We start from the raw sequence: 55,070 nt of genomic DNA on the forward strand, positions 1-55,070 counted from the left end.
GCCGCGGTCGGCCAGCGACATATTGCGCGGATCGTACATCTCGTACATCTTCGGGATGCGTTCCGGATCGACCTCGTTGGCGGACGGCAGGGTCGCATTGATGAAGGCGCCGAACTGGTCCAGCGTGGCGTTCGGCGCCACCGTGCGGTGGGCCGCGGCCAGCTTCGAGGCCAGCGGACGCACGCCGGAGAACAGCAGCGCTTCGATCTCCGCCGGGGTCTTGCCCTTGTATTTATTCCAGAACTTGGCCAGGAAGTCCTTGCCTTCGTTGTCAGCAAAGCGCGCCAGGTAGGCGGCGCGGCGCGGATCGTTGGCGTCGGCCAGCAGCTGGGCCGACGAGCCCGGCAGCTGGAACATGTAGAAGCGCACCACGTCGCGCATCATGCGCACGAACACCAGGTTCGTGGACTGGCGCAGGGCCTGGTGCACGTCCATGATCTTGCTGTCGTCGAGCTTGCTGAAGTTGCCGAAGGTGTGCAGGCCGCCGCCGGTCATGAAGCGCTCGTAGGGGCTGGCCGAATAGCGGCGCGCCATGGCCGCGTCGAGCATGGGCTTCAGGCCGCGGTCAGCGCCTTCCGGCAGGGTCTGGAAGTATTCCAGCGCCCATTGCGACAGGCGGTCCTTCGGATCGATCTCGACGCCATGCAAGCCGATCTTGTCGAGCGGCTCGAAGCGCTTGTGCAGCTGGTCGACGATGTCGAGATAGGTCACCAGCGTGCGCAGCTTGGCGGTCGAACCGAGGTCGAGCTTGGCGCCCTCGTTGATGTCGAGCGGCTGGTCGTAGTTGTCGGTCTGGACCCGCAGGTAGTTGACGTGCTCGCCCCGCTCCATCAGGGTGAAGCTGTACACCACCTGGGCCGGGTCGCCGTTGCCGAGCAGGCCCTTGCCGGTCAGGCCGGCCGCTTTGGCGTGCTCGGCGTCGGACAGCTGGCGCAGGGCCGCCGTCACCGCCTGCTGGGCATTGCCGTCCAGGGTCGAGACCACCGACAGGTCGAGGCGGTCGACGTTGTACAGGCGCGTGTCGCCGATCAGGTAGCCGAGGTGGTTGCGCACCGCGTTGGCCGCCTTGCGCGACACGAAGGCGTCGGCCGGCGGCGGCGCCACGCCGCTGTGCAGCGCCGGCTGCAGCTTGACGCTCAGGGCGGCGTCGCGCAGCTGCGGCGAGATCACGCCGGCCTGGGCCAGCACGCGCAGGTGGCTGTCGGTCAGCACTTCGAGGTCGGGCTCGCCGGCGCCCAGGTAATAGGCCGGACGGCGCTGGGCGATCATCAGGGACAGCGCTTCCTTGTAGGCCAGCACGGCGTCCGGGCTCGTCATCGGGCCCTTGAGCATGGCGTTCACCTTGTCGAAGTCGCGGCCATACCAGACCCACAGGCCGTCGCCGATGCCGTTCACTTCGCCATAGCCGGACTTGGCCGACAGCGGCACCGTGTTCAGGTAGTCGAGCACGATCTGGCGGCGCGAACCGGTGGTGTCTTCGCCGTCCTGGTAGGCGCGCAGGGTGGCCGAGGCCATCTGGATGATCTTGTCGGTGGTCGAGCTGGTGCGGCCTTCGGGCGAATGGCGGTATTTCTCGATCTGGGTCGCCAGCGTGCTGCCGCCGGCCACGCGGCCGCCGCCGCCCAGGCCGACGCTGGACAGGGTCTTGTCGAACACGGCCTTCGAGAAGCGGTCCCATTCGACCGCCGGGTTGCGGCGCGGATGGCTGGCGTCGAGCAGTTCGCGGTTTTCGATGAACAGCAGGCTTTGCACCAGCAGCGGCGGCGCGGCGCTGAATTCGTGGTAGAAGCGCTCGGGGAAGCGCGAGGTATAGATCGGCTGCGAGCGGCAATCGAGGATCTCGAGGCCGACCTTGGTTTTCTCGTGGTAAGTCGCGTACAGGCCCAGGTCGGCCATCTTGACCATCTGCGGCGAGATGCGCGCCTGGGCTGCGATTGCGTAGTCGCGCGTCTGCAGCCGCTCGAGGTAGCGCGGCAGGCCGGCGTAGCCCAGCCGGGTGTCGTACGGACTGGCGGCCGGGAAGCGGATCGCATCGCTGGGACCGTTTTCCATGCGGAACGTGAGTTCGCTGGCCATGTCGGCGAAGATCTTCGCCTGCAGGCGCGAGCTGCGCGTCTCCAGCACCGCCCAGGCCGCCAACACGGCAACCAGCAACAGCAGGCCGAGCAGCAGCCACAGTTTCCAGCGGCGCTTGCGCGGGGCCGGCTCGTCGTCGCCGGGCTCGCCCGCCGGGCCGGCGGGAATGCCGCCATTGCCCGCCAGGTGCGGGAAGGCTTCGTACAGGGGGACGTCGTTGCCGCCGGCCGCGAGCGCAGGAGCGCTCTCCACGGCGGCGCCCGCGGCGCTGGCGCTCGCTGGCGCCGCGGAGGTCGCGACCGCGTCGCCGAAGCTCGGCTCGAAGGTCGGCTCACTGCGCTCGTTGGCGGCACGTTTGCCGGACACATTGCTTGGCCGTCCGAGACGGCGAATACTTTCCATGATGGCTTAACCGGTCTGAATCAAAACGCTAGCAATCCCCGCCAACCTGCTCGCCATCCGTGGTGCTGCTGGTCCGTTCGAGTGGTCGTGGTCTTTGTTAGTTCGCACGCTGATGGTGCAATCCCACTCCAGATCGCACCGTCCGTAGGCAATATTCCACCACATCAATACGTCCCACGCGAGACGCCGTTTAACAAATTTGCTGCGCCTGGAATATTTTCGCAAAAAAACAACGAGGTCTTGGCTGAGTGCTATTACCGCGTGCAATTCAGGCAAGCACCCCGGGCCGTTTTAGCTACCAATATTTAACGCGCTGGAAATGCCTTTGGTGCACAGCCAGGTTTGATCCATATCGAAAGACGGATCACGCCGGCTGCGTCGCCTCTTCCGCGCGCAGCTCTTCCAACCCTTGCAGGCAGTAGTACTGGAACCATAGCCCGGCGAACAGGAAAATCATGACGTACAGCCACAGCGACACCAGGGCCAGGATCGGGAACAGCACGATCGACAGCACCGCGCCTCCCATCCAGACGATGCCCGGCAGCGCGCCGGCCAGCCCGGTGACGAAGCCGATGGCGAGCAGGGCCGAGCGGCGGCGGCGCATCAGGGCCAGGCGTTCGGCCTGGCTGGCGTGGGCGGCCAGCGCGTCGTAGCTCATCACGCGCGAGGTCACCCAGGCCCACAGGCTGGCCTGCACCAGCCAGGCCAGCGGCGGCACCGCGTACAGCGGCAGGGTGAACAGCCACAGCAGGGCGAACACGGCGGTGCTGCCCAGGTTGATCGCCACGCTGCCGAAGAACGAGCCGCCCTCTTTTTTAGCGAGCTGGGGAAACTGGCGCCTGCCCACATAGGTTTCGATGGCCGGCATCGCCACCACGCCCACGAACAGCAGGGCCGAGCCGATCATGAGCGGCAGCAGCAGCACGATCGCCATCAGCGGCACCACCATCACCTTGAGCATGCCCAGGCCGACCATTTCCAGCATGCTGCCGCTGGTCTCGAAGCCGCCGTAGTCGGCGAACATGCCGTGCAGCCAGTCGAGCAGCGGCTGCAGGCCCAGCCACATCGCCACACCCCACAGGACGAGCGCCAGCAACAGGGGCGCAAGCGACAGCAGCAGCATGCGGCCGCTGAACTGCGCGCCCAGGGCGCGCCGGCAAGCGGTCAGTACGGCGTTCATGGGGCTTTCCTTTGCAGCATGGTTTCTCCTGATGGCAGGTCGGGACGAGGATCAATGCCGCCATTCTACGGGATGGCACTTTCGAGACCCATGGACTACAATCGCCGTTCAATCTGAACAACAAGGAAGACCATGTCCACCATCACCACCGATTCCGGCCTCCAATACGAAGATCTCGTCACCGGCGAAGGCGCCGAGGCCAAGGCCGGCCAGCACGTCACCGTGCACTACACCGGCTGGCTGCGCAACGACGACGGCAGCCTGGGCGCCAAGTTCGATTCGAGCAAGGACCGCAACGACCCGTTCGAGTTCGCGCTCGGCGCCGGCCACGTGATCCGCGGCTGGGACGAAGGCGTGCAGGGCATGAAGGTCGGCGGTTCGCGCCGCCTGACCATCCCGGCCAGCCTGGGCTACGGCGCGCGCGGCGCCGGCGGCGTGATCCCGCCGAACGCGACCCTGATCTTCGACGTCGACCTGCTGGCCGTCTAAGCGCGTTTTACCGTGCGCCGTCCTGCGGCGGCGCATGGTGCCGCCGTCTTGACGGCAGCTTTTGAACTTCCCTTCTAAAATGCGGCCCGAATTCCCGTGCCCGCCCTCCTCCTGCGCTAAGATGCCTGCCGAATTGTCCAAGCGACAATACCGCACTCAACCATCACAGGAGTTTCCATGAGCTTGCAGGAACAGTTCAACCAGGCCCAGGCCGATTCGAAGAACCTGTCGGAGCGTCCCGACAACATGACCTTGCTGAAGATTTACGCGCTGTTCAAGCAGGGCTCGAGCGGCGACGTGACCGGCGAGCGTCCGGGCATGACCGATTTCGTGGCGCGCGCCAAGTACGACGCCTGGGCCGGCCTCAAGGGCACCTCGCAAGAGGAAGCCCAGCAGCAGTACGTCGACCTGATCGAAGAGCTGAAGGGCTGATCGCCCACCGGGCCGGCGTCCATGCCCGGCCCGCCATCCCGGTCATGCCGCGGCGGCGAAGGTCTTGCGCATCTTTTCCGCCACCTTGGCCTCGATGGCCGGCGCGAACGCGCCCATGAAGAAGCCCAGGCGGATGCGCATCGCGGCGCGCTGGTCTTCGAGGGTCAACATGCCCTCCACGCCGCTGCGCTCGAAGCGCAGCACATCGCCGTCCCACCTGCATTCCAGCCCGTATTCGGCCGCGATACGCTGCGCCACCTGCTCGGCTGCCGAACGCGCCGCGTCCGGGCTCAGGCTGTGCTGCTGGACGATGCTGATTTCCGCCATCTGACTGATCCTTCCTGAATCGATTGCAAACAATCCGCCATGATGCCAGTTGCGGCCGGGCTATGCCAGAGCTCGCTACAACAGACGGCGCTCGCGCACCCTCAATTGATGAGTATCAAAGCGTGCCCAGCAGGGAGCGCGAGGATGAAGGCGCAAGCCCGTCATTACGCGAGGAGTCGATATGGAAACCCCCGTCGTCCAGCCCAACCGCCTGTTGCCCGGCGACCCCGATGCGCCGCAGGCCGCGCAGCCCCCGGTGCGCTTCGTGCCCACCCCGAGCGCGCCCTACCGCCAGCAGCACCGCGCCGCGCGCCTGCTCGAAGAACCCGACGTCCCCGATCCGGGCGCGCCCCCGGCCACCGAGCCGCCGCCGCACGCCATCGGCGCCCGCGTCCTCATGTGGAAGCAAGATCCTTCGGTCAGCGAAATCGGCACCCGCAAGGCCTTCCTGCCCGGCGTGGTGCTGGCCGGTCCGCGCGACGCCCGCATCGCCCCCGGCGAGCCGGGCATCGCCGCGGTCGAACCGAACGCCTTCGGCGACTTCGTCACCCAGCCCGACACGCCGCAGTTCGACGCCGTCCATACCTTCGTCGTGGTGCGCCAGACGCTCACCATGTACCAGCGCGCCCTGGCCGCCGCCGGCGGCGCCATGCCGCTGCCCTGGCAATGGAACAGCAGCACCGATACGCGGCCGCTGCTGGTCTTCCCGCATGGCCTGCCGAACGTCATGAACGCCTTCTACAGCCGCAGCCAGGCCGCCCTCAAGTTCGGCGACTTCGTTCCCAACGGCGCGACCGAGCGGGTCTTCACCTGCCGCTCGTTCGACATCGTGTCGCACGAGACCGCCCACGCGGTGCTCGACGGCATCAAGCCGCTCTGGCTGCAGGCCGACGCCCCGCCCCAGACCGGCGGCCTGCACGAAGCCTTCGGCGATCTCACCGCGATCTTCCTGGCGCTGTCCCAGCTCGACCAGTGCGAAGCCGTGATCGCCCAGACCAAGGCCGACCTGCACGACAAATCCTTCCTGACCGACATCGCCGAGCAGTTCGGGCTGGCGCTCGGCAACAGCACCGGCCTGCGCAACGCCGACAACGACCTCAAGCTGAGCGAGGCCGGCACCCAGGTGCACGCCATCTCGCAGGTGTTCACCGGCGCTGTCTACGACGTGCTGGCCGACCTGTTCGCGCATGAACGCGATCCCGAGCGCGAAGACTGCGCCGCCGTCCTGCACCGGGTGGCCGGCTACCTGAGCGGCGTGCTGATGCGCGCCCTGATCGCCGCGCCCGACGCAGCCGCCACCTATGCCGACGTGGTCAACGCCATGCTCCAGGCCGTGACAAGCGACGGCAAGCCGGCGGCCTACGCCGACGCCATCCGCCTCCAGTTCAGCCGGCGCGAAGTCGTGGAGGCCGGCCATGGCGGCGGTGCGGATGGCACGGCCTCGTTCGTCCCCGGCCTGCCGCTGGCGGCGCGGGTCTGCGACGCCCCCGGCGCGCGGCAAGACCGGCGCGCTTGCTGCGGCACCATGCAGCTGGCCGAATACGATTGCGCCGAGCGCGTGCTGGCCGGCGAGGCACGCCTGCTGGCGCGCTGGTGTGCCGAACACGGCCGCCACGGGCCGGCGCTGCCCGGCCTGCCCGCCGCCGCGGCGCCGGCCGCCGGAGCGCCGGCCGCCGGAACGCCGGCCGGATCGTCGGCCGAACCGTCGATGCTGGCATGAAGATCAGCGCCCGCGCCTGCGGCGGCTTCGCCGGATTGGCCGAATCCTACGAGCTGGATACCGCCCGCCTGGCCGACGGGCCGGCCCTCGAGACGCTGCTGCGGCGTCTCGACTTCTTCGGCGTCGCCCCCGCCTGCCCGGTTGGCGCCGACCTGCCGCGCTGGGAAATCACGGTCGAGGACGGCCCGCTGTGCCACACCGTGTTCCTGCGCGAAGACGGCAGCGGCGGCCAGTGGCAACACCTGCTCGACTACCTGCGACAGGCCGGCTGAGCGGGGCCTTGACGGCTTCCCTCCGCAGCGACCTTAATCGCGGTCAATATCCACTGCACGGTGGCTTGACAAGCCAAAATCCGCACGCCCGTGCGGATTTCTCGTTCATTTGCTTATGTAGATTGTGTATATAGGCGAATTTGTGAGAAAAGCCGAATTGCCCTAAAATACAGTGCTTTGCTCTGTCCGGCCAGCCTATTCTCTTTCTTGCGCTCGGCGACGCGACATCCCACCAATTGATAGGACTGTTATGACCCACGTTGTCACCGAATCGTGCATCCGTTGTCGTTACACCGACTGCGTCGATGTATGCCCGGTAGATTGTTTCCGGGAAGGCCCGAATTTCCTCGCCATCGATCCTGACGAGTGCATCGACTGCGCCGTCTGTGTCGCCGAGTGCCCGGTGAACGCGATCTATGCCGAAGAAGACGTGCCTGGCGACCAGCAGCAGTTCATCAAGCTGAACGCCGATCTCGCGCGCTTCTGGCCTTCGATCACCAAGACGAAGCCGGCCCTGCCAGACGCGGAAGAGTGGAAAGACGTCAAGGACAAACTCGACCAACTGGCCCGCTAATACCGCCGCTGCGCCGCCCGTTCGGCGCCGGCCCGGGGTCGTTCTGCATGGCAGTGCTGGCTGCCATCGCCTCACCAATCAAAAATCACAGGAAGTAAGCGCATGACTATCAGTGCCACCCACGAAGCGGGCAGCATCGCTCCCAACAGTTCCTTCGCCGGCGCCATCGAAGCGGATGCCGTGATCATCGGCGCGGGCCCGGTCGGCCTGTTCCAGGTGTTCGAACTCGGCCTGCTCGAAATCAAGGCCCACGTCATCGATTCGCTGCCGGCCGTCGGCGGCCAGTGCGTGGAACTGTATCCGGACAAGCCGATCTATGACATCCCTGCCGTCCCGGTGTGCACCGGCCAGGAACTGACCGACAACCTGCTCAAGCAGATCGAGCCGTTCGAGCCGACCTTCCACCTGGGCCAGGAAGTGACGACCGTCCAGCGCCGCGAAGACCAGCGCTTCAACGTCGAGACCTCGACCGGCACCCGGTTCATCACCAAGACCATCTTCATCGCGGCCGGCGTCGGTTCGTTCCAGGCGCGCACGATCAAGGTCGACGGCATCGACAAGTACGAAGGCGAGCAGCTGTTCTACCGCGTCAAGGATCCGGCACGCTTCGAAGGCAAGAACCTGGTCATCTGCGGCGGCGGCGACTCCGCGCTGGACTGGGCCCTGAACTTCGTCGGCAAGGCCGAGTCGGTCGTGCTGGTGCACCGCCGCGATGACTTCCGCGCCGCCCCGGCCTCGGTCGCCAAGATGAAGGCCCTGTGCGACGAATACGAAATGCAGCTGATCACCGGCCAGGTGACCGGTTTCGACGAAAAAGACGGCCAGCTGACCGAAGTGAAGGTCACCGGCGCCGACGGCGTCACCCGCCGCGTGCCGCTGGACATGCTGCTGGTGTTCTTCGGCCTGTCGCCGAAGCTGGGTCCGATCGCCGACTGGGGCCTGGACATCGAGCGCAAGCAGCTCAAGGTGATGGACACCGAGAAATTCGAGACCAACGTCCCGGGCATCTTCGCCGTGGGCGACATCAACACCTATCCGGGCAAGAAGAAGCTGATCCTGTCGGGCTTCCACGAAGCCGCGCTGGCCGCCTTCGGCGCCGCGCCGTACATCTTCCCGGACAAGAAGATCCACATGCAGTACACGACGACCTCGCCGAAGCTGCACAAGATCCTGGGCGTCGAAACCCCGGTGTTCGACTAAGACGAGCATTGCCGCCACGGTTACCGCGTTCACCCAGCGTTCAGTAACTTGGCGGCGACAGAGTCCCCTGAAGCGCCCCGCCTTGCGGGGCGTTTTGCTTTATGTGGGCCGACCAACGGAGCGGGTCCGGGTAAATATGCTACAAGTGCACCATGCATAAGGGATGGCGCAGACCCTTGTTTCCACCGGCCAACGCAAATCCCCTATAATCGGATGAAGCTTATGCGCGGGCGATATTAGCGCAGTGTCAATACGAAGGAATACTTTATGCTTTATCAACTGCACGAGATGCAACGCTCCTTCCTGACCCCGCTGATGCAGTGGGCCGATGCGTCCTCGAAACTGTTCTCCAATCCCGTGTCGCCGTTTGCGCACACCCCATTTTCCCAGCGTATCGCCGCCGGCTACGAGCTGATGTACCGTCTCGGCAAGGAATACGAAAAACCGGCCTTTGGCCTCAAGACCACCACCATCAACGGTGAAGAGGTCGGCATTGTCGAGCGCATCGTCGTCGACAAGCCGTTCTGCAAGCTGCTGCACTTCAAGAAAGACATGGGCGACGCCGCCTTCGCCGCGCTCGATCAGCCGTCGGTGCTGGTCGTGGCGCCATTGTCCGGCCACCACGCGACACTGCTGCGCGACACCGTGAAAGCCCTGCTGGTCGAGCACGACGTCTACATCACCGACTGGACCGACGCCCGTATGGTGCCGCTGTCCGACGGCCCGTTCCACCTGGACGACTACGTGTTCTACGTCCAGGACTTCATCCGCCACCTGGGCCCGGACGTGCACGTGATCTCGGTGTGCCAGCCGACGGTGCCGGTGCTGGCCGCGATCGCCCTGATGGCAAGCAACAAGGACCCCAAGCTGCCCCGGACGATGACCATGATGGGCGGCCCGATCGACCCGCGCAAGTCGCCCACCGCGGTCAACGACCTGGCCATCGAAAAGCCGTATTCGTGGTTCGAGAACACCGTGATCTATTCGGTGCCGGGCAATTACCCGGGCTTCGGCCGCAAGGTCTATCCGGGCTTCCTGCAGCACGCCGGCTTCATCGCGATGAACCCGGGCCGCCACGCCCAGAGCCACCGCGAGTTCTACCAGCACCTGGTGCGCGGTGACGATGACTCGGCCGAGGCGCACCGCAAGTTCTACGACGAGTACAACGCCGTGCTCGACATGCCGGCCGAGTACTATCTCGATACCATCAAGACCGTGTTCCAGGACTACAGCCTGCCGAAGGGCACCTGGAAAGTCGGCGGCCAGCTGGTGCGTCCGCAAGACATCGAGTCGGTCGCCCTGCTGACCGTCGAAGGCGAGCTTGACGATATCTCGGGCCTGGGCCAGACCAGCGCCGCGCTGACCCTGTGCAGCGGCATCCCGAAGGAAAAAAAGCACGACTTCGTGGTCGAGAAAGCCGGCCACTACGGCATCTTCTCGGGCCGCCGCTGGCGCGAGATCGTGTGTCCGAAGATTACCGAGTTCATCCGCGCGAACGGCTGAACCGGGGACGAACAACGCAAAAGCCGTGGCATGCCACGGCTTTTTTTCTTGCTCGCTCGGCTTCAGCGTCCCGGCTTCAGCGCCCCATGACCACCTGCGCCACGCGCCCGGTCGCGATCGCGACCAAGGCATAACTTTCGCCGGCATCGACCCACTGGTGCCCGCGCGGCGGCTTGGTCAGCCGCAATGCGCGCCAGTCTTCGACCACGTGCTGGTGCGCCTGGTAGCGTGCCGGCAGGCGCTCGCCGCGCCGCACTTCCCCGGTCGCTTCCACGCTGCGGTAGCGCGTCGGACTCAAATGCGCGACCTGCGCACGTCCGGCCTGCGCGTCTTCATCCGCCTTGGCGTCCCGCTGCAGCAAGCCATCGCCTGCCGAAAAGATGGCGGCGAACAGCAGCGGCCCAATCAACTCGTTCATGTCCCATCCCCGGTGATCCAGCGTGAGCCGACAGTACAGCAGGATTGTGACAAGTCGTCTGTTAGCTCTCCCACGTAGCGAATGGATGAGCGCAGCCGGGTCCGCCAAAAGGCCGTCCGGTCGCATCCAGCCCCGTTTTGGCGGATAATGTCGGCTTGACCAGATTGAATCGCCCGCAGATCCTCCCCCCCGTGACCAGCCCCCTCGCCGACCAGCTCGAAGACCTGCTGCCGCAGACCCAGTGCACCAAATGCGGCTATCCCGCCTGCCGCCCGTATGCCGAGGCCATGGCGCGCGGCGAAGCCGAGATCAACCAGTGTCCGCCGGGCGGCATGGAAGGCGTGCGCCGCCTGGCCGCCGCGACCGGACGCGCGGTCATTCCGATCAATCCGGCCAACGGGGTCGAGCGAGCGCGCCCGGTCGCCTTCATCGACGAATCGCTGTGCATCGGCTGCACGCTGTGCATCCAGGCCTGCCCGGTCGATGCGATCCTGGGCGCGGCCAAGCAGATGCACACCATCCTGCCGAGCCTGTGCACCGGCTGCGACCTGTGCGTCGCGCCCTGCCCGGTCGACTGCATCGCGATGATTCCCGTCACCGGCGAACGCACCGGCTGGGACGCCTGGAGCCAGCAGGATGCCGACGCGGCGCGCGAACGCCACGATTTCCGCACCGCGCGCCTGCGCCGCGAGCGCGAGGAAAACGATGCCCGCCTGGCCGCCAAGGCCGTCGAAAAAATGCGCGCGGTGACCGCCGAAGTGACGAACACCCCGGAAGAACTGGCCGAGAAGGAGCGCAAGCGCGCCATCATCGCCGCCGCCATGGAACGCGCCCGCCTGAAGGCGGCCGGCAACCAGGACAAGAACTGAACCAGATGAATCCCGCCAAACGCCTGGAAATCTTTACCCGCTTTCGCGCCGCCAATCCCAAGCCGACCACCGAACTCGAGTTCACGACCCCGTTCGAACTGCTGATCGCGGTGCTGCTGTCGGCCCAGTCGACCGACGTCGGCGTCAACAAGGCCATGCGCCGTCTGTTCCCGGTAGCGAACACGCCGCAGGCGATCCTCGACCTCGGCATCGACGAGCTCAAGACCTATATCTCGACCATCGGCCTGTACAACACCAAGGCCAAGAACGTGATGGCGACCTGCCAGATCCTGGTCGAGCAATACGGCGGCGAAGTGCCGCCCGTGCGCGAAGCGCTGGAATCGCTGCCGGGCGTCGGCCGCAAGACAGCCAACGTGGTGCTCAATACCGCTTTCGGCGAGCCGACCATGGCGGTCGACACCCACATCTTCCGCGTCTCGAACCGGACCAGGATCGCGCCCGGCAAGAACGTCGACATCGTCGAGCAGAAGCTGTTGAAATTCGTGCCCAAGGACTTCTTGCACGACGCCCACCACTGGCTGATCCTGCACGGCCGCTACACCTGCGTGGCGCGCAAGCCAAAGTGCTGGAACTGCCTGATCGCGGACCTGTGCGAGTTCAGGGACAAGACGCCGGCGCCGGCCGGCGTGCTCGATCCGGCGGTGGCCGCGGCCAACGCGGCGACTTAGCGTCGCAACTTAAACCCGGGTTTCGCCGCTGGCGAACGACGCGCGCACGATGCGTCCGTCGACCACCTCGTACACGCACAGCATCTCGACCGTGCCCTTCCCTTCGGGGAAGTTGCGGGTGACGATCTCGAGGTCAGTGACGAAGTTGCCGAGCACCGTGCGCGACAGCAGGCGCGCCTGCAGGTCGGGTTCGACAAAGCGCGCTTCGTAGCGCGGACGGATCTGGTCGTGGCCTTCGGCCAGCAGCGCGCCGTGCAGGGCGAATTGCTGCGCGTTGGGCGCATAGGTGGCCATCAGGGCGTCGAGGTCCTTGGCGTTGTAGGCGTCCAGTTGGGCCTGGACCACGGCGAGAGGGGAAGTTGGCGTCATTGGCATTCGATCGGTAAGGAAGCGCGCCGCCGCTTGTCCGGACGATCCGGGCAACACGGGCGCGTGCGCATCTTACGCTGTCTGGCGTGCGCCGTTAAGCGAGCGCCTTGCGCCATGGCGCGGCCGGCGCCGCTTGCGGCTGCTGTTCGACCTTGAACACGCTGACTACCTCGTTCAGGGCCACGGTCTGGTCGCGCAGCGACTGCGCCGCGGCGGCGGCTTCCTCGACCAGGGCCGCGTTCTGCTGGGTCGCGCTGTCCATTTCCGTCACCGCCTCGTTGACCTGGGCGATGCCCTGGCTCTGTTCGCTGCTGGCGGCGCTGATCTCGCCGATGATGTCCATCACCTGGCGCACGCTGGCGACGATCTCGCCCATCGTCGCCCCGGCCTCGCCGACCAGGCGGTTGCCATCCTCGACGCAGGTGGCCGATGCGGCGATCAGTTCCTTGATCTCCTTCGCCGCGACAGCCGAACGCTGGGCCAGCGTCCGCACCTCGCCGGCGACGACCGCGAAGCCACGACCCTGCTCGCCCGCGCGCGCCGCTTCGACCGCGGCGTTGAGCGCCAGGATATTGGTCTGGAAGGCGATGCCATCGATGACGCCGATGATGTCGGTGATCCGGCGCGACGAGGCGCTGATCGAGGCCATGGTGCCCACCACTTGCTCGACCACCTTGCCGCCCTTGGCCGCCACGTCGCAGGCCGATACCGCCAGCTGGCTGGCCTGGCGCGCATTGTCGGCGTTCTGGCGCACGGTCGAGGTCAGCTCTTCCATGGACGAGGCGGTTTCCTCGAGCGCGCCGGCCTGGCGCTCGGTGCGCGCGGAGAGGTCGAGGTTGCCCTGCGCGATCTCGTGCGAAGCCACGGCGATGCTCTGCGCGCCGCCGCGCACCTGCAGCACGATGCGCTGCAGGCTGGCCGACATCTCCTTCAGGGCCAGCAGCAGCTGGCCGGTCTCGTCGTCGCTACGAACCGTGATCGCGGTGCGCAGGTCGCCGGCGGCCACGCTGCGCGCCGCTTCCACCGCCGCGTCGAGCGGCCGGGTGATCGAGCGCGACACCAGCACGCCGGTCGCCACCGCCGCCAGCGCGCCGAGCAGCATCAGGCTGTAGCTGAGCGTGGTCGCGCGCGCGCCGACGGCGTCGGCCTGCCGCACGCTGGCGGCGCTGAGCGCCGACATCTTCTTTTCCGCCTGCACCAGCAGTTCGGCCGGCGCCCGGTCCTTGCCCTTGACCGCCACGTCGCCGGCGGCGGGGTCGAAGCCGGCCGCGACGAAGTCCTGGTAACCGCGCCGGTAATCAAGGCCCATCTGCGCATGCGCGGCGCCGAACCGCGCCACCAGCGTGCGCACTTCTCCTTCGGGCAGGCTGGCCAGCAGGGCCGCGACCTGGGCGGCCACCTCGGCTTCGTTCTGCTGGAACGCGGCCCAGTACTTGTCGCGCTCGCCATCATCCTTGCCGCGCAGGAGCGTGTTCTTCCATTCCTGGAGCTGCTTGCGGAAGTGGGCCAGCATGGCCTCGACCTGCGTCGATTGCCCTTCCATGGCGACCGCCTGGCGGTAAGTGTCGACGGAGCGGTTCAGCTGGCTCATGCCGAAGAAACCGGCGCAGGCGACGAGCAGGGTGACGGCTGCAAAACCCAGGGGGAGCTTGCGGCTTAGCTTCATGTGGTGATCCTGAAAAACTGGGAATGCGGCCCGGCTGGGCGGATATGCACAGTGTATAGGCTGGCGGGCGGTTTATCACCGCCAATAGATCTTTCCAGACGGAAAGTGATACGGAACAGCGCTTACGTCCTGTCAGCGCGACACATCGCTGGCAGGAGCAAGCGCTTACTGATTACAAAAGCACCATATTGTCGCGGTGAACCAGCTCAGGCCCCTCGACGAAGCCCAGGATGCGCTCGATCTCTGTCGAGGAATGGCGCATGATGCGGCGCACCTCGCTGCTGGCATAGTTGGTCAACCCGCGTGCCAGCGGCTTGCCGGCCTCGTCGACGCAGGTGATCACCTGGCCGCGGCCGAACTCGCCGTTCACGGCCAGCACGCCAATCGGCAGCAGCGACTTGCCCTCTTTCGTCAGCTTGGCCACGGCGCCGGCGTCGATCACGACTTCGCCCGTGGTGTGCAGGTGGTCGACCATCCACTGGCGGCGCGCCGTCAGGCGGCCGGTGGCGGCCAGCAATTGGGTGCCGATCGCTTCGCCGCCGGCCAGGCGCGTGAGCACGTCCGGCTCGCGGCCCCAGGCGATCACGGTATGGGCGCCGGAGCGCGCCGCGCGCTTGGCGGCCAGCACCTTGGTCAGCATGCCGCCGCGGCCGATGCTGCTGCCGGCGCCGCCGGCCATCGCCTCCAGGGCCACGTCGCCGGCCTGGGCCTGCTCGATCAACTGGGCGTCAGGATTCTTGCGCGGGTCGGCCGAGTACAGTCCCGGCTGATCGGTCAGGATGACCAGGGCGTCGGCCTCGATCAGGTTGGCGACAAGGGCGCCGAGCGTGTCGTTGTCGCCGAACTTGATCTCGTCGGTGACGACGGTGTCGTTCTCGTTGATGATCGGAACCACGTTCAGGCGCAGCAAGGTGGTCAGCGTCGAGCGCGCATTCAGGTAGCGTTCGCGGTCGGCCAGGTCGGCGTGGGTCAGCAGCACCTGCGCGGTTTTCACGCCGTGGGCGCTGAAGCTGGATTCATAAATCTGGGCCAGGCCCATCTGGCCGCAGGCGGCGCAGGCCTGCAATTCATGGATGTCGGTCGGGCGTTTGGTAAAACCGAGGCGCAGCATGCCCTCGGCGATGGCGCCCGAGCTGACCAGGACGACGTCCTTGCCGAGCGCGCGCAGTGCGGCGATTTGAAAGGCCCAGCGGGCGATGGCGGTATGGTCGAGGCCCCTTCCCTCGTCGGTGACGAGGGAGGAGCCGACCTTGACGATGATGCGGGAGGCTTGGTGCAGTACGGAATTCATGGCGACAGGATTTTCCCCCGCGGTCGCAACGCGAGCAGGGAAAGTCCTGCCAGCAGTTCAACCGCGCAGACGACTAATAATACCCCCGAGGGCAAGCCGATCGCGAAAGCCGCAACGAGGCGGCCGGCCGGCTGGGCCAGGAGGAACAGGGCAGTAAGGTCGCCGAGGATGGGCTGGTCGCCCTGCCTGGCCGCCAACAGCGCCAACCCCGCGGTAGCGAGGCGGATGCCGACGTAGATGGCGTAGAACTGGCTGTAGCCGTTCACGCCGACGAGAAACAGGCCCATCGCGGCCGCGATGCGGTCGGGATCGAGCATGGCCGCGAGCGCGGCCAGCGAACTGGCGGTCGCGACCAGCTGCAACAGCTGGCCGCGCAGCCAGGCGCGGGTCCATTTGGTGGCAGGTAGTACGCTTGCGCTCAAGTTCAGTCTTCGATGATCTTGAAGCGTGGATCGTCAGGATCGATCGACGAGATGCCGCGCGCTTCCTCGGTCATCGAGGTTTCTTCGGCGCGCTGCTCGGAATGGCGCTTTTCTTCGAGGTGCAGGTAGATCGCGTTGATCAGGTCCTGGCAGCCTTCGCGGTTGAGGGCCGAAATCTCGAACACGGGGCCTTTCCAGGCCAGGCGCTTGATGACGTCCTTGACGCGCTTCTTGCGCTCGGCGTCGTCGAGCACGTCGAGCTTGTTCAGCACCAGCCAGCGCGGCTTGTTGAGCAGCTCTTCGTCGTACTTTTCGAGTTCCTTGATCAAGGCCTTGGCTTCCTTGACCGGATCGACCTTCTCGTCAAACGACGACAGGTCGACAATGTGCAGCAGCAGGCCGGTGCGCGCCAGGTGGCGCAGGAACTGGTGACCCAGGCCGGCGCCTTCGGACGCGCCTTCGATCAGGCCCGGAATGTCGGCGATCACGAAGCTCTTTTCGTGCGACACGCGCACCACGCCCAGGTTCGGGTGCAGGGTGGTGAACGGATAGTCGGCGATCTTCGGCTTGGCGTTCGACACGGCCGTGATGAAGGTGGACTTGCCGGCGTTCGGCATGCCCAAGAGGCCCACGTCGGCCAGCACCTTCAGCTCGAGGCGCAGGGTGCGGCGCTCGCCATCCTTGCCCTCGGTCTTCTGGCGCGGCGCGCGGTTGGTCGAGGTTTTAAAGTGGATATTGCCCCAGCCGCCCTCGCCGCCCTTGGCCAGCAATTCGGTCTGGCCGTGCTCGGTCAGGTCGGCGATGATCTCGCCATTATTGTCGTCGATGATCAGCGTGCCGACCGGCATGCGGATAGTAATATCTTCGGCGCCCTTGCCATAGCAATCGGAGCCGCGGCCCGGTTCGCCGTTCTTGCCGGTATGGACTTTCGAGTAACGGAAGTCGACCAGGGTATTCACATTGCGGTCGGCAACCACGTAGATCGAGCTGCCCTTGCCGCCGTCGCCGCCGTCCGGACCGCCGAATGGGCGGAACTTCTCGCGACGGAACGAGGCGCACCCGTTGCCGCCGTCGCCAGCGATGACTTCAATTCTTGCTTCGTCAATAAACTTCATGATTGTGACCGCTAAAAAACTAAAAAGGCCCTACCGTGGGCAGAGCCTTTCGATGGAAGGCTTGCGCCTTGCAAAGAAGCGCCGCTGATGCGGCGCAAATGCGTTATTACGCTGCGACTGCTTCGTTAGCAACGACGGTCACGAACTGCTTCGAGCCCACGCCTTGCTTGACGAACTTGACGGTACCGTCGACCAGCGCGAACAGGGTGTGATCCTTGCCGGTGCCGACGTTGGCGCCAGCGCGCACTGGGGTGCCGCGTTGACGGATGATGATGCCGCCGGCGTTGATTGCCTGGCCGCCGTAGACTTTCACGCCAAGGCGTTTGCTTTCTGAGTCACGGCCGTTGCGGGTAGTACCGCCGCCTTTTTTGTGTGCCATTGTATTACTCCTTGATGACTAATGCTGGGAACCGGACGGCGATTAGCCGTTGATCGAAACGATCTGGATTTCGGTGAAGTTCTGGCGATGGCCCTGACGCTTCTGGTAGTGCTTACGACGGCGCATCTTGAAGATACGGACCTTGTCGTGACGACCATGCGAAACCACTTTCACCAGCACCGTTGCACCTTCGACCAGCGGAGCACCAAACTTGATGCTGTCGCCCGCGCCAACGGCGAGGACCTGATCGATCGTGAGTTCGGAACCAATGTCAGCCGGTATCTGTTCTACTTTAAGTTTTTCACCAGCGACAACTTTGTATTGCTTGCCACCGGTTTTTATGACCGCGTACATGATTTGAAACCTCATCAAATGTTAAAAGAATCCGCCAGCAACAGAGCCCCGCGCAAGCGCGCTGGACTGTTCGTAAGCCGGGGAACAGGGGATTATACATAAATCGCCGCGATGCGTCAAAAGCGACTGACGATCTCTTCCGTACGTGGCATGCCGCCAACGCCGCACCGACGCCCAGGATCCGCTCAAGAGCGAGCTCTACCCTGCCGGTGGGACGGATATCCCTTGCATACCGTATAATCGCGGCACTCTTATAGTTAACCCACGTTTCGCAGGTCAGCCTTGTCAGCCGCCACTCAACACGCCCAACAGAACTCCATCGTCCAGTCGATCGCCCCAGACATGGAGGCCGTCAACACGGTGATCCGCCAGCGGCTGCATTCCGACGTCACCCTGGTGAACCAGATTGCCGAGTACATCATCAGCGCAGGCGGCAAGCGCATCCGTCCAGTGCTGGTGCTGCTGCTGGCCAATGCCTACGGCTACCGCGGCACGGCCCACCACGAACTGGCCGCCGTGGTCGAGTTCATCCACACCGCGACCCTGCTGCACGACGACGTGGTCGACGAATCCTCGATGCGCCGTGGCCGCCAGACCGCCAACGCCCTGTTCGGCAATGCCGCCTCGGTGCTGGTGGGCGACTTCCTGTACTCGCGCTCGTTCCAGATGATGGTTGGCCTGGACAATATGCGCGTGATGCAGATCCTGTCCGACGCCACCAACGTGATCGCCGAAGGCGAAGTGCTGCAGCTGCTGAACATGCACGACCCGGACGTGACCGAGGCCGCCTACCTCCTGGTGATCCGCTCCAAGACCGCCAAGCTGTTCGAAGCGGCGGCCGAGCTCGGCGCACTGGTGGCCGGCGCCAACGACGACCAGATCGCCGCGGCCGGCGAATACGGCCGCTCGCTGGGCACGGCCTTCCAGCTGATCGACGACGTGCTCGACTACGCGGGCGACGCCGCCGAGATCGGCAAGAACCTGGGCGACGACCTGCGCGAAGGCAAGCCGACCCTGCCGCTGATCTGGCTGATGGAGCATGGCACGCCGGAACAGCGCGCGCTGGTGCGCAACTGCATCGAGCAGGGTGACGAGCAGCAATTCGATGCGGTGCTGGCGGCAGTGACGTCCAGCGGCGCGCTGGATTACACCCGCAAGCAGGCCGAGGAAGCGGCCCGCCGCGCGTCGAATGCGATCGCCGATTTGCCCGACAGCGTCTTCAAAAACAGCCTCCTCCAGCTCAGCAGCTTCGCTGTTGACAGGAACCACTAAGTGATTTTATAGTAATGCCTTCCCGGGGTGACCTGTAAAGACACCCCGAACCGTCGGGGTGTAGCTTAGCCCGGTAGAGCGCTACGTTCGGGACGTAGAGGCCGGAGGTTCGAATCCTCTCACCCCGACCATTTCTTCTCGTTGATTCTCAACGATTTTCCTTGGTTCTCAAGGACTTACAGTACCAATGTCGCGAGTGAGTGTTACACCAGCTGAGGAGCAAGCTGTGTGTAGCCACCTAATCAAACGCGGCAGCCGGTATTTGATTCGCCGCAAAATCCCTGTTGACTTGCAGAGCCATTACGGCCGCACCCAAATAGTCAAAGCACTTGGCACCAGTGACCGCCGCGAAGCTGAACAGCTTTGCCGTATCGAGGGTGTCAAGTTCGATGTGGAGTTCGCGAGCGTTCGTGCCGCGCTTGCCGCTTCCGCTCCAACTCAGCCCACGCCTGCACCGCCCGCGCCACTGGTTCGCCCATTCGGATCAACGCGGATGAGGTTGCATCGCGAACGCTCGGCCCACCGGCGGGACGCTGCTGCTGCACAGGGTTATGAGGCTCTGGCCGCGTTCAATGAACGAATGAGGCGCGGCCTTGACGATCAAGAAGTGATTCTGTGTGGCGATTCAGGGAAGTCTGGCCCTGATCCAGTCGAGCCAAGTCGGGGGCATGGTGATGCTTCGCGGGCTGTCTTGGTCTTCATCGTCGTAGTAAGTTAATTTGTCCGTCTCAATACCGATGGGTTCATGTCCCGGCTCTCCATCCCAAAAGACCTTGTAGCGTCTCCTTGCAAGAAGCGCCCCTTGCTCATTAAGGACAGTCAGCTGAACGGCTTCCATACCATCCCCAAAGAAGGGACTGTTGTCCACTCCGCTTCCACAAATGTTGATGATGTATTTCTTGCCATTAAAAACTTTGACCCCGCCATTTAATTTCTCGTTGTAGTTGTTAATACGGCAGTCAGTTCCATCCCCATGACCGCCAATCAACGTCCCTACTGAGAAAACAACAACAAGCCAAATAATGACAATGGGGGTCATCTTGATAAATTCTTGACTTGGGGATTCAGCAGTTTTAACGACCCTAAAAGCTTTGTATCCAAAGAAGACAAGGATACCAAAGACAAGTGCAAGCCCTGTCTCTTTGGCAAAGTACAGCGAGGCTAGAACAAGTCCGTTGTGGAATCGGCGCGGGAGAAACCAGTCAATGACAATCCATACTAAAATCAGAACAATGATTGAAGCAAGAATTAAGGCCAAATTCTTTAGCGACTTGTAAAAGTATTCCCGCATGGTCAACATACCGTGTCCGCTTTGAATACGGCTGATTGGTTGGAATTACTGCCCCCGAACATCAGCCGTTTGGTTTACATGCTTCTTCCAAAGTTAGTTTGATTGGCTTTGGCAGCTTGACTTTCTTAGGTTCCGTGTAGATTGCAAAATCGCCACCTCGGCCAAATTTCTCTCGCCATTTGTGATAATCGCTATTGCGAACGGGATAGTACACGTCCTGTGTGCGCATCTCGCCGAACATGCCCTTGAGGATGTCAACAGGCTTGTCGAAACCATCTTCCGTGTATGGGCCGTTCCCCCACTGTATGTCCTCGCCATAGTTGGCCGCAAGATCCGACGCAACAGCAGTCGGAACAAGTATTACACCGTTCCGGTTCCAATGGCCCAGGTATTGAGAAGCTTTCTTGCCCGGCTTGTCTGCGAATGAGTAGCTGTCCCGCGCATAGACATAAATGTGCGTCACCTCAACATGAGACTGGCAACAATAGACCGGGGCAGCCCCCTTAGGATACTTGTAATACTTCTCTGTGTAGACGCGGGCCTCAGCTACCGCCGCGCATAAGGCGAAGTTCGCCAAGGATGCTGTAAGATCAGTTAGGCCGTAACTCCAATCCAGTGTGTCGAAGTTGCTCACGACCTCCCTTTGGAATTGAAATTCTTTGTGCAGCTTCTGGATGTTACGGCCTGAATGGGCAAAGGCATCGAGTTCCCCTGAATAGGCGATGCCGTTGTCAATGAATTTCCGTGTTAACAGGTGCCCGACTTTCTCCCTGATTAACTTAATCGCCCTGTCATTGTAAATTCCACTACTGATTAGATGCTCGTATTTAGCCCGTACTTTCGGATACTTCAATACGAAATCCATTGACACAATCTTGGTATCTACCATGTCGTCTGGGTAGACGTACTTCGAATCGTTCTGAATCTCATGTTTTCTACCATTGAACCACCGCCTTGCCAGCTTAGCGGCGACGGGGAAACCCATGTGTTCCATCGCCTCCGGTAGATCAAGCATGTCGAATGGTGGCGGGGCTTTGCACTCCTCAACGGGTTCCTTGCTTTTGACTTGTGCGTTTGAGACCTTGGACGCCTGCGCGGCCTTTTCGCTCATAGCTCCGGCAGCAACCGCTGGCGAGGGGGCAGCTTTCTTTGCCTCTTGCTCTTGCGCAGCGGCTTTTGGATCAAGCTTCGGCTTCTCTGCTTTCTTCGGCTCAGGCGGCTTCTCGCCGGGCAACGGCGGGGGCTTTCTCTCCATGAGGATTGCCGCCTGCGGGTTCTTGAGCGGCTTACAGCCTTCCGTCTTGTCGACCAGCTTCCAGACCTTCTGGAGCGCAAAGAACCCGGCGAAGTCGAGCCTGTAGTACGGGATTCGGATTTGCGCTGGCATGGACTCTCGGGCAAGCAGATGGGAAGCTGACATTGTTGCTTGCCTTGCTCTGGGACAGGTTAGCGAACGTCAACTCAGGGAGTGGGCTAAGGCCTTCCAGTGCCTATGGATGCGAGCGGTCCTCCAAAGTGGCGACTTGTCATTCAGTCTGCTACACTACAGCTTTCCACGTGTAACACTGCACGCGACGTAAGTCATTGATTTGTAACGGCTCGGTGAAGTTCGAATCCTCTCACCCCGACCACAGAATTCAAAAAGCCAGACCAGGCATCAGCCGGTCTGGCTTTTTTCATTGTTACATGCCTGGCGTGGTCTCCACCGGCGCTCTTTGCTGGGCATCGAACGCCATCGCCAGGATGTCTGGTTGCCTACGCCAGTTCGGTGACGAACTGCGAAAACGGGCGACGCACTTTCTTCAGGTCGACCAGCCAGTCTCCTTCATCCGCACGGTAGCCAATAGGCAACAGGATCACCGAACGCAATCCCCGTTCGCGCAGCTTCAGGATCTCATCCACCTTGGCAGGATCGAACCCTTCCATCGGCGTGGCATCCACCTTTTCCTCGGCTGCGGCAATCAGCGCACTGCCGAGGCCGATATAAGCCTGGCGCGCGGCGTGTTCGAAATTGGTCTGGGCATCGCGTTGCGGATACGTCGACAGCAACTGCTGGCGGTAGGCTTCCCAGCCTTCGTTTCTGAAGCCGCGCTCGGCGTTCACCAGATCGAACATCGCGTTGATGCGCTCAGCCGTATAGTTATCCCACGCGGCAAACACGAGCAGATGCGAGGCTTCCGTCACCTGCGCCTGGTTCCAGGCATGCGCCCTGATCTGTTCACGCAGAGCCTCGTTCGTCACCACGAACATCTCGTACTGTTGCAGCCCACTGGAACTGGCCGTCAGGCGCACCGCTTCGAGAATGCGGTCGATCTTCTCCTTGGCGACCTTCTTGGTTGGATCCATTTTTTTGGTGGCGTAACGCCACTGCAAGGTTTGCAAGACATTGGACATGCAGAATTCCTTCTATGTGAGTGAATAATGCGCCATGATGCCCGACCCCGCAGTTTCTTGCCGAGCGCCGCCCAATCTGCCCGCGGCATGTGTTTATTTCACCTACCTCTTCCACTCAAAACGTACTGCGCAACCGAACGCCCAGCTGACGCGGCGTCCCCACCAGCACCCGCATGGCGCCGTCGGCGGACGTGTAATAAGCGCCCTGGGTCGGGCTGCTGGCCAGGTTCGGCACGAAGGACGTGGCGTAGTTGGCGTACAGCGACAGTTGCGGGCCGAGCTTGTAGAGCGCGCCGAAGCGCCGCAGCACTTCCGAGCCGGAGATATTCTGCGTCTCCACGAACTCGAGGCCAACGCCCTCCTCCTGGCGGTAGCGCTGGAACCTTACCGAGGCCGCGACGATCCAGCGCTCGCCGAGCGCCATGCTGTCCTGGGCGAACACCGAGGTGGTGGACTCCGGCATTCCTTCCCGATGTGGCCCCATGGCTAAGTACGGCACGCTCAAGCCCGGGAACTCTGGACCATTGTCCTTTGGTCTGATTGAACGATGAATATCTCTCCCGTAGGATGACATTCTCAAACTCAGGTTTCTCGGGGAGGCGCCTCATGATTCTCGCTAAACTTTCTCATCCGGCCCGCGTGGCGGCGGGATGCTGTCTTCTTGCCTTGTCCGCCTGTTCCAATCAAGCGTTGAACCACGAGCTTGCCGCCAGTCGGGAGGCGGTCGATCAAGCGCAGATGGCGGGTGCGGAGGTCAACGCTCCCGCGAACTACGGTGTCGCGGTCGACAAGCTGGGGCGGGCCAATGCCGCCGCCACCGGCCACCACAAGCATGACGCGATGCGCCTGGCCGAGCAGGCCAAGGTCGACGCCAATCTGGCGCGTGCCAAGAGCGAATCGACCCAGGCCAGGCTCGCGGCCGCCGAGATGGCCAAGAGTAATCAGATATTGCGCGAGACAATCAACCGCGCATACCCGAACCAGTAGAGGTGAGAGATGAACCACATCCTTCGATCAAGCATGGGCGCGGTCATTGCCGGCATCATCGCAGCGGGATGCTCGACGACCCCGCCTGCGTCCAATGTGGCTGCCGCCAATACCGCTATCGGCAACGCCCAGCAGGCGATCGACCAGGCGTCCGCCGATCCCCACGTCGCCAAATACGCTGCAAGCGAACTGGAACGCGCAAGCGCGTCGCTGCAGAAGGCGAAAACGGCGTGGAATGACAAGCATGACCTGACGACCACGACGCATTTCGCCTATATCGCACAGCAACGCGCCGCGACGGCGCAGGAATTCGCAGGCGAGCGGGCGGCGGGCGAGGCAGTGACGGTTGCGGCGGCGGAACGGGACCAGGTGTATTCGTCGCTTGCAGCAAGAAGCGGCAAACCGAAAGCAATCACGGAACTGGCGCAAAAAGACCTGGTAGGCTTCGCCCCCGGCCGAGCGAACATCCCGGCCAGCGCCAAGCGCGCGCTTGACGAGTTGGCAGCCACATTGAAAAGCAATCCCGAGCGCGAGGTCGTGATCGAAGGGTATACGGACAATATCGGCGGTCGCCGTTACAACCAGGCCCTGGCCATGAGACGGGCAGATGCGGTACGTGTCGCCCTGCTCCAGCGTGGCATCAACTCCGGCCGCATCGCCATCCGGTCTCACGGCGAACAGAATCCGGCGGCCAGCAACAAGAGCAGGATCGGGCGTCTGGAAAACCGGCGTGCGGAAGTCGTCACGGGCGACTCCAACACGCAAATGCTGGGTTCGTCACAAATCTCTTCCACGACGTCGAGCGACGAAAACGGGCAATCCAAGCAACCCGAGCGATGATGCCTGGGGCACGGATCTGCATGCGCATGGTCCGGATATCCTCGCCCCAGCGACAGGATTGGAAAAGCCAGATACGGTGAGCCGGTCTGGCTTTTTTACTGCTTGCAGGTCTTCCGGCGTCGGACCGTGATGTTCAGGCCAGGGCATATCGGCTCGGGTAATCACCAGTGTTTGTTCCAATACCGCCATCCGTTTTATGATATGCATCGCAAGCCGGTCATTGCCGTCACCGGCTGGCATCCAACCTTCAACCAAAAGGAATCCCATGTCCGAAACCCTCACCGTCACCACCGCCGACCGCAGCTTCGACTGCTACGTCGCGCGTCCCGATGTCGTCGGCACCTACCCTGTGATCATTGTGATCCAGGAAATCTTCGGCGTGAACGCCGGCATCCGCAGCATCGCCGACAACTACGCCGCCAAGGGCTATATCGCTGTCGCCCCCGACCTGTTCTGGCGCACCGACCCAGGCATCCAGCTCTCGGAGGCAAGCGAAGCCGACGTCGCCAAGGCCTTCTCGATGTACCAGGCCTATGACTTCGACCACGGCGTGCAGGACATCGCCGCCACCATCAGCGCCGCGCGCACGATGGAAGGCAGCACCGGCAAGGTCGGCGTCACCGGCTATTGCCTGGGCGGCCTGATGACTTACCTGGCCGCGGCCCGCACCGATGGCGACGCCTTCGCGGCCTATTATGGCGGCGGCACCGACCAGTACCTGCACGAGGCCAAGCATATCGGCGCTCCCCTGCTCTACCACCTGGCCGGCGCCGACGAATACATCGGACCGGAAGCGCAGGCGCAGATCAAGGCCGCGCTGGAAGGCAAGGCCGATGCCGAAGTGCATGTGTACCCGGGCCGCGACCACGCCTTCGCCCGTCCGGGCGGCAGCCACTACGACCATGACGATGCGACGCTGGCCAACAGCCGCACCGACGAGTTCTTCGCCCGCACCCTGCGCTAAGAGCCCTGCATCAAGCCCTATCGACTGCCGGCGCCATGCCGGCAGGCGCCGTTCCCACTTCGCTTCCCTTCACTGATCCGCTTTTTTCCGCACGCCGCCATGCGTGCGGCGTTCCTCCAAGGCTCATGCTCTAATTCCAACGCCGCTGGACTCCAGACCGTCCGGCACGCCTTGCCTTGGAGAAGCCATGCTCGAATCCGTCGGTACGCCCACGCTCTATCTCTCATTCTCCGCCTTCGTGGTGGTCATGCTGGCCATCGACTTCTTCGGGCTCAAGACCGCCGGCGACCACAAGGTCAGCACCAGGGAAGCGGCCCTGTGGTCTCTCGTGTGGATCACGGTCGCCCTCGCCTTCGGCGGCTGGTTCTACTGGTACCTGGACGGCATCGCCGGGCCCGTCGTCGCGCGCGACAAGGCCCTGGAATACCTCACCGGCTACCTGATCGAAAAATCCCTGGCGGTCGACAATGTGTTCGTCTGGATCACCCTGTTCAGCTTTTTCGGCGTGCCGGCCCAATATCAAAAACGCGTGCTGATGTATGGCGTGCTCGGCGCCATCGTGCTGCGCGCCATCCTGATCTACCTGGGCGCCCTGCTGCTGGCCCAGTTCCACTGGATCCTCTACGTATTCGGCCTGTTCTTGCTGTACACCGGCATCCAGATGCTGATGTCGGCCGACAGCGAACCCGACCTGGCCGACAACAAGCTGCTGAAATGGCTGCGCGGCCATATGCGCATCACCAACGAATACCATGGCGAACGTTTCTTCGTCATCCAGAACGGCCTGCGCTACGCCACCCCGATGTTCATCGTGCTGATCATGGTCGAGATCACCGACGTCATCTTCGCGGTCGACTCAATCCCGGCGATCTTCGCCGTCACCAGCGACCCGTTCATCGTGTTCACGTCGAACGTGTTCGCCATCCTGGGGCTGCGCGCGATGTACTTCCTGCTGGCCGACATGGCCGACCGCTTCCACCTGCTCAAGTACGGCCTGGCCGGGATCCTGATCTTTATCGGAATCAAGATGCTGCTGCTCGATATCTACAAGATTCCGACCGGTATCGCGCTCGGGGTCGTCGGCGCCATCCTGGTCGTCTCGGTCGTCGCGAGCCTGCTGACGACCAAGCCGACCAAGCCGCAGAAGACCCCGCCACCGGCCGCCTGAGAGTCGACGCCGCGCAAGCCCGCGCGGCGCTTCTATCCCGCTGGAACGCCAACTCTCCCGAAGCCTGATCTTCGCCAGAGCCGCCGCGTTCGCTCCGACTACTGTATCTCGACCACCCCGCCGCGCCCATCAGGGTGCGGCGGCATGGCGTCTTGACACGAAAGGAGAATCTCATGGCGAGGTTCGGCGTAGAAGCAATCCGGTACTTCAACCATGCGCGCGCCGCCGGCGTGAGCACGGCGGGAGACCTCACGTACACCTTTAATAGAAGCAATGGGTTCGACAGCAAGTTGCGCTCGGCCGGGCACACGCGCGCCTTCTACTGGGCCAATACCGACGTCTGGGAGACCGACATCCGCGACGTCGACCAGGGCGGGAGCGACCGCAACTGGGTCGACGACGTCGACCTGTTCTGGATCGAGACGCACGGCAATTCCGAGGCCGATGGCCGGGCGCGCATGCTGTACGACATCGCGCACAGCGAATGGCGCACCTGGTCCGACGGGTGGCAACTGGGCGAGGACTGGAACAGCGAATGGGTGATGGCCTATTCCTGCCACACCGTCAACCTGGACGCCGTCGCCGGTCTGTGGAACATCTTCGCGCGCCTGCACATCTATTGCGGCGCCTGGGGCGACATGTACGACGGCATCACCACCGACGAATGCGGCGAGGACGTGGCCGACAACCTGGTCGACGGCGACACCGTCTCGGGCGCCTGGCACGACGGCGTGTCCGACTGGTGGGTCGACAACCATCCGGTCACCGTCTGCGTGGGCGACGCCGCCACCTGGAATGGCGGCGCCATCCGCTGGGATCTGTCCGCCCTGAACCGCGACCACCTGTGGGGCCACGGCGGCGTGAGTCCCGACCTGGCGCCGGCGCAGCAGGCATGTCTCTTGTGGAAGTGGACGGAGGGCTGAACCATGAACCAGCAAACCCTGATCGATACCCTGATGAAGACCGGCGCGCATGCCGTGCCCGGCCGCGCCGACGTGATCGCGCTCACCCCGCTCACCCGCGACGACGCGCGCGCCAACATGAACCGCTTCCTGACCGCGCTGCACGAAGCCGACATCTGCCGCCACGACCGCGCCAACCTGGCCGACCGCGGCGAGCGCAGCGTGGTGCACCTGGCCGACGGCGCGCGCGCCGTGGTCTACCACGCCTCGGGCGCGCTGCAGTACGTGTCCGGCCTGGCGCCGTTCCAGGCGCCGTGGCAGCGGCTGGAAGAAACGCCGGTGCTGGTGCGCCAGCTGGAACAAACCGCGCAGCGCATCGACCTCGCCGCCTGGGTCGGTGAGCGCGGCAGCCTTGCCTTCGAACGCCTGTGGCAGACCAAGGCGCGCGGCAGCGACCGCGACCAGAAGCTGTCGGACACGCTGCTGGTGCGCGCCACCGGCGCCTGGCGCCATGCGGTGGGAGAAATCCCGGTGCTGGGCGCCGCCTCGGTGGCGCTGCGCCTGGCCGGCGACGGCACGGTTGACGCGCTCGCGCTGAACATCCGCCACAGCGATGCCGAAGTGCTCGACAGCGCGCCCGTCATCGAGGCCGAACTGGCGGCGCGCCAGCTGGCCGAACGCCTGGCCAGCGTGCTGGGCAAGTCGAAGGACCGGCTGCCGGGCGACGTCGTGCAGTCGGCCGTGATGCGCTTCGGCTATCTCGACCTGGGCAAGCGCAAGGCCCAGCGCGTGCTGGCCCCGGCCTACGTGGCGCAGGTCGTGCTGCAGCACCGGCTCGAGCGCCAGGCCTATGTGCTGGCGGTGTCGGGCACCGAGCGGCCGTACATCGAGCTGCCGCTATTCGGCAACGAGGCGCCGGTGGTGCGCTCGCGTGGCTTGCATCCGGAGTGCCGTGACGGGGCATCGTGATCCGGTCACACCACGGCTGAGCGCACCTCCTGCAACAGCGACCTGATCTCGGGCAGGCACGACCCGCAGTTGCCGCCGGCCCGCAGGCAGGCGGTCACCTCGGCCGGCGTCGTCAAGCCCTGCTTCGCGATCGCCGCGCAGATCGTGTTGCGGCCGACGCCGAAGCAGGAGCAGACGGTCGGTCCCGGGTCCGGCCCCAGCGTCGGCGCGCGGCCGGCCAGCAAGGTCGCGCGTTCGCGTGCGCTCAGTTCGGCTTGCGCGAACAATCCGCCGAGCCAGGCGCGCGCCGGCAAGTCGGGCCGGCGCGACGCGAACAGGCAGGCTTCCAGGCGACCATCGACCACGAGCGCCGCCCGCAGCATGCCTTCCGACTTGTCCTCGTACTCGATCCAGTCGGCGTCCTCGTCCGCCCCGAGCAGCGCGCGCGCCATCGCGGGCGATACCGGCTCGCGACCGCCCAGCTCATAGCGCAGGAAGCCGCTGCCGCGCACGCGCGTCCAGTGCGCCACCCGTTCCAGGTTCAGTTCGGTGCGGCTCAGGATGAAGCCATGCCAGGCCACGCCGAACGGTTCCACCCGCACCGGCGTGTGCTTGAACTCGGGCTCGCCCGACACCGGATCGACCTCCGGATTGACCAGTGCGCCGACGCGCGCATCGGAGGCGTTGTGCCCATTCCAGTGGATCGGCACGAACACCGCGCCGCGCGCGATGCCGCCGCCATGCGCCACGCGCGCCACCATCGCGCCCCACTGCGAGCTCACACGGGCCAGTTCTCCTTCGCGCACGCCGGCCAGCAGCGCGTCGTGCGGATGCAAATCCACGAAGGGTTCTGCGGTGTGGCCGGCCAGGCGCGGCGACTTGCCGGTGCGCGTCATCGTATGCCATTGGTCGCGCAGGCGCCCGGTGTTGAGCGCCAGCGGATACTCGCCGCCCGGCGCGTGCACAGGCGCGCGCGGTGTGGTCGCCACGAAGCGCGCCTTGCCGTCCGGGTGAGAGAAACGACCATCGCCGAACAGCCGCGCGGTGCCCTCGGTCGGCGCGCGCAGCGGCCATTGCACCGGTTGCAGCGCATCGTAGGCCGCGCGGTCCATGCCGACCAGCGGATCGAGCCGGAAAGCGCGGCGGTAGCCGTCTTCGTCATTCTTCCAGGTGGACAGGCGCGCGTGCTCATCAAAAATCGCGTGCGCGCCGTCGTAATCGAAGCCGGCAAAGCCCATGCGCCGGGCCACCTCGCACAGCGCCTGCCAGTCGGCGCGCGCTTCTCCCGGCGCCGGCAGGAAGGCGCGCTGGCGCGAGATGCAGCGCTCGGAATTGGTCACCGTGCCATCCTTCTCGCCCCAGGCCAGCGCCGGCAGCAGCACGTGCGCATACGGCGCGACGTCGGTGTTCGCCACCACGTCCGACACCACCACCAGTTCGCAGGCGGCCAGCGCGCGCCGCACCTGGTCGGCGTCCGGCATGCTGACTACCGGATTGGTGGCCATGATCCACACCGCCTTGACCTTGCCCGCCTCCACCGCGCGGAACAGGTCCACCGCCTTCAGGCCCGGCTTGTCGGCGATGCGCGGCGCGCCCCAGAAGCCGCGCACCGCCTCGCGGTGGCCGGCGTTGTCCAGGTCGAGGTGGGCCGCCAGCATGTTCGCCAGGCCGCCCACTTCGCGTCCGCCCATCGCGTTCGGCTGGCCGGTCAGCGAGAACGGGCCCATGCCGGGACGGCCGATGCGGCCCGTCGCCAGGTGGCAGTTGATGATGCCGTTGACCTTGTCGGTGCCGCTCGAGGACTGGTTCACGCCCATCGAGAACGCCGTCACCACTTTTTCGGTGCGCGCGAACAGTTCATAGAAGGCGCGCAGCTGGTCCGGATCGACGCCGCAGGCGCGCGCCACCTCCTCCATGTCGCCGCCAAGCCTGGCCTCGTCCAGCGCCGCCTCCATGCCGCTGGTATGCGCCGCGACGAAAGCGTGGTCGACCGCGCCTTCGCGCGCCAGATGGGCCAGCAGGCCGTTGAACAGCCGCACGTCGCTGCCCGGCTTGAGCGGCAGGTGCAGGTCGGCCAGTTCGCAGGTGGCCGTGCGGCGTGGGTCGAGCACGACGATCTGCAGCTCGGGCCGCGCCTCCTTCGCCTTGACGATGCGCTGGAACAGCGTCGGATGACACCAGGCGGCGTTCGAACCGACCAGCACGATCGCGTCGGCCAGTTCGAAGTCCTCATAGCAGCCCGGCACCACGTCTTCGCCGAAGGCGCGCTTGTGGCCGGCCACGGCGGACGACATGCACAGGCGCGAATTGGTGTCGATATTGGCGCTGCCGACGTAGCCCTTCATGAACTTGTTGGCGACGTAGTAATCCTCGGTGAGGATCTGGCCCGAGACGTACAGCGCCACCGCATCCGGCCCGTGTTCGGCGATGATGCGTTTGAAGCCGTCGGCGACGGTGTCCAGCGCCTCCTCCCAGCCGGCGCGCGCCATGGCGCCATCGCGCCGGACCGCTGGCGTCAGCAGGCGGCCATCGAGACCCAGCGTCTCGCCCAGGGCCGAACCCTTGACGCACAGGCGGCCGCGGCTGGCCGCATGATCGGCGTCGCCCTCGATCAGCGCGCCGCCATCGCCCAGCGGCGTGGCTTTCACGCCGCAGCCGACGCCGCAATAAGGACAGGTGGTGCGGATTTCTTGCAGCGGGATCGGCATGTGCGACATAAATGACTCTCTTCTACGCGGCCTGCGCTTCACACATGGCAGGCCCGAACAACAATCGATCGCGCAGCGCCGACACGTCGGCCCCACGCTGGATCAGGTCGAAATACCAGGGACCATCGAGCACGTCGCCATACAGCACGGCGCCCGTGATGCGGTTCCCCTCGAGCACCAGGCGTTTATAGATGCCGGCGCGGCGATCGCGCAGCACCAGGTCTTGCGTGCCCGGCCCGCCGACGATGTCGCCGGCCGAATACAAATCGATGCCGGTGACTTTCAGCTTGGTGGCCGTGGCCTGCTGCACGTAGCGGCGATGGCCCAGGCCGGCCAAGTGGGCGGCGCACACGCGCGCCTGGTCCCAGATCGGCGCCACCAGGCCGAAAGTCGCCTTGCGATGCTGGACGCATTCGCCCACCGCGTACACGCGTGGATCGTAACTCTGCAAGGTGTCGTCGACCACGATGGCGCGCTCGACGTGCAGGCCCGCGGCGCGCGCCAGCGCCACATTCGGACGCACGCCGGCCGCCATCACCACCAGGTCGGCCGGCGCCTCGCTGCCGTCCTTGAAGCGCACGCCCTCCACCTTGCCATTGCCGAGGATGGCCTCGGTCTCGGCGCCCAGCAGGATGCGCAGACCGCGCCGCTCCAGCGCGCCCTTGAGCAGCAGCGAAGCATCGACGTCGAGCTGCTGGTTCAGCAGGCTCTGGGTGAGATGGACCACGGTCACGTCCATGCCCTGCCGCAGCAGGCCGTTGGCCGCTTCCAGTCCGAGCAGGCCGCCGCCGATCACGACCGCATGCCGGCCCTCGCGCGCCGCCTGCAGCATGGTGTCGACGTCGTCCAGGTCGCGAAAGCCCACCACGCCGGGCAGCTCGGCCCCCGGCACCGGGACGATGAACGGTTGCGAACCGGTCGCCAGCAGAAGGCGGTCGTACTGCACCTCCTTGCCCGAACGTGCGCGCACGACGCGCCGCTTGCGGTCGATCGCCACCACCGGGTCGCCCGCATGCAGGGTGATGCCGTGCTCCTCGTACCAGCTGCGCGGATGCAGCACGATCTCGTCCGCCGTCTTTTCGCCGGCCAGGACCGGCGACAGCATGATGCGGTTGTAGTTCACGCGCGGCTCGGCGCCGAACACGGTGATGTCGTACAGATCGGGCGCCAGCGCCAGCAGCTCCTCGACAGTGCGCATGCCGGCCATGCCGTTGCCGACCACGACCAATGACGGTTTCATGCGGCGACCCACACCTGTCCGCCGTCGATCCGCGCCGGATAGCTGGCGACCGAATGCGCCGGCGCTTCCAGGCACTCGCCGCTCTGCAGGTCGAAATGCTGCTTGTAGATCGGGGACGCAACGACGATGCGCTCGCCGATGCTGCCCACCAGTCCGCGCGACAGCACGGCGGCCTGCGAATTCGGATCGTAGTTATCGATGGCGAACACCCTCGGCTCATCGGCGCCGACGCGGAACACGGCCACCTGGCGGCCGTTCAGCAAGGCGCACACGCCGGTATCGGGCACGATGTCGGAAAGTAGGCAGACGGCGGTCCAGTGTTCGAGTTGAAGATCACGGTGCATGATGCTCTCCTTTATGCTGCGCTGGCGATGGGAATGACGCGACGGCGTTCGTCGAAAGTGGCGGGACGCACCTGCCCGCGCTCGGGCACGAACACGACGTTCTCGTCGACCTGCGCGCTGTTGACGAAGTGGCGGAAGCGGCGGCGCACGGTCGGATCGGTGACGGCCTCCTTCCATTCGCAGGCATAGGTGTCGACCACGTGCTGCATCTGCGCTTCCAGCTCCTGCGCGATGCCGAGGCTGTCGTCGACCACCACCGCCTTCAGGTAATCGAGACCACCTTCCAGGTTCTCGCGCCAGGTGCTGGTGCGCTGCAGGCGCTCGGCCGTGCGCACGTAGAACATCAGGAAGCGGTCGGTCAGGCGCACCACCTCTTCTTCGGAGAGGTTCGAGGCGATCAATTCGGCGTGGCGCGGCTTCATGCCGCCATTGCCGCACACGTACAGGTTCCAGCCCTTGTCGGTGGCGATCAGGCCGACGTCCTTGCCCTGGGCCTCGGCGCATTCGCGGGTGCAGCCCGAGACGCCGAACTTGATCTTGTGCGGCGCGCGCAAGCCTTTATAGCGGTTTTCCAGCGCGATGGCGAAGCCGACGCTGTCGCCGACGCCATAGCGGCACCAGGTCGAGCCGACGCAGGATTTCACCGTGCGCAGCGACTTGCCATAGGCGTGGCCCGATTCGAAGCCGGCCGCGATCAGCTCTTCCCAGATCGCCGGCAGCTGGTCCACGCGGGCGCCGAACAGGTCGACCCGCTGGCCGCCGGTGATCTTGGTGTACAGGCCATACTTCTTGGCCACCATCCCCACTGCGATCAAGCCGTCGGCCGTGACTTCGCCGCCCGGCATGCGCGGCACCACGGAGTACGTGCCGTCCTTCTGGATGTTGCCGAGGAAGTAGTCGTTCGAATCCTGCAGGCTGGCGTGCTTCGGTTTCAACACGAAATCGTTCCACACCGAGGCCAGGATGTTGGCGGCGGTCGGCTTGCAGACATCGCAACCGAGTCCCTTGCCGTGGCGCGCCAGCAGCTCGCCGAAGTCGCGGATAGCCCCGACGCGCACCAGGTGGTACAGCTCCTGGCGCGAGTAGGCGAAGTGTTCGCACAGGTGGTTGTTGACCGCCACGCCCAGTTTCTTCAGCTCGGCATTGAGGACCTGCGTCACCAGTGGCACGCATCCGCCGCAGGCGGTGCCGGCCGAGGTGCAGCTCTTGAGGGCGCCGATGGTGGTGGCGCCGCCGGCCACCGCTTCGCACAGCGCGCCCTTGCTGACGTCGTTGCACGAGCAGACCTGGGCCGTGGCCGGCAGCTTGTCGACGCCGATCGCCGGACGCGCCGCGCCGGTGTCGGGCAGGATCAGGTATTCCGGCGCCTCCGGCAGCTCGATCCTGTTCAGCATCGTCTGCAGCAGCGCGCCGTAAGCCGACGCCTCGCCCACCAGCACGCCGCCCAGCAGGTATTTGCCGCAGCTGGAGACGACGATCTTGCGGTAAGTCTGGCGACGTTCATCGAGGAACTGATAGCTGCGGCTGCCCGGCGTGGCGCCGTGGGCGTCGCCGATGCTGGCCACGTCCACGCCCATCAGTTTCAATTTGGTGCTCATGTCGGCGCCAGCGAAACCGCATTCCGTGCCTGCCAGGTGCCGCGCCGCGGTGCGCGCCATATCGTAGCCCGGCGCGACCAGGCCGAACAGTTGGCCGTTCCACAAGGCGCATTCGCCGATGGCATAGATGTGCGGGTCCGAGGTCTGGCAACGGTCGTCGATGACGATGCCGCCGCGCGGGCCGATCTCGAGGCCGCAAGCGCGCGCCAGCTCGTCGCGCGGGCGGATGCCGGCCGAGAACACGATCATGTCGGTGTCCAGGTGCGTGCCGTCCGCGAACTGCATGCGGTGGGTGGTTTCTTCGCCATCGACGATGGCCAGCGTGTTCTTGCCGGTATGGACGCCGACGCCCAGCTCCTCGATGCGGGTGCGCAGCACGCGCGCGCCTGGATCGTCGACCTGCACCGCCATCAGGCGCGGCGCGAATTCGACCACGTGCGCGTTCAGGCCCAGGTCGCGCAGCGCCTTGGCGCATTCAAGGCCCAGCAGGCCGCCGCCGACCACGACGCCCGACTTCGACCGCGCGCCGCATTCCTGCATCGCCTCCAGGTCTTCGATGGTGCGATAGACGAAGCAATCCTTGCGGTCGGCGCCCGGCACCGGCGGCACGAAGGGATACGACCCGGTCGCCAGCACGAGGCGATCGTAGGCGACGGAGGAGCCGTCGGCCAGGGTCACCTGCTGCGCCGCGCGATCGATCCCGACCACTTTCGCGTTCAGGCGCAACACCATGTCTTGCCGGTCGAAGAAGCCGGGCGCGACCAGCGACAGGTCGTCCGCACTTTTACCGGCAAAGAACTCCGACAGGTGCACGCGGTCGTAGGCCGGCCGCGGCTCTTCGCCCAGCACCGTCACGCGCAGGTCTTCCCGGCCGCTGGCGGCCAGGGTTTCGAGGAATTTGTGGCCCACCATGCCGTGGCCGATGACGACGATATGCATTTGCTGCTCCCTAATCAAGCTGCTGCGGCTGCCGGCGCCGTGCTGGCGCTGGTCGCGGTGAATCGGGCTGCGATGGCGCAGACGCTGGCGACCAGCACCAGGCCGCTGAGGATCGTGAGCGTCTGCTTGATGTCGCCCGTGCCCTTCATCAGGAAGCCGGCCGCCACCGCGCCGACGTTGCCGCCGGCGCCGACGATGCCGGCCACGCCGCCCAGCGCCTTCGGCGCGATGAACGGCACCAGCGCATAGGTCGCGCCGCACGCCATGTGGGTGAACAGGCCGAACACCAGCATCGCGACCACGGCGAACACCACGCCCTCGGCCTGGGCGAACCACAGGAGGCCAAGGCCTTCGCCGATCATCAGCACGAACAGCACGGTCACGCGGCGGTTCAGGTCACCCGACAGAGCCGCCTTGTCCGACAGCCAGCCGCCCAGCGCGCGGGCGAACAGCGCCAGCAGGCCGAAGCTGCCGGCGGCCATGCCGGCCTGGGCCAGCGACAGGTCGAAGTGCTCGACGTAGTACACGGCGGCGATGTTGTGGATGAAGATCTCGATGCCGAAGCAGGCGCCATAGGTGACGAACAGCAGCCAGGCGCGGTAGTTGCGGCAGCCGGCGACGAAGCTCGCCCAGCCGCCCTTGCCGCCGCCCTCTGGCATGCGGCCGGTCTTGCGCAAGTCGTCGTAATTGCCGGCCGGGCAATCCTGCGTATAGCGCCAGTAGAAGAAGGCCATCACGATCATCATCACGCCGGGCACCACCAGCGCCAGGCGCCAGCTCAGCGACTGGCTCACGCCCAGCATCACGATCGCGGTGAGCATCAGCGGCATGACCGCTTGCGCCGCGCCGCCGCCGGCATTGCCCCAGCCGGCCGCCGCCGCGTTGGCGGTGCCGACCACCTTCGGGCCGAACATGACGGAAGTGTGGTACTGGGTGATGACGAAGCTGGCGCCGACCGCGCCGATGCCCAGGCGCGCCAGCAGGAAGGCTTCGTAGCTCTGCGCCAGCGCCACGCCCAGCACGGGAATCGCGCCCAGGAGGAGCAAACCCGTGTACGTCTTGCGCGGGCCGTAGCGGTCGCACAGCGGGCCGACCAGCAGACGCACGAAGATGGTGATCGCGACCGCCGCGATATTGATGTTGGCGATCTGCTCCATCGAGAGCCCGAATTCGCCCTTGATGACCGGCATCAGCGGCGCGCAGGCGAACCAGGCGAAGAAGCAGATGAAGAAGGCGACCCAGGTCAGGTGGAAGGCGCGCATGGGCGCGCCCTGGAAGGAAAAGAGCTTGATGCTGTCCGCTTTGCTGGCCATTGTTCTTCCTTTGAAAAACGAAAAGGCGTCCGCGCTTGCTGCCATGGGCAGTAGCTGCGGACGCCGTTGTCCTGTTGCCGTCCCCGCGTTGGGCCGGCGCTAAGTGAAAATCGTGAAGAGAATCGCCATTGATCCTGTCAGAGGTATGAGCAAGAGGCGTGCCACCGCGGCTTCAGGGGGCGTACCTCAACGGACCGCATCCGGATGCTGCATTGCGGTGCATCGCTCACCATGATGATGCGCCCGCATGCACCGCGTTCAAGATCGCGCTGGTGCGCGGGCCCAGGCCTGCGGGTCGCCGCCATCCCATACCCGTCCGCCGAGCAAGGTCGAGCTGCGCATCGGAGAGGCGGGCAGCATCGTGCCGGTGCGTTCGGCCGCTTCGCGATACAGGTCGATGCGGTTGACCTGGGCCGCCAGCGCCAGATAAGGAGGCGCTTCGCGCAGCAGGCCCCAGCGCCGGTGCTGGGTCATGAACCACATGCCGTCCGACAGCCACGGGAAGTTGGCCTCGCCGTCGGCGTGGAAGCGCAGGCCGTTGTGACCGCGCCAGCCGCCGCCTCCCCGGTGCTCGTCGATGTGGCTGCCGGCCAGGCAGAACTGCAGCGTCTCGCGGCTGGCGTTGACATAGGCGGGACTGGCCAGCACCTCGGCCGCGGCTTCGCGGTTGGTGCGCGAGGCGTCGAGCCAGCGCGCCGCTTCCAACAGCGCGGCAATCATGGCGCGGCAGGTGTTCGGGTGGCTGGCCGCGAAGGCGGCGCGCGTGCCGAGCGCCTTGCCCGGATGGTTCGGCCATATCTGTTCGCTGGACGCGGCCTGCACCCCGGCGCCGTCGCGCTGCGCGCGCTGGCCCCACGGCTCGCCCGCGCAGAAACCATCCATATGCCCGGCCGCCAGGCTGGCCGCCATCTGCCCGGGCGGCACCGTCACCGCCTGGCAGTCGGTGAGCGGATCGATGCCATGCGCGGCCAGCCAGTAATACAGGAACATCGCGTGGTTCCCGGTCGGGAAGGTGTGGGCCAGGGTCAGCTTGCGCCCTTTCTCGTCCACCTCGCGCCGCAGCAGGCCGGGATCGCGGGCGGCGTTGGCGAGCGCGCGCGACAGCGTGATGTTCTGGCCGTTCTGGTGCAGGTTCATCAACACCGCCATATCGCACTGCTGGGTGCCGATGCCGTTCTGGATGCCATACACCATCCCGTACAGCGCATGGGCCGCGTCGAGCTGCTGGCCGATCAGGCGGTCGCGCATGGCGGTCCACGACAGCTCGCGGGTGAGCTCGAAGCGCACGCCATACTGCTCGTCGAAGCCGAGCACCGACGCCATCACCAGCGGCGCGCAATCGGCCAGCGGCATGAAACCGATGCGGACGGTCTCGATCTCGGGCCGGTCGGTGCCGGCGATCCAGGCGCCTTTGCCTGCCAATGTCATACGTCTCCTTGTCCTTGTATATAGTAAAGCGTGGCCTAGCCCAGCAGGTCTTCCACGTCGATCAGGCGCTGCGCGACTTCGGCCAGCTTCAGGTTCTTGTTCATCGCCAGGGTGCGCAGGCGCTGGTAGGCCTGCTCCTCGGTCAGGCTGTAGCGGTTCATGAGCAGGCCCTTGGCGCGATCGACGGTCTTGCGCTCCGCCAGCTTCTGGCGCGTGTCGCTCAGCTCGTCGAGCAGCTTCTGCTCGCGCCGGAAGCGCGCCAGCGCCACGTCCAGCACCGGCTTGACGCGTTCGGCCTGCAGGCCGGCCACGATATAGGCCGAGACGCCGGCGTCCATCGCCGCGTCCATGCTGGCCGGCGCATCGTCTTCGGTGAACAGGACGATCGGCCGCCGCGCGTCGCGGGTGGCGATCACGATGTGCTCGAGCACGTCGCGCGCGTCGGACTCGCTGTCGGCGATGATCAGGTCGGGCTGCAGCTGGGCGATGCGCTCGGGCAGGAAGACGTCGGCCGGGAGCGAGGCGATCAGGTCGTAGCCCGATTCGAGCAGGCCGATGCGCAGCGCCGTGCTGCGCCGGGCCTGCGCGGCCTGGGCGGCATCCGGGTCGATGCCGGGTGCTGTTGCGGAAAGCACGACGACGATCCGCAGGTGTGGTGAAGCACTGTCTCGCGATTTCATGTGCTTACGATATGCAAGATTCGCACCAGGCGCGAGCATCGACGATTGCCCATGCCCTTCTTATGCAAAACCCCTTGGCCGAGATATTCGCATGACGAATATCTTGCATGAGAGCAACTTTGCAACCATTCATCAGACGCATCGCTGGAATCACAAATCTAAAGTTTGTTTATGACGGAGACGCCCCTATACTGCAACGCAACATCGAAGTATTTATCTTAGGGGAACTATCATGACTGCAGCCATCCAACGCACCAGCTTCTTCGCGGCAGCCATCTCGGCCATCCGCAGCTTCTCGCAAGAACTCTACGTCGCCCACGGCGGCTACGCTCCGGCAGTGCGGGGTTGATCATGCACCCGCTCGAATATATCACCATCGCCCTGGCCGTCGTGGCCGTGGCAGCCCGCGTTTCCATGTTCCTGCCGCGTCCGCCAAAGGGTCCGTTCAAGGCCATGTAATTCATGTGCGATTGCGGCGCACCATCGTCGCAATACCCGCTCCGCCTCTCGCGCCGGCCGTACTGACGTACCGCCGGCGCTTGTCTTTACAGCAAAAAAAACCTGTCATATTTCGCGGTCGCGGTGAGTGCCTGCGCTAGAATGCATGCGCATTTCTGGCAAGCATCTTTGGCAACCAAGCCATTTCTCACTCATCAGACTCCACATGCGAACACCTGCACTTACCCTGTTTGCGGCCTCTTTCGCCGCACTGATCGCGCTGCCGGCGGCGGCATCCACCCCCATCACCCTCGACCAGGCCATGAGCCATCCAGACTGGATCGGCACCCCGGTGGAAGACGCCTGGTTCAGCTGGGACGGCAAGCAGGTGTACTACAAGCAGAAGCGCACCGGCTCGCCCGTGCGCGACGTGTTCCAGGTCGCGGCCGGCAAGGCCCGGCTGGTAGCCGATGCCGAACTGCCGAAGATCGACAGCGCCGACGTGGTCTACAACCGCAACAACAGCCGCATGCTGGTCCTGCGCAACAACGACCTGTTCGAGCGAGACCTCAAGTCGGGCCAGCTGGTCCAGGTCACGCGCGGCGCCAGCCGCATCACCGCCGCCCAGTACACGGCGGACGAACGCGCGGTCCAGTACCGCATCGGCAACGACTGGTATGTGTGGGACCGCGGTAGCCGTGTCACCGGCCCCGCCGCCCTGCCGCGCGCCGCCAAGGACCCGAACGCGCCCGAGGACGATCCCTACCGTTCGACCGAACTGCGCCTGATCGAGCACCTCAAGCGCCAGAAGGATGACCGCGACGCCCTGCGCGCGCGCGCCGACGAACTGCGCCGCGCCGACGCCTCGATGGCGCCAAGCCCGGTCTACCTGGGCGACAAGGTCACCATCGAAGGCAGCTCGCTCTCGCCCGACGGCCGCTGGCTGCTGGTGGTCACCGCCGCCAAAAGCGCCGACAAGGGCCGCGCCGGCAAGATGCCGCGCTACGTGAACGAGTCGGGCTACGAGGAAACCGAAGACGTGCGCACCCGCGTCGGCCGCAATATGCCGGTGCCGCATGCACTGAAGCTGGTCGACCTGCGCACCAACAAGGTGCAGGACATCGCCTTCGACGCGCTCCCGGGCGTCAACGTCGACCCGCTGGCCGAGCTGCGCGCCGCCGCCAGGAAGGACCCGCTCAAGGGCAACCGTCCGGTGGTCGTCTCGGGCGGCCGCAACGCGATCGACTGGAGCGCGAACGGCGCCAACGTCGCCGTCATGCTGCGCGCGGTCGACAACAAGGACCGCTGGATCGCCAGCGTCGACCTGGGCGCCGCGAAACTGAAGCCACTGCACCGCCTGACCGACGGCGCCTGGGTCAACTACGACAACGCCGAATTCGGCTGGCTGCCGGACAACCGCACGCTGTGGTACCTGTCCGAGGAAAGCGGCTACTCGCACCTGTACACCAAGGACAGCGCCACCGCCGCCGCCCCGCGCGCCCTGACCACGGGCAAATGGGAAGCCAGCGACGTGCGCTGGACCTATGACGGCAGCACCGCCTACATGCTGTGCAACCGCGAGACCCCGGGCGACTACGAAGTCTGCGCCGTCGACGCCAACGGCGCGAATGGTGCGACCAAGGTACGCGAAGTGACGAAGCTCGATGGCGTCGAGAAGTTCGCCCTGTCGCCGGACGAGAAGAAGCTGCTGGTGCACTGGTCGTCCAGCTACACGCCGATCCAGATCGCGACCGTGCCGGTCTCGGGCGGCGAAGCGAGCAAGCTCACCGACACCCGCACGCCGGACTTCAAGGCGCGCGAGTGGATCCAGCCAGAGTACGTGGCCGTGCCTTCCAGCGCCGGCGGCGATCCGGTGTGGGCCAAGCTGTATCGTCCGGCCCAGCTCGAGCCGGGCAAGAAGTATCCGGTCGTGATGTTCGTGCACGGCGCCGGCTACCTGCAGAACGTGAGCAAGCGCTATCCGAACTACTTCCGCGAGCAGATGTTCCATAACCTGCTGGTGCAGAACGGCTACGTGGTGCTGGACATGGACTTCCGCGCCTCGAAAGGCTACGGCAGCAAGTGGCGCACCGCGATCTACCGCCAGATGGGCCATCCGGAACTGGAAGACTACGTCGACGGCGTCAAGTACATGGTGAACCAGCACCAGGGCGACGCCGCCAACGTCGGCATCTATGGCGGCAGCTACGGCGGCTTCATGACCTTCATGGCCCTGATGCGCGCGCCGGACACCTTCAAGGCCGGCGCCGCGCTGCGCCCGGTGACCGACTGGACCACCTACAACCACGAGTACACCGCCAACATCCTGAACACCCCGGACATCGATCCCGAGGCGTACAAGAAGTCGTCGCCGATCGAGTACGCGCAGAACCTGAAGGGCCACCTCTTGATCTCGCACGGCATGATCGACGATAACGTGTTCTACCAGGATTCGGTGCGCATGGCGCAGCGCCTGATCGAGATGAAGAAGGACAAGTGGGAACTGGCGAGCTATCCGCTGGAGCGTCACGGCTACGTGCAGCCGGAGGCGTGGTATGACCAGTATCGCCGGATTTATGAGCTGTTCGAGCGCTCGCTCAAGCAGAAATAATCCCCGGTAATCCGGAAGGCGCCTGCGGGCGCCTTCTGTCGTTTACGGGTGCGGCCCGAGGAAGTCGAGCAGGGTCAACGCGACGACCTTGGTCGCGCGGCGCAAATCTTCCAGCAGCAGACGTTCGTCGGCCTTCTTGGCGTTCGATTCCTCCACCGTGCGCGGCCCTGCGCCATACAGCACCGCCGGGATGCCATGTTCACCATACAGCCGCGCATCCGCATACAGCGGCGTGCCATGCGCGGGAATCTCCTCGCCCATGACGGCGCGCCCATGGCGCTGCAAGCGCTCGACCAGCGGCGCCACGCCCGGCAAGGGCCGCAGCGCCTGCGACAGCAGCAGGCGCCGGATCTCGAGGCGGATGCCGGGCAGGCCGCGCACCGCGTTCTCGATCAGGGCGCGCACCTGCGCCTCCACCAGCGCCGGGTCTTCTTCCGGGATCATGCGCCGGTCCATCCGTAACACCACCTTCCCCGGCACCACATTGGTATTGGTCCCGCCATCGATGCGGCCGACGATCATGGTCGGCGAGCCGATGCCTGCTACGGCGCTGCGGATCTTCTTCAGCGCCGGCAGTTCGCCATAGATCGCGTTCAGCACTTGTGTGGCGGCCTGCAGGGCGTCGACCGCCGTCTCGGGGATCGCGCCATGGCCCGCCCTGCCGTGCACGGTCACTTCGAGCTGCAGGCAGGCGTTGTGGGCGGTGACGATGCCATGGCCGAAGCCGGCCGCGATCACGTAGTCGGGGCGGGTCAGGCCCTGCTCCAGCAGCCAGCCCGGTCCCAGCAGGCCGCCGACTTCCTCGTCGTAGGTGAAGTGCAGTTCGACCGCGCCCGACAAGGCCACGTCCATTGCCTCCAGCGCGCGGGTCGCGAACACATAGGTGGCGAAGTCGCTCTTGGAGACCGCCGCCGCGCGCCCGTACAGGTAACCATCGTCGATCACGGCGCCATACGGCGGTCGGGTCCAGCCTTCGCCCGGCGGCACCACGTCGCCGTGGGCGTTCAGCGCCAGCGTGGGGCCGTCCCCGCCATAGCGGCGGCGCACGATCAGGTTGGTGATGCTCTCCAGGCCATGGTCGCGCACCTGCTGCGCCGGCACCGCATGGCGCTCGACCGGCCAGCCGGCGCTTTCCAGCATTCCCGCGATTGCCTCGGCATGCGGCGCGTTATTGCCCGGCGGCGTATCGGTCGGGATCCGCACTACCTCCTGCAGGAAGGCGACCTGTTCGTCGAAGTGGGCGTCGATCCAGCCGGTGACGCGTTCATGCAAGGGATTGTTCATGGCGCCTTTCCTGTGTTTGTGCCGGTGACCGCGCCGGCCTCGAACCAGGCCCCCACCTGGGCGCGTTCGGCATCGGTCATGTGGGTGAGATTCGCCAGCGGCATGGCTTTCAGTTGCACCGTCTGCTGGTAGATGCGGGCCGCATGCTGGCTCACCAGCTCCGGCGTGTCGAGCATCACGCCGCCCGGCGCCGCGGCGAAACCGGGTTGCGTCGGCTGCTGCGCGTGGCAGGACACGCAGCGCTGGTCCATGATCGTGCGCACCGCCGCAAAGCGCGCCGCGGCGTCGACACCGGCGGCGGCCGCCGGATCGGCGCCGGCGCGCGGCCTTGGGGCCAGCACGACCGCCAGCGCCAGGAGCAGCGCCACGCCGGCGGCCGGATACCGCCATTCGATGCGGCCCTTGTGGCGCAGGTTGAAGAAGTGGCGGATCAAGACCCCGGCCAGCATGATCACGCCCAGCACGGCCCAGGCATGCGGATGGTTGTAGGTCATCGCATAGTGGTTGCTGATCATGATGAACAGCACCGGCAGCGTGAAATAATTGTTGTGGACGCTGCGCTGCTTGGCCTTGATGCCGTGGCTCGGGTCGGGCTTCTCGCCCGCCAGCATGGCGTTCACCATCTTGCGCTGTCCCGGGATGATCAGCATCGCCACGTTCGCCACCATGATGGTGCCGATCATCGCGCCCACGTGCAGGTAGGCGGCGCGTCCGCTGAGCAGGTGGGTGAGCACCCAGCTGCTGCCGACCAGCAGCAGCCAGATGGTGGCGCCGAACGCCAGCTGGTGCTGCACCAGCTTCGACCGGCACAGCAGGTCGTACACGATCCAGCCGACCACCAGGCTGCCGATGCCGATGCCGACCGCCTGCCAGCCCGTGAGGTCGGCCACGCTGCGGTCGACCATCATCGCCTTCGCGTTCAGGTAGTAGACGACGGTCAGCAGCGCAAAGCCCGACAACCAGGTGGAATAGGCCTCCCACTTGAACCAGTGCAGCTCCGGCGGCAGCTCGGCGGGCGACACCAGGTATTTCTGCGGGTTGTAGAAGCCGCCGCCGTGCACCGCCCACAGCTCGCCGGACACGCCCTTGCGCTCCAGGTCGGAACCTGGGGCCGGCGGTTTGATGGTGTTGTCGAGCCAGACGAAATAGAACGAGGCCCCGATCCAGGCGATGCCGGTGATGATGTGCAGCCAGCGCAGCAGCAGGTTGAACCACTCCAAAGCATATGGCGCCAGGTATCCGGTGTCGAACATGGGCTTCCTCGTGAACGCTGAGATGGATCGAAGATACGCTGATTCCAATTTCTGCGACATGAAATTTAGCGTATATTCAACATATCTACCTTGATATACGTTCCGCCCTTGCGATGTCCAGCCTGCCCCGCAACCTCGACCTGCACCTGATCCGCATCCTCTACCTGCTGCTGGTGGAGAAGAACGTCTCGCGGGTGGCGCTCAAGCTGAACCAGCCGCAGCCCTCGATCTCGGCTTCGCTGCGTAAGCTCCGCGAGCTGACCGGCGACCCGCTGCTGGTGCGCGGCGCGCGCGGCATGGTGCCGACCCAGCACGGCGAGAGCCTGCTCAAGCCGGCCAAGCGCATCCTCGACGAAGCCGAGAGCCTGTTCGTGCGCAAGGCGCCGTTCGTGCCCGAGCAGGCGACACGCACCTTCCACATCGCCGCCCCCGACTATCTCGACGCCCGCTTCCTGCCGAACGTGGTGGCGCTGCTGCGGCGCGGCTCGCCCGGCAGCAAGGTCGTCATCCACGCCCTCGGCCCCGGCCTGGACTACCTGCGCATGCTGTCCGACGGCGACATGGACCTGGTGATCGCCAACTGGGACGAACCGCCCGCCCACCTGCACATGTCCAAGCTGTTCGAAGATCCGATCATCTGCACCATGCGCGCCGACAGCCCCTACGCCAGGCGCACGGCGCCGGACGCGATGACGCTCGAGGATTACCTCGACCTGCCGCACGTGGCCCCGACCCAGATGCTGCCGGGCTACCACGGCGTGATCGACGCATACCTCGAGCGCCACGGCCTGCAGCGCCGGGTGGCGGTCGAGTCGCCCTATTTCGGCGTGATTCCGTATATGCTGACCCAGAGCGACCTGGTGCTGACCACCGGCCGCCAGTTCATCCGCGCCTTCGAAAAGACGCTGCCGCTGAAAAGCTTCACGGTGCCGCTCAAGTTTCCGCCGATGCGCTTCTACCAGCTGTGGCACCAGCGCGTGCACCAGTCCACCGAACACAAATGGCTGCGCGACCAGGTGAGCAGCGCGGCGCGGGCCCTCAATCAAGAATAGCCAGGAGCAGACATGCCGACGATCCAGGAGCTGAACCAACTCGACGCCGACGCTTTCACCAAGGCGCTGCATGGCATCTACGAGCATTCACCCTGGATCGCGCAGCGCGCCGCCGCGGCCCGCCCCTTTGCCACCCTGGCGGCGCTCAAGCTGGCCTTGCAGGCGGCGGTCGACGGCGCGACCGATGCGCAGCAGCTGTCGCTGCTGCGCGCCCACCCGGAGCTGGCCGGCAAGGCCGCCATCGCCGGCGAGCTGACGCCTGAATCGACCGGCGAACAGGCCGCATCAAACCTGGATCGCTGCACGCCCGAAGAATACGCCCGGCTGCACGCGCTCAACGCGCAGTACAACGAACGTTTCGGCTTTCCCTTCATCCTGGCCGTGAAAGGTCCGACCGGACGCGGCCTGGCGCGGCAAAGCATCATCGACACCTTCGTGCGCCGCCTCGACAACGCCCCTGGCGACGAGCTGCGCGAAGCGCTGCGCCAGGTGCACCGCATCGCCGAGATCCGGCTCAATGCCCTGCTCGGCATCGAACCCGCCATCGGCGTCACCGTGATGGACTGGTGCGAGACCCTCGGCGCCATCAGCGACAGCGACGCCGACCTGACCTGCGCCTACATGACGCCGGCCCACCGGCGCACCGCCGCCGCCATCGCCGGCTGGATGCGCGACGCCGGCATGGCGGTCCACATCGACGCCGTCGGCAACGTGGTCGGCCGCTACGCCGCCGCCCGGCCGGGCGCGCAGACCTTGATCACCGGCTCGCACTACGACACCGTGCGCAATGGCGGCAAGTACGACGGCCGGCTCGGCATCCTGCTGCCCATCGCGCTGGTCGGCCGGCTGCACGAACGCGACGAGCGCTTGCCCTATGACCTCGAAGTGATCGCCTTCGCCGAAGAAGAAGGCGTGCGCTTTCGCAGCACCTTCCTCGGCAGCAGCGCGGTGGCCGGCGGCTTCGACCCGGCCCTGCTCGATGCGCGCGACGCCGACGGCGTTCCGATGCGCGAGGCGCTGGCCGCCGCCGGCCACGATCCGGCCGCCATCCCCGCCATCGCGCGCGATCCCGCCGGCGTGCTCGGCTTCGTCGAGGTGCATATCGAGCAGGGGCCGGTGCTGCTCGAGCGCGGCCTGCCATTGGGCGTGGTGAGCGCGATCGCGGGCAGCTCGCGCTACCTGGTCGAACTGAAGGGCGTGGCCAGCCACGCCGGCACCACGCCGATGGGCATGCGGCGCGATGCGGCGGCGGCCGCTGCCGAGATCGTGCTGCTGGTGGAACGCCGCTGCAGCGGCCCGGCCTCCCTGGTGGGCACGGTCGGCCAGCTGGAAGTGCCGGCCGGCTCGGTCAACGTGGTGCCCGGCGCCTGCCGCCTGTCGCTCGACATCCGCGCCGCCGACGACGCAACCCGGCTGGCGGCGGTGGACGACATCCTGGCCGGCATTAGCGCCATCTGCGCGCGGCGCGGCATCCAGGAAAAACTGTACAAGCTGCTCGAGATCGACGCCGCGCCGTGCGCGCCGCGGCTGATGGCGCAGCTGGAAGCCGCGGTCGAACGCGCCGGCCTGCCATCCTTTGCATTACCCTCCGGCGCCGGCCACGACGCGATGCGCATGGCGCAGCTGACCGAGGTCGCGATGCTGTTCGTCCGCTGCGGCAACGGCGGCATCAGCCACAATCCGCTCGAGACCATGAGCGCCGACGATGCCGAAGTCGCCGGCGCGGTGATGCTCGACTTCCTGCGCAACTTTACTCCGGTGGCAGCGCCGGCAGGATCAGCGTCGTGAGCAGCTTCTCCGTCAGCGGATGCGGCCCCGGAACGCGGAAGTTGGTGGTGGTGATGACCACCACCGTGTTCCATTCCGGCAGCACGTAGACCTTGTTGCCGCCCAGGCCAGACATCGCATAGGTGGCCACCTTCCTGTCGCCCACGGTGAAAGGCTGCAGCCACCACAGGTAGCCGTAGTCGACGCCCTCGCGCACCCGCGCATGCGGCTTGATCGAGCGCTCGACCCAGCCTTGCGGCAGCACCTGCTTGCCGGCCCACTTGCCGCCGTTCAGGTAGAGCTGGCCCAGCTTCCAGAGGTCGCGGCTGCGCAGGCTCAGGCTACCGCCGGTCATCGCCGTCCCCGACGGCTGCAGCTGCCACTTGACCGGCTCGATGCCCAGCGGCTTGAACAACACCTCGTCGGCGAAGTCCTGCACGCTGCGTCCGGTCGCGCGCTCGAGCAGCGGCGCGATCAGGGCGGTGCCCGCAGTGCAGTAGCTGAAGGCGCGGCCATACGGCTGCTTGTCGGGCGGCGGCGTCCACTCCGGGAAGCCGCGCACCGGCAGGTCGAGGTAGAAGCGGCTCCAGTCCTCGATCAGGTACATGCGCTCTTCGTGCCCGCGCGAGAACTCGTTGAAATCGTCGCACTCGACGATGGAACTCATGGTGAGCAGGTCTTCGACCGTGATGCGGTCCTTGCGCGGATCGGGGTGCGCGACCGGCATCTTGTCCTTGAAGAAGGGCATGATCGGCGCATCGACCGTGAGCAGCTTGCGCTCGACGGCCGCCCCGACCAGCATGCCGCCCACGGTCTTGGTCACCGAACGCGTGTTGCGCAGCCCTTGCGCCCCTTCGCCGTCGAAGTACTGCTCGTAGAGCACCTTGCCGTGGCTCGCCACCAGCACGCTCGTGATCTGCTTGAAGTTGCCGGCCTTGATCTCGCCCGTCACGGCATCGAAGCTCGCCGCGCCGGCGCCGCCCGCCGCCAGGGCGCAGGCCCCGGCAATCGCACATCGAAGATACTTGCGCATGCATTCCTCCTCGTCATGGAAACCGGCAATCTAGTGCGCGCCCCGCCCCTTCATCATGAGACCGTAGACCACGGCGGCGATCGCGACGCCGACGAACCAGGCATACGTATAGATCGTCTTGAAGGCCTCGCCGACATCGGGGAAGCTGGCCGGGAAGGCGGCGTTCAGGAAGCCCGGGATGTTGGGCAGCACGCCCAGCGCGAAGGCGGCCAGCGCCGCCTTGTTCCAGCCATTGCCATAGCCGTAGATGCCGTCGTGGCGGTACAGCTGGTCGACCTCCAGCACGGTCTTGCGCACCAGGTAGTAGTCGACCACCAGCACGCCGGCGATCGGTCCCAGCAAGGCCGAGTAGCCGACCAGCCAGGTCATGATGTAGTTCTGGGTCGACTCCAGGATCTTCCACGGCATCATGAGCAGCGCCAGCCCGGCCGTGATATAGCCGCCGGTCCGATAGCTGATGCGGCGCGGCGCCAGCGCCGAGAAATCGTAGGCCGGGCCGACCAGGTTGGCCGCCAGGTTCACGCTGACCGTATCGACCAGCAGCACGATCAGGGCCACAAGCACCGCGATGCCGGTCATGCGGCTGGCCAGGTCGACCGGGTCCCATAGCGCCTTGCCGTACAGGACCACGGTGGCCGAGGTGACGATCACCGCCAGCGCCGCCAGCAGGCCCATGGGCAGCGGCAGGCCGACGGTCTGGCCGACCACCTGGTCGCGCTGCGACTTGGCGAAGCGGGTGAAGTCGGGGATGTTCAGCGCGAGGGTCGCCCAGAAGCCGATCATGGCGGTCAGCGACGGCCAGAAAGTGGACCAGAACCGCCCTTCTTTCGGCCCGCCGGGCACGAACTGCGAACGCTGCTCGAGCAGCGGGCCGAAGCCGTCGGCCCCGACCTGCCTGTGCACCCACCACAAGAGCACGAAGCAGATCGCGATTTTCAAAGGGGCGGTCCAGGTCTCGAGCTGGCGGATCGATTCCATGCCGTGCACCACGAAGTACAGCTGGATCGCCCAGAACGCGAGGAAACAAACCAGCTGCGCCAGATTGATGCCGAGCCAGGCGAGCGGCTCGCCGCCGATCGGAGCGCCGTTCATTACGCCCAGCAAGGTATAGATCATGCTGCCGCCGAACCAGGTCTGGATGCCGTACCAGCCGCAGGCGACGATGGCGCGCATCAGCGCCGGCAGCCTGGCGCCCCGGGTGCCGAACGAGGTGCGCGCCAGCACCGCGTAGGGAATGCCGTACTTGGCGCCGGCATGGCCGATCAGCAGCATCGGCACCAGTACGATGGCGTTGGCCAGGAATACGGTGAGCACCGCCTGCCAGCCTGACATTCCCGCCTCCACCAGGCTGGCGGACAGCGTGTAGGCGGGGATGCACATCACCATGCCCACCCACAGGGCGGCGAAGTGGTACCAGCGCCAGGTGCGCTGCGCTGCGGTGGTGGGAGCGAGGTCGTCGTTCCAGAGGTCGTTGCTTGAAGAGGTCGGATGAGTCACGGTGCACGTCGGTTGAAATCGATGCGCGCGAGTGTAACGCAAACGTCAATACGACGCGAAGACCTCAGGCCTGCAGGTCGGCATGGATCGCCTGCGCCGCCTGCAGGCCATGGCGGCGCGCCTGCATCGATTCCAGGAGCGGGGCCACGCAGTCGCCGCCGGCATAGATGCCCGGCAGCGCGGTGCGGAAGCACCCGTCGACCTGGATGCGGTCGCCCTCGCGCGACTGCTGGCGCACGGACGGGTCGAGCTCGGCCCCGGCCGCGCGGCCCACCGCCTTGAACACGGCGTGGGCGGCGATCTCGGTGAAGCCGCCGGTGTCGACCACCCGGTCGCCCAGCAGGCGGGTCTGCTCGAAGCGCACCGACCCGACCGCGCCGCGTTCGTCGCGCAGCACCTCGAGCGGCGCGACCCAGCCGCGCACCCGCACGAAGCAGGCGCGCGCGACTTCTTCTTCGCGGCCGTCGGGCGCCAGGGCGTGGCGCAGCGCCAGGGTGACATCCTGGGCGCCCAATTGCTTGAGGCGCGCCGCCATGCCGACCGCGCCGCGGCTCGCGCCGATCACGATCGCGCGTTGCGGCACCGGCAGCGCCAGCAGGTCGTCCAGCGCATACACGGCGGCCAGCCGGCGGCCGGCGTCGACCAGGCCCGCCGGATCGCTGCCGGACAGCGCCAGCACGCGGCTGGACGCCAGGCCGACGCCGATGAAGATCGCGTCGTGCCACAGATGCAGGTCGGCCAGCTCGAGATCGACGCCCAGCTTGCGGCCATATTCGCAGCGGATGCGGCCCTGCGCCACCAGGCGCGCGAACAGCGCCTGGTCGGATGCGCTTGCCGCCATGGTCTCGCGCTCGCGCGAGCGGGCCTCGTACAGCACGACGCCATTGCCGAGCAGCGCCAGCCGGATGGCGCAGGCCATGCCGGCCATGCCGGCGCCGACCACGGCGACCTGCTTGCCGGTCGGCGGCGCCGGCTCGCCGGCCAGGAGGGAATGCTCTTCGGATGCGAGGTCCAGGGCGTCGGTGGTGGCGGTCATCAGTCTCTCTTTCCTTTCATGCGGGGCGTGGCGCGCCCTCTTTCTTGGTGTCAGCCTGGTATCAGGCCAGTCGCGTCAAGACCCCGGCCAGCTTGCCGAACAGTTCGTCGACGTGTTGTTTTTCCAGCACCAGCGGGGGCGACAGCGCGATGATGTCGCCCGTGATGCGGATGAGCAGGCCGTCGGCGAAGGCCTGCTTGAGCGCCGCATAGCCGCGCGCGCCGGGCTGGCCCGCGATCGGCGCCAGCTCGATGCCGGCGATGATGCCGATCGAGCGCAGGTCGATCACGTGCGGCAGGCCGCGCAGCGATTGCAGCGCTTCCTCGAAATATGGATGCATGCGCGCCGCGTTCTCCAGCACCCCCTGTTCGCGGAACACGTCCAGGGTGGCCAGCGCGGCGGCGCAGGCCAGCGGGTGGCCGGAATAGGTGTACCCGTGGAACAGCTCGATCCCGGCCGGCCCCTCCATGAAGGCGTCATGGATGAAGGACTTGCTGAACACCGCGCCCATCGGCACCGCGCCGTTGGTGATGCCCTTGGCCGTGGCCATCAGGTCGGGCTCGACGCCGAACCAGTCGCCGGCGAACGGCGTCGTCAGGCGTCCGAAGCCGGTGATGACTTCGTCGAAGATCAAGAGGATGCCGTGGCGGTCGCACAGCTCGCGCAGGCGCTTGAGGTAGCCCTTGGGAGGAATCAGGACGCCGGTCGAGCCGGATACCGGCTCCACGATCACCGCCGCGATGGTCGACGGGTCGTGCAGGGCCACCAGTCGTTCCAGGTCGTCGGCCAGTTCGACGCCGTGTTCGGGTTCGCCGCGTGCGTAGGCATTGCGCTCCAGGTCATGCGTGTGGCGCAGGTGGTCGACGCCCGGCAGCAGGGGCCCGAAATGCTTGCGGTTGGCGCCGATGCCGCCCACCGAGATGCCGCCGAAGCCCACGCCATGGTAGCCGCGCTCGCGGCCGATCAGGCGCGTGCGTCCGCCCTCCCCGCGCGCGCGGTGGTAGGCCAGCGCGATCTTGAGCGCGGTGTCGACCGCTTCCGATCCCGACCCGGTATAGAACACGTGGCCGAAGCGGTGGCCGCTGAACTCCATCAGGCGTTCGGCCAGTTCGAAGGCGGCCGGGTGGCCCATCTGGAAAGTGGGCGCGTAGTCGAGCTGGCCGGCCATGGCGGCGATGGCTTCGGCGATCTTCGGCTGGCCGTGGCCGCAGGGCACGCACCACAGGCCGGCGGCGCCGTCGAGCAGCTCGCGGCCATCGACGTCGCGGTAATACATCCCCTTGGCGGAGACCAGCAGGCGCGGATCGCGCTTGAAGTCGCGGTTATTGGTGAATGGCATCCAGAAGGATGACATCGCGGCAGGCCTGGATTCGTACATATTGCGCTCCTCGTTCGATGGCGCCCTGAAGCATTTAAGTTTGAACAAGAATGGCGAGTCTGGCAACAGGCACGCGGCATCGGGCATGCGCCATCGCAAAACCATGCACGACGCATCGTGTTAGCGAGAAGAAATAATCGTGGTGCGCAGTCATGTCTACAGGCGTCACGGCAGTGGTATGCTAGCGCTTATCACACTGGCAATGCGAACCATGTCGACTTATATCACCCCTGTCCTGACCACCGAACGCCTGGTGCTGCGCCCGCTGGCCGCGAGCGACGCGCCGGCCCTGTACACCATCTTCTCCGACCCGGCCGTGGTGCGCTACTGGAGCGCCGAGCCGTGGACCGACATCTCCTTCGCCGAAGCCGCGATCGCCCGCGCACTCGAGGCCTACCGCGACGAGACCGAGCTGCGTTTCGCGATCGAACTGGCGTCGAACCGCGAGCTGATCGGCACCGTGGGCCTGCACCACTTCTTCAACCAGAACAATCGCTGCGAACTCGGCTACGCGCTGGGCAGCGCGCACTGGGGCAAGGGCTATGCCTTCGAAGCGCTGCAGGCGGCGCTGGACCATGGTTTCCGCGAGGTCGGCCTGAACCGGGTCGAGGCCGACATCGACCCGCGCAACGAAGCCTCCGGCCGCGTGCTGGAAAAACTGGGCTTTCGCAAGGAGGGCTTCATGCCGCAGCGCTGGCTGGTGCACGGCGAGTATGCCGACACCGTCTTTTACGGCCTGCTGCGCGACTACTGGAACGACAGGACGGCGCACTGATGGCAAGGCGCACTCCCACGATGAAGGCCCTGGCGGCATGTTCGAGCCTGGCGCTGTCCCTGCTGGCCATGGCGCCGCAATCGGCCGCGGCCCAGGCCACGGTGCCGACCTGGCGCGAGATCACGATCTATGCGAGCGACGCCGGCTATCCGGCGGCGCTCGCGCGGCGCGGCGTGCAGGGCAATGTGACGGTCGAACTGGCCCTCGACGACAAGGGCCGCAAAGCGGTGGTGGCGGTACGCGATTCCTCGCGCTCGGCCGAACTCGACGCGCTGGCGCTGGCCATGGCCAGGCGGCTGGACATCCCCGCCAGCGGCGCGCACCGCACCGGCCTGGTGACCTTCAAGTTCAAGAAAGACCACAGCGCCACCATCGCCACCAAGAGCTGCGCCGATTTCAACGTCGACGCCGCCTGGCAGGCCGCCACCTTCCCGGAACGCAGCCTGCGCGAGTTGCCGGTGACCTATGAGAGCGTCGGCACGCTGATCTACAGCCTGCACCGCGAAGGCTCGGCGCGCCAGTCCTTCCCGGCGCTGGAACCGATCCTGAACGCCACGGTGGCCGCCTGCGCGCGCACGCCCGAGGCCGGCATGCTCGACGTGATGCGGCAAGAGGCGCTCAAGCTGATCGAGCAATAAAGCGCGTAAAACAGCGTATTGACGGGGTCGAAAGCGCCCCCGTTCATCCGCCCTCACGACCGTCCGTCGCCGAAATCGCACCGTTTATCGGATCGCTCTTGGCGTAACATGGGTGCATCCCTACAGTAGGGTCATCTTTGTTAGAAAGGACTTGCACGCATGAAAACCATTCATACGCCCACCAGTCGCTTCCAATCGATCCTGCGTAATATGGAAGTGGCCGGCCGCACTACCTGGCGCCTGGCGAAGTCCAGCGCCCGTTCGCTGCGCCGCATGCCGTGGCCGGTGCTGCTGGTGATCGCGATCGTGCTGGCGGCCCTGATCACCATCGTGCCGATCGTGCTGGCGCTGTTCGTCGGCCTGCTGCTGCTGAAATTCCTCGCCATCGCCATCTTCGGCCGCGAACCGCGCCGCATCAAGCACTACACCGGAGAATAACGCCGATGGCCGCCGCCCAGATCAACCGCGCCCTCGACTTCGTCCGCGACGCTTTCCGCGAGGCGGGCGTGCTGTGGTGGCGCTTCTTCGACTGGCTGGCGCTGATCGAGTGGCGCCAGCTGTACCTGGTCTGGTTCCTGGTGTTCGTGACCGGCATGTTCGTCAAGCTGACGGAGCCGGCGATCTGGTTCATCCTGATCTCGTTCGGGGTCAAGGTGCTGGCCGGCGGCAAGCGCCGCGCCGAGCTGCTGGCGCGCGACGCCTCGACCAAGGCCGACGTCGCCAATCTCGAGCGGCGCCTGACCGAGGCGCAGATGGCCACGCTCCAGGCCCAGGTCGAGCCGCACTTCCTGTTCAACACCCTGGCCCTGATCGGCCAGCTGATCGAAACCGACCCGAAGGAAGCGGCGCGCGTGCACGGCTACCTGATCGAATACCTGCGCGCCTCGCTGCCGCAGATGCGCGCCGCCAAGGGCGCCGGCGGAACCCTGGGCAAGCAGGTCGAATTGTCGCGCGCCTACCTGTCGATCATGCAGGCGCGCATGAAGGAAAGGCTGGCGGTGCGCTTCGAGGTGCCCGACTTCCTCGGCAGCGCGCCGTTCCCGCCGATGATGCTGCAGACGCTGATCGAGAACGCGATCAAGCACGGCCTGGAGCCGAAGGTCGCCGGCGGCACGATCACGGTGCGGGCGCGGGTCGAAGGCGCCACCCTGTGCGTCGACGTGTGCGACGACGGCGTCGGCTTCAACCTGCATGCCGGCAGCGGCGTCGGGCTGGCCAATATCCGCGAGCGGCTGGCGCTGTTGTATGGCAAGGATGCCGAACTCGTGATCGAAGCCCTGCCCGGCGGCGGCGCCTGCGTGTCGATCCGCCTGCCCTATCGCATGACGGAAGACGGCTGATGGCGCCCACGCACCCGACGGCCCTGATCGCCGACGACGAAGCGCCCATGCGCGACCAGCTGCGCGCGCGCCTGCACGAGGCGTGGCCGGCGCTGCGCATCGTGGCGGAGGCGGCCAACGGCGCCGAAGCGGTGGCGCTGGCGCGCGAGCACAAGCCGGACATCGCCTTCCTCGACATCCGCATGCCGGGCATGGGCGGCATCGA

Annotated in this window: 53 protein-coding genes and 1 tRNA gene (2 of these 54 cut by a window edge); 26 read left to right on the plus strand and 28 right to left on the minus strand. The window is 65.7% G+C overall.

Annotation, left to right across the window (positions count from 1 at the left end; translation table 11 throughout):
* Window positions 1–2,478, minus strand: the 5' portion of a protein-coding gene (locus ABIB42_RS10370) for a transglycosylase domain-containing protein (RefSeq protein WP_005668471.1). Its footprint begins 855 nt before the window's first position; 2,478 of the gene's 3,333 nt are visible here — the first part of the coding sequence; its start codon is at window positions 2,476–2,478; the stop codon falls past the left edge of the window.
* A 364-nt stretch (window positions 2,479–2,842) separates the two neighbouring features.
* Window positions 2,843–3,658, minus strand: coding sequence for an EI24 domain-containing protein (locus tag ABIB42_RS10375; protein ID WP_005668470.1), 816 nt, complete (start codon window positions 3,656–3,658; stop codon window positions 2,843–2,845).
* 132 nt (window positions 3,659–3,790) lie between these two features.
* On the opposite strand from ABIB42_RS10375, the gene ABIB42_RS10380 reads away from it, so the two are divergent.
* Entirely contained in the window at window positions 3,791–4,147 is a 357-nt protein-coding gene (locus ABIB42_RS10380) for an FKBP-type peptidyl-prolyl cis-trans isomerase (RefSeq protein ID WP_005668468.1), read from the plus strand.
* Between the two features lie 177 nt (window positions 4,148–4,324).
* Window positions 4,325–4,579 carry an acyl-CoA-binding protein gene (locus ABIB42_RS10385; protein ID WP_005668466.1) on the plus strand — a complete coding sequence of 85 codons (255 nt, stop codon included), beginning with the start codon at window positions 4,325–4,327 and terminating at the stop codon, window positions 4,577–4,579.
* A gap of 42 nt (window positions 4,580–4,621) precedes the next feature.
* Here the strand turns inward: ABIB42_RS10385 and ABIB42_RS10390 are convergent, their stop codons facing one another.
* Window positions 4,622–4,906, minus strand: coding sequence for a polyhydroxyalkanoic acid system family protein (locus ABIB42_RS10390; protein WP_005668465.1), 285 nt, complete (start codon window positions 4,904–4,906; stop codon window positions 4,622–4,624).
* Between the two features lie 181 nt (window positions 4,907–5,087).
* Here ABIB42_RS10390 and ABIB42_RS10395 point away from each other — a divergent pair, with 181 nt between their 5' ends.
* The 5 genes from ABIB42_RS10395 to ABIB42_RS10415 all read left to right on the plus strand — a co-directional run bounded on the left by ABIB42_RS10395 (window position 5,088) and on the right by ABIB42_RS10415 (window position 10,175).
* Window positions 5,088–6,626, plus strand: coding sequence for a hypothetical protein (locus ABIB42_RS10395; RefSeq protein WP_005668463.1), 1,539 nt, complete (start codon window positions 5,088–5,090; stop codon window positions 6,624–6,626).
* Window positions 6,623–6,898, plus strand: a complete 276-nt coding sequence (locus ABIB42_RS10400; protein ID WP_005668460.1) for a protealysin inhibitor emfourin — start codon at window positions 6,623–6,625, stop codon at window positions 6,896–6,898. The genes ABIB42_RS10395 and ABIB42_RS10400 overlap by 4 nt, the downstream gene beginning before the upstream one ends.
* A 250-nt stretch (window positions 6,899–7,148) precedes the next feature.
* Window positions 7,149–7,472 carry a ferredoxin FdxA gene (gene fdxA, locus ABIB42_RS10405; protein WP_005668458.1) on the plus strand — a complete coding sequence of 108 codons (324 nt, stop codon included), beginning with the start codon at window positions 7,149–7,151 and terminating at the stop codon, window positions 7,470–7,472.
* Between the two features lie 102 nt (window positions 7,473–7,574).
* Complete coding sequence (locus tag ABIB42_RS10410) at window positions 7,575–8,672, plus strand: NAD(P)/FAD-dependent oxidoreductase (RefSeq protein WP_005668455.1); 1,098 nt, start codon at window positions 7,575–7,577, stop codon at window positions 8,670–8,672.
* A 267-nt stretch (window positions 8,673–8,939) separates the two neighbouring features.
* Window positions 8,940–10,175, plus strand: coding sequence for a polyhydroxyalkanoate depolymerase (locus tag ABIB42_RS10415; RefSeq protein ID WP_005668454.1), 1,236 nt, complete (start codon window positions 8,940–8,942; stop codon window positions 10,173–10,175).
* 76 nt (window positions 10,176–10,251) lie between these two features.
* Here the strand turns inward: ABIB42_RS10415 and ABIB42_RS10420 are convergent, their stop codons facing one another.
* A complete protein-coding gene (locus ABIB42_RS10420; RefSeq protein WP_005668452.1) occupies window positions 10,252–10,593 on the minus strand; it encodes an RcnB family protein in 342 nt (113 codons plus the stop codon).
* 191 nt (window positions 10,594–10,784) lie between these two features.
* Here ABIB42_RS10420 and rsxB point away from each other — a divergent pair, with 191 nt between their 5' ends.
* Together rsxB and nth are read left to right on the plus strand one after the other, a co-directional pair.
* Entirely contained in the window at window positions 10,785–11,462 is a 678-nt protein-coding gene (gene rsxB, locus ABIB42_RS10425; protein WP_051205134.1) for an electron transport complex subunit RsxB, read from the plus strand.
* 5 nt (window positions 11,463–11,467) lie between these two features.
* Window positions 11,468–12,151: an endonuclease III gene (gene nth, locus ABIB42_RS10430; protein ID WP_005668448.1), complete on the plus strand. Its 684-nt coding sequence runs from the start codon at window positions 11,468–11,470 to the stop codon at window positions 12,149–12,151.
* A 9-nt stretch (window positions 12,152–12,160) separates the two neighbouring features.
* Here the strand turns inward: nth and ABIB42_RS10435 are convergent, their stop codons facing one another.
* The 7 genes from ABIB42_RS10435 to rplU form a co-directional block, all read right to left on the minus strand.
* Entirely contained in the window at window positions 12,161–12,520 is a 360-nt protein-coding gene (locus ABIB42_RS10435; RefSeq protein ID WP_005668447.1) for a nuclear transport factor 2 family protein, read from the minus strand.
* A 94-nt stretch (window positions 12,521–12,614) separates the two neighbouring features.
* Complete coding sequence (locus ABIB42_RS10440) at window positions 12,615–14,186, minus strand: methyl-accepting chemotaxis protein (RefSeq protein ID WP_429248291.1); 1,572 nt, start codon at window positions 14,184–14,186, stop codon at window positions 12,615–12,617.
* A gap of 172 nt (window positions 14,187–14,358) precedes the next feature.
* The gene (gene proB / locus ABIB42_RS10445; protein WP_184235189.1) at window positions 14,359–15,477 is read right to left on the minus strand and encodes a glutamate 5-kinase; all 1,119 of its coding nucleotides are present in this window, start codon (window positions 15,475–15,477) and stop codon (window positions 14,359–14,361) included.
* The gene (locus ABIB42_RS10450) at window positions 15,474–15,899 is read right to left on the minus strand and encodes a hypothetical protein (protein WP_005668441.1); all 426 of its coding nucleotides are present in this window, start codon (window positions 15,897–15,899) and stop codon (window positions 15,474–15,476) included. Before ABIB42_RS10450 ends, proB begins: the two co-directional genes overlap by 4 nt.
* Before the next feature lie 2 nt (window positions 15,900–15,901).
* On the minus strand, window positions 15,902–17,014 hold the full coding sequence (gene cgtA / locus ABIB42_RS10455) for an Obg family GTPase CgtA (RefSeq protein WP_005668439.1): 1,113 nt from the start codon (window positions 17,012–17,014) through the stop codon (window positions 15,902–15,904).
* A 106-nt stretch (window positions 17,015–17,120) separates the two neighbouring features.
* Window positions 17,121–17,393, minus strand: a complete 273-nt coding sequence (gene rpmA / locus ABIB42_RS10460) for a 50S ribosomal protein L27 (RefSeq protein ID WP_005668438.1) — start codon at window positions 17,391–17,393, stop codon at window positions 17,121–17,123.
* Window positions 17,394–17,435: 42 nt separating this feature from the next.
* Window positions 17,436–17,747 (minus strand): 50S ribosomal protein L21, encoded by a 312-nt coding sequence (gene rplU, locus ABIB42_RS10465; protein ID WP_005668436.1) that lies wholly within the window; start codon window positions 17,745–17,747, stop codon window positions 17,436–17,438.
* 282 nt (window positions 17,748–18,029) lie between these two features.
* Here rplU and ispB point away from each other — a divergent pair, with 282 nt between their 5' ends.
* From ispB to ABIB42_RS10480, 3 genes are all read left to right on the plus strand, one after another.
* Window positions 18,030–19,019, plus strand: coding sequence for an octaprenyl diphosphate synthase (gene ispB, locus ABIB42_RS10470; RefSeq protein ID WP_005668435.1), 990 nt, complete (start codon window positions 18,030–18,032; stop codon window positions 19,017–19,019).
* A gap of 54 nt (window positions 19,020–19,073) precedes the next feature.
* Window positions 19,074–19,150 (plus strand) — tRNA-Pro (locus ABIB42_RS10475).
* 56 nt (window positions 19,151–19,206) lie between these two features.
* Window positions 19,207–19,737 (plus strand): DUF6538 domain-containing protein, encoded by a 531-nt coding sequence (locus ABIB42_RS10480; RefSeq protein ID WP_429248292.1) that lies wholly within the window; start codon window positions 19,207–19,209, stop codon window positions 19,735–19,737.
* Here the strand turns inward: ABIB42_RS10480 and ABIB42_RS10485 are convergent.
* From ABIB42_RS10485 to ABIB42_RS10500, 4 genes are all read right to left on the minus strand, one after another.
* Entirely contained in the window at window positions 19,645–20,319 is a 675-nt protein-coding gene (locus ABIB42_RS10485; protein ID WP_184235195.1) for a hypothetical protein, read from the minus strand. The genes ABIB42_RS10480 and ABIB42_RS10485 overlap by 93 nt on opposite strands.
* A 52-nt stretch (window positions 20,320–20,371) precedes the next feature.
* Window positions 20,372–21,697, minus strand: a complete 1,326-nt coding sequence (locus ABIB42_RS10490) for a DUF6402 family protein (RefSeq protein ID WP_184235198.1) — start codon at window positions 21,695–21,697, stop codon at window positions 20,372–20,374.
* A gap of 368 nt (window positions 21,698–22,065) precedes the next feature.
* Window positions 22,066–22,704, minus strand: coding sequence for an NAD(P)H-dependent oxidoreductase (locus ABIB42_RS10495; protein ID WP_005668429.1), 639 nt, complete (start codon window positions 22,702–22,704; stop codon window positions 22,066–22,068).
* A 115-nt stretch (window positions 22,705–22,819) separates the two neighbouring features.
* Window positions 22,820–23,167 (minus strand): TonB-dependent receptor domain-containing protein, encoded by a 348-nt coding sequence (locus ABIB42_RS10500; RefSeq protein WP_005668428.1) that lies wholly within the window; start codon window positions 23,165–23,167, stop codon window positions 22,820–22,822.
* Between the two features lie 143 nt (window positions 23,168–23,310).
* Here ABIB42_RS10500 and ABIB42_RS10505 point away from each other — a divergent pair, with 143 nt between their 5' ends.
* From ABIB42_RS10505 to ABIB42_RS10530, 6 genes are all read left to right on the plus strand, one after another.
* Window positions 23,311–23,691, plus strand: coding sequence for a DUF4398 domain-containing protein (locus ABIB42_RS10505; RefSeq protein WP_005668427.1), 381 nt, complete (start codon window positions 23,311–23,313; stop codon window positions 23,689–23,691).
* A gap of 9 nt (window positions 23,692–23,700) precedes the next feature.
* Window positions 23,701–24,531, plus strand: a complete 831-nt coding sequence (locus ABIB42_RS10510; RefSeq protein ID WP_429248293.1) for an OmpA family protein — start codon at window positions 23,701–23,703, stop codon at window positions 24,529–24,531.
* A 265-nt stretch (window positions 24,532–24,796) separates the two neighbouring features.
* Window positions 24,797–25,495 (plus strand): dienelactone hydrolase family protein, encoded by a 699-nt coding sequence (locus ABIB42_RS10515; RefSeq protein ID WP_273162044.1) that lies wholly within the window; start codon window positions 24,797–24,799, stop codon window positions 25,493–25,495.
* A 187-nt stretch (window positions 25,496–25,682) separates the two neighbouring features.
* Window positions 25,683–26,663 (plus strand): TerC family protein, encoded by a 981-nt coding sequence (locus ABIB42_RS10520; protein ID WP_005668422.1) that lies wholly within the window; start codon window positions 25,683–25,685, stop codon window positions 26,661–26,663.
* Window positions 26,664–26,836: 173 nt separating this feature from the next.
* Window positions 26,837–27,586: a DUF6345 domain-containing protein gene (locus ABIB42_RS10525; RefSeq protein WP_005668420.1), complete on the plus strand. Its 750-nt coding sequence runs from the start codon at window positions 26,837–26,839 to the stop codon at window positions 27,584–27,586.
* A gap of 3 nt (window positions 27,587–27,589) precedes the next feature.
* Window positions 27,590–28,534: a hypothetical protein gene (locus ABIB42_RS10530; protein WP_429248294.1), complete on the plus strand. Its 945-nt coding sequence runs from the start codon at window positions 27,590–27,592 to the stop codon at window positions 28,532–28,534.
* Window positions 28,535–28,539: 5 nt separating this feature from the next.
* On the opposite strand, the gene ABIB42_RS10535 is transcribed toward ABIB42_RS10530, so the two are convergent.
* The 7 genes from ABIB42_RS10535 to ABIB42_RS10565 form a co-directional block, all read right to left on the minus strand.
* Window positions 28,540–31,230, minus strand: a complete 2,691-nt coding sequence (locus tag ABIB42_RS10535) for a molybdopterin-dependent oxidoreductase (RefSeq protein WP_429248295.1) — start codon at window positions 31,228–31,230, stop codon at window positions 28,540–28,542.
* A 13-nt stretch (window positions 31,231–31,243) separates the two neighbouring features.
* On the minus strand, window positions 31,244–32,461 hold the full coding sequence (locus ABIB42_RS10540; RefSeq protein ID WP_312486982.1) for an NAD(P)/FAD-dependent oxidoreductase: 1,218 nt from the start codon (window positions 32,459–32,461) through the stop codon (window positions 31,244–31,246).
* A complete protein-coding gene (gene nirD / locus ABIB42_RS10545; protein ID WP_005668412.1) occupies window positions 32,458–32,805 on the minus strand; it encodes a nitrite reductase small subunit NirD in 348 nt (115 codons plus the stop codon). Before nirD ends, ABIB42_RS10540 begins: the two co-directional genes overlap by 4 nt.
* A gap of 11 nt (window positions 32,806–32,816) precedes the next feature.
* The gene (gene nirB, locus ABIB42_RS10550) at window positions 32,817–35,342 is read right to left on the minus strand and encodes a nitrite reductase large subunit NirB (RefSeq protein ID WP_429248296.1); all 2,526 of its coding nucleotides are present in this window, start codon (window positions 35,340–35,342) and stop codon (window positions 32,817–32,819) included.
* A gap of 14 nt (window positions 35,343–35,356) precedes the next feature.
* A complete protein-coding gene (locus ABIB42_RS10555; RefSeq protein WP_429248297.1) occupies window positions 35,357–36,655 on the minus strand; it encodes an MFS transporter in 1,299 nt (432 codons plus the stop codon).
* A 258-nt stretch (window positions 36,656–36,913) separates the two neighbouring features.
* Entirely contained in the window at window positions 36,914–38,083 is a 1,170-nt protein-coding gene (locus tag ABIB42_RS10560) for a CmpA/NrtA family ABC transporter substrate-binding protein (protein ID WP_429248298.1), read from the minus strand.
* Window positions 38,084–38,118: 35 nt separating this feature from the next.
* Complete coding sequence (locus ABIB42_RS10565) at window positions 38,119–38,763, minus strand: ANTAR domain-containing response regulator (RefSeq protein ID WP_040776989.1); 645 nt, start codon at window positions 38,761–38,763, stop codon at window positions 38,119–38,121.
* A gap of 664 nt (window positions 38,764–39,427) precedes the next feature.
* On the opposite strand from ABIB42_RS10565, the gene ABIB42_RS10570 reads away from it, so the two are divergent.
* Complete coding sequence (locus ABIB42_RS10570) at window positions 39,428–41,812, plus strand: S9 family peptidase (protein WP_005668403.1); 2,385 nt, start codon at window positions 39,428–39,430, stop codon at window positions 41,810–41,812.
* A gap of 42 nt (window positions 41,813–41,854) precedes the next feature.
* Here the strand turns inward: ABIB42_RS10570 and ABIB42_RS10575 are convergent, their stop codons facing one another.
* Window positions 41,855–43,096: a M20/M25/M40 family metallo-hydrolase gene (locus ABIB42_RS10575; protein WP_429248299.1), complete on the minus strand. Its 1,242-nt coding sequence runs from the start codon at window positions 43,094–43,096 to the stop codon at window positions 41,855–41,857.
* On the minus strand, window positions 43,093–44,349 hold the full coding sequence (locus ABIB42_RS10580; protein ID WP_429248300.1) for a urate hydroxylase PuuD: 1,257 nt from the start codon (window positions 44,347–44,349) through the stop codon (window positions 43,093–43,095). Before ABIB42_RS10580 ends, ABIB42_RS10575 begins: the two co-directional genes overlap by 4 nt.
* Window positions 44,350–44,462: 113 nt before the next feature.
* On the opposite strand from ABIB42_RS10580, the gene ABIB42_RS10585 reads away from it, so the two are divergent.
* On the plus strand, window positions 44,463–45,401 hold the full coding sequence (locus tag ABIB42_RS10585; RefSeq protein WP_005668398.1) for a LysR family transcriptional regulator: 939 nt from the start codon (window positions 44,463–44,465) through the stop codon (window positions 45,399–45,401).
* Window positions 45,402–45,413: 12 nt separating this feature from the next.
* Window positions 45,414–47,189, plus strand: a complete 1,776-nt coding sequence (locus ABIB42_RS10590) for an allantoate amidohydrolase (protein ID WP_005668396.1) — start codon at window positions 45,414–45,416, stop codon at window positions 47,187–47,189.
* Here ABIB42_RS10590 and ABIB42_RS10595 read toward each other — a convergent pair.
* From ABIB42_RS10595 to ABIB42_RS10610, 4 genes are all read right to left on the minus strand, one after another.
* Window positions 47,152–48,201: a serine hydrolase domain-containing protein gene (locus ABIB42_RS10595; RefSeq protein WP_429248301.1), complete on the minus strand. Its 1,050-nt coding sequence runs from the start codon at window positions 48,199–48,201 to the stop codon at window positions 47,152–47,154. The genes ABIB42_RS10590 and ABIB42_RS10595 overlap by 38 nt on opposite strands.
* Before the next feature lie 30 nt (window positions 48,202–48,231).
* Entirely contained in the window at window positions 48,232–49,698 is a 1,467-nt protein-coding gene (locus ABIB42_RS10600; RefSeq protein ID WP_184235237.1) for an NCS1 family nucleobase:cation symporter-1, read from the minus strand.
* A gap of 64 nt (window positions 49,699–49,762) precedes the next feature.
* Window positions 49,763–50,734: an FAD-dependent oxidoreductase gene (locus ABIB42_RS10605; protein ID WP_184235239.1), complete on the minus strand. Its 972-nt coding sequence runs from the start codon at window positions 50,732–50,734 to the stop codon at window positions 49,763–49,765.
* 61 nt (window positions 50,735–50,795) lie between these two features.
* Window positions 50,796–52,112 carry an aspartate aminotransferase family protein gene (locus ABIB42_RS10610; protein WP_429248302.1) on the minus strand — a complete coding sequence of 439 codons (1,317 nt, stop codon included), beginning with the start codon at window positions 52,110–52,112 and terminating at the stop codon, window positions 50,796–50,798.
* Window positions 52,113–52,323: 211 nt separating this feature from the next.
* On the opposite strand from ABIB42_RS10610, the gene ABIB42_RS10615 reads away from it, so the two are divergent.
* The 5 genes from ABIB42_RS10615 to ABIB42_RS10635 form a co-directional block, all read left to right on the plus strand.
* Window positions 52,324–52,887, plus strand: coding sequence for a GNAT family N-acetyltransferase (locus tag ABIB42_RS10615; protein ID WP_005668387.1), 564 nt, complete (start codon window positions 52,324–52,326; stop codon window positions 52,885–52,887).
* On the plus strand, window positions 52,887–53,525 hold the full coding sequence (locus ABIB42_RS10620; protein ID WP_219862778.1) for a TonB family protein: 639 nt from the start codon (window positions 52,887–52,889) through the stop codon (window positions 53,523–53,525). The genes ABIB42_RS10615 and ABIB42_RS10620 overlap by 1 nt, the downstream gene beginning before the upstream one ends.
* A 159-nt stretch (window positions 53,526–53,684) precedes the next feature.
* Window positions 53,685–53,963, plus strand: a complete 279-nt coding sequence (locus tag ABIB42_RS10625) for a hypothetical protein (protein ID WP_005668385.1) — start codon at window positions 53,685–53,687, stop codon at window positions 53,961–53,963.
* Window positions 53,964–53,968: 5 nt separating this feature from the next.
* Window positions 53,969–54,865: a sensor histidine kinase gene (locus ABIB42_RS10630; protein WP_184235248.1), complete on the plus strand. Its 897-nt coding sequence runs from the start codon at window positions 53,969–53,971 to the stop codon at window positions 54,863–54,865.
* Window positions 54,865–55,070: the 5' end (the start) of a LytR/AlgR family response regulator transcription factor gene (locus ABIB42_RS10635; protein ID WP_071360232.1), read on the plus strand. It continues 589 nt past the right edge of the window; 206 of the gene's 795 nt are visible here — the first part of the coding sequence; the start codon lies at window positions 54,865–54,867; its stop codon lies beyond the right edge, outside the window. Before ABIB42_RS10630 ends, ABIB42_RS10635 begins: the two co-directional genes overlap by 1 nt.

It is taken from the genome of Massilia sp. UYP32 (genome assembly GCF_050434365.1).
GTDB classification, from domain to species: domain Bacteria; phylum Pseudomonadota; class Gammaproteobacteria; order Burkholderiales; family Burkholderiaceae_D; genus Telluria; species Telluria timonae.

What these genes read in the sequence shown, in the direction of transcription:
- nirD (WP_005668412.1), bottom strand. Translation starts at nt 32,805, where the DNA reads ATGCACCGTGATCTTCAACTCGAACACTGGACCGCCGTCTGCCTACTT.
- ABIB42_RS10540 (WP_312486982.1), bottom strand. Translation starts at nt 32,461, where the DNA reads ATGAAACCGTCATTGGTCGTGGTCGGCAACGGCATGGCCGGCATGCGC.
- ABIB42_RS10495 (WP_005668429.1), bottom strand. Translation starts at nt 22,704, where the DNA reads ATGTCCAATGTCTTGCAAACCTTGCAGTGGCGTTACGCCACCAAAAAA.
- ABIB42_RS10435 (WP_005668447.1), bottom strand. Translation starts at nt 12,520, where the DNA reads ATGACGCCAACTTCCCCTCTCGCCGTGGTCCAGGCCCAACTGGACGCC.
- fdxA (WP_005668458.1), top strand. Translation starts at nt 7,149, where the DNA reads ATGACCCACGTTGTCACCGAATCGTGCATCCGTTGTCGTTACACCGAC.
- ABIB42_RS10395 (WP_005668463.1), top strand. Translation starts at nt 5,088, where the DNA reads ATGGAAACCCCCGTCGTCCAGCCCAACCGCCTGTTGCCCGGCGACCCC.
- ABIB42_RS10615 (WP_005668387.1), top strand. Translation starts at nt 52,324, where the DNA reads ATGTCGACTTATATCACCCCTGTCCTGACCACCGAACGCCTGGTGCTG.
- ABIB42_RS10530 (WP_429248294.1), top strand. Translation starts at nt 27,590, where the DNA reads ATGAACCAGCAAACCCTGATCGATACCCTGATGAAGACCGGCGCGCAT.
- ABIB42_RS10595 (WP_429248301.1), bottom strand. Translation starts at nt 48,201, where the DNA reads ATGCGCAAGTATCTTCGATGTGCGATTGCCGGGGCCTGCGCCCTGGCG.
- ABIB42_RS10555 (WP_429248297.1), bottom strand. Translation starts at nt 36,655, where the DNA reads ATGGCCAGCAAAGCGGACAGCATCAAGCTCTTTTCCTTCCAGGGCGCG.
- ABIB42_RS10390 (WP_005668465.1), bottom strand. Translation starts at nt 4,906, where the DNA reads ATGGCGGAAATCAGCATCGTCCAGCAGCACAGCCTGAGCCCGGACGCG.
- ABIB42_RS10525 (WP_005668420.1), top strand. Translation starts at nt 26,837, where the DNA reads ATGGCGAGGTTCGGCGTAGAAGCAATCCGGTACTTCAACCATGCGCGC.
- ABIB42_RS10605 (WP_184235239.1), bottom strand. Translation starts at nt 50,734, where the DNA reads ATGACCGCCACCACCGACGCCCTGGACCTCGCATCCGAAGAGCATTCC.
- cgtA (WP_005668439.1), bottom strand. Translation starts at nt 17,014, where the DNA reads ATGAAGTTTATTGACGAAGCAAGAATTGAAGTCATCGCTGGCGACGGC.
- ABIB42_RS10560 (WP_429248298.1), bottom strand. Translation starts at nt 38,083, where the DNA reads ATGACATTGGCAGGCAAAGGCGCCTGGATCGCCGGCACCGACCGGCCC.
- ABIB42_RS10440 (WP_429248291.1), bottom strand. Translation starts at nt 14,186, where the DNA reads ATGAAGCTAAGCCGCAAGCTCCCCCTGGGTTTTGCAGCCGTCACCCTG.
- ABIB42_RS10625 (WP_005668385.1), top strand. Translation starts at nt 53,685, where the DNA reads ATGAAAACCATTCATACGCCCACCAGTCGCTTCCAATCGATCCTGCGT.
- ABIB42_RS10375 (WP_005668470.1), bottom strand. Translation starts at nt 3,658, where the DNA reads ATGAACGCCGTACTGACCGCTTGCCGGCGCGCCCTGGGCGCGCAGTTC.
- rpmA (WP_005668438.1), bottom strand. Translation starts at nt 17,393, where the DNA reads ATGGCACACAAAAAAGGCGGCGGTACTACCCGCAACGGCCGTGACTCA.
- ABIB42_RS10480 (WP_429248292.1), top strand. Translation starts at nt 19,207, where the DNA reads ATGTCGCGAGTGAGTGTTACACCAGCTGAGGAGCAAGCTGTGTGTAGC.
- ABIB42_RS10570 (WP_005668403.1), top strand. Translation starts at nt 39,428, where the DNA reads ATGCGAACACCTGCACTTACCCTGTTTGCGGCCTCTTTCGCCGCACTG.
- ABIB42_RS10380 (WP_005668468.1), top strand. Translation starts at nt 3,791, where the DNA reads ATGTCCACCATCACCACCGATTCCGGCCTCCAATACGAAGATCTCGTC.
- ABIB42_RS10565 (WP_040776989.1), bottom strand. Translation starts at nt 38,763, where the DNA reads ATGAAATCGCGAGACAGTGCTTCACCACACCTGCGGATCGTCGTCGTG.
- ABIB42_RS10385 (WP_005668466.1), top strand. Translation starts at nt 4,325, where the DNA reads ATGAGCTTGCAGGAACAGTTCAACCAGGCCCAGGCCGATTCGAAGAAC.
- ABIB42_RS10500 (WP_005668428.1), bottom strand. Translation starts at nt 23,167, where the DNA reads ATGCCGGAGTCCACCACCTCGGTGTTCGCCCAGGACAGCATGGCGCTC.
- ABIB42_RS10575 (WP_429248299.1), bottom strand. Translation starts at nt 43,096, where the DNA reads ATGAACAATCCCTTGCATGAACGCGTCACCGGCTGGATCGACGCCCAC.
- ABIB42_RS10490 (WP_184235198.1), bottom strand. Translation starts at nt 21,697, where the DNA reads ATGCCAGCGCAAATCCGAATCCCGTACTACAGGCTCGACTTCGCCGGG.
- ABIB42_RS10415 (WP_005668454.1), top strand. Translation starts at nt 8,940, where the DNA reads ATGCTTTATCAACTGCACGAGATGCAACGCTCCTTCCTGACCCCGCTG.
- nth (WP_005668448.1), top strand. Translation starts at nt 11,468, where the DNA reads ATGAATCCCGCCAAACGCCTGGAAATCTTTACCCGCTTTCGCGCCGCC.
- ABIB42_RS10610 (WP_429248302.1), bottom strand. Translation starts at nt 52,112, where the DNA reads ATGTACGAATCCAGGCCTGCCGCGATGTCATCCTTCTGGATGCCATTC.
- ABIB42_RS10590 (WP_005668396.1), top strand. Translation starts at nt 45,414, where the DNA reads ATGCCGACGATCCAGGAGCTGAACCAACTCGACGCCGACGCTTTCACC.
- ABIB42_RS10400 (WP_005668460.1), top strand. Translation starts at nt 6,623, where the DNA reads ATGAAGATCAGCGCCCGCGCCTGCGGCGGCTTCGCCGGATTGGCCGAA.
- ABIB42_RS10520 (WP_005668422.1), top strand. Translation starts at nt 25,683, where the DNA reads ATGCTCGAATCCGTCGGTACGCCCACGCTCTATCTCTCATTCTCCGCC.
- ABIB42_RS10510 (WP_429248293.1), top strand. Translation starts at nt 23,701, where the DNA reads ATGAACCACATCCTTCGATCAAGCATGGGCGCGGTCATTGCCGGCATC.
- ABIB42_RS10515 (WP_273162044.1), top strand. Translation starts at nt 24,797, where the DNA reads ATGTCCGAAACCCTCACCGTCACCACCGCCGACCGCAGCTTCGACTGC.
- ABIB42_RS10580 (WP_429248300.1), bottom strand. Translation starts at nt 44,349, where the DNA reads ATGTTCGACACCGGATACCTGGCGCCATATGCTTTGGAGTGGTTCAAC.
- ABIB42_RS10620 (WP_219862778.1), top strand. Translation starts at nt 52,887, where the DNA reads ATGGCAAGGCGCACTCCCACGATGAAGGCCCTGGCGGCATGTTCGAGC.
- ABIB42_RS10420 (WP_005668452.1), bottom strand. Translation starts at nt 10,593, where the DNA reads ATGAACGAGTTGATTGGGCCGCTGCTGTTCGCCGCCATCTTTTCGGCA.
- ABIB42_RS10585 (WP_005668398.1), top strand. Translation starts at nt 44,463, where the DNA reads ATGTCCAGCCTGCCCCGCAACCTCGACCTGCACCTGATCCGCATCCTC.
- rplU (WP_005668436.1), bottom strand. Translation starts at nt 17,747, where the DNA reads ATGTACGCGGTCATAAAAACCGGTGGCAAGCAATACAAAGTTGTCGCT.
- ABIB42_RS10485 (WP_184235195.1), bottom strand. Translation starts at nt 20,319, where the DNA reads ATGTTGACCATGCGGGAATACTTTTACAAGTCGCTAAAGAATTTGGCC.
- ABIB42_RS10505 (WP_005668427.1), top strand. Translation starts at nt 23,311, where the DNA reads ATGATTCTCGCTAAACTTTCTCATCCGGCCCGCGTGGCGGCGGGATGC.
- ABIB42_RS10630 (WP_184235248.1), top strand. Translation starts at nt 53,969, where the DNA reads ATGGCCGCCGCCCAGATCAACCGCGCCCTCGACTTCGTCCGCGACGCT.
- ABIB42_RS10410 (WP_005668455.1), top strand. Translation starts at nt 7,575, where the DNA reads ATGACTATCAGTGCCACCCACGAAGCGGGCAGCATCGCTCCCAACAGT.
- proB (WP_184235189.1), bottom strand. Translation starts at nt 15,477, where the DNA reads ATGAATTCCGTACTGCACCAAGCCTCCCGCATCATCGTCAAGGTCGGC.
- nirB (WP_429248296.1), bottom strand. Translation starts at nt 35,342, where the DNA reads ATGCATATCGTCGTCATCGGCCACGGCATGGTGGGCCACAAATTCCTC.
- ABIB42_RS10535 (WP_429248295.1), bottom strand. Translation starts at nt 31,230, where the DNA reads ATGTCGCACATGCCGATCCCGCTGCAAGAAATCCGCACCACCTGTCCT.